At 61.3% G+C, this 48,321-nt stretch carries 45 protein-coding genes and 1 pseudogene (1 of these 46 running past the window's edge); 26 read left to right on the top strand and 20 right to left on the bottom strand.

Annotated elements, in window-relative coordinates; genetic code table 11:
- Positions 1-1,220, bottom strand: the 5' portion of a protein-coding gene (locus tag EGJ27_RS13880) for a bifunctional diguanylate cyclase/phosphodiesterase (protein WP_125831321.1). It extends 1,096 nt beyond the left edge of the window; 1,220 of the gene's 2,316 nt are visible here — the first part of the coding sequence; it begins with the start codon at positions 1,218-1,220; its stop codon lies off the left edge, out of view.
- A 257-nt stretch (positions 1,221-1,477) separates the two neighbouring features.
- On the opposite strand from EGJ27_RS13880, the gene EGJ27_RS13885 reads away from it, so the two are divergent.
- Positions 1,478-2,836 carry an MFS transporter gene (locus EGJ27_RS13885; RefSeq protein WP_125831322.1) on the top strand — a complete coding sequence of 453 codons (1,359 nt, stop codon included), beginning with the start codon at positions 1,478-1,480 and terminating at the stop codon, positions 2,834-2,836.
- A 105-nt stretch (positions 2,837-2,941) separates the two neighbouring features.
- On the opposite strand, the gene rapA is transcribed toward EGJ27_RS13885, so the two are convergent.
- A complete protein-coding gene (gene rapA / locus EGJ27_RS13890) occupies positions 2,942-5,788 on the bottom strand; it encodes an RNA polymerase-associated protein RapA (protein ID WP_125831323.1) in 2,847 nt (948 codons plus the stop codon).
- Between the two features lie 216 nt (positions 5,789-6,004).
- Between rapA and EGJ27_RS13895 the strand changes: the two genes are divergently transcribed.
- From EGJ27_RS13895 to ccoM, 3 genes are all read left to right on the top strand, one after another.
- Positions 6,005-6,340: an aspartate-semialdehyde dehydrogenase gene (locus EGJ27_RS13895; RefSeq protein WP_125831324.1), complete on the top strand. Its 336-nt coding sequence runs from the start codon at positions 6,005-6,007 to the stop codon at positions 6,338-6,340.
- 75 nt (positions 6,341-6,415) lie between these two features.
- Positions 6,416-6,574 carry a hypothetical protein gene (locus tag EGJ27_RS13900; RefSeq protein ID WP_125831325.1) on the top strand — a complete coding sequence of 53 codons (159 nt, stop codon included), beginning with the start codon at positions 6,416-6,418 and terminating at the stop codon, positions 6,572-6,574.
- Positions 6,575-6,716: 142 nt separating this feature from the next.
- Complete coding sequence (gene ccoM, locus EGJ27_RS25075) at positions 6,717-6,827, top strand: cytochrome c oxidase subunit CcoM (RefSeq protein WP_306085281.1); 111 nt, start codon at positions 6,717-6,719, stop codon at positions 6,825-6,827.
- A gap of 223 nt (positions 6,828-7,050) precedes the next feature.
- Here ccoM and EGJ27_RS13905 read toward each other — a convergent pair whose 3' ends face one another.
- Together EGJ27_RS13905 and EGJ27_RS13910 are read right to left on the bottom strand one after the other, a co-directional pair.
- Positions 7,051-7,521: a MaoC family dehydratase gene (locus tag EGJ27_RS13905; RefSeq protein WP_125831326.1), complete on the bottom strand. Its 471-nt coding sequence runs from the start codon at positions 7,519-7,521 to the stop codon at positions 7,051-7,053.
- Positions 7,522-7,557: 36 nt separating this feature from the next.
- Positions 7,558-8,502 (bottom strand): alpha/beta hydrolase, encoded by a 945-nt coding sequence (locus EGJ27_RS13910; RefSeq protein WP_125831327.1) that lies wholly within the window; start codon positions 8,500-8,502, stop codon positions 7,558-7,560.
- A gap of 199 nt (positions 8,503-8,701) precedes the next feature.
- Here EGJ27_RS13910 and fadD2 point away from each other — a divergent pair, with 199 nt between their 5' ends.
- From fadD2 to EGJ27_RS13930, 4 genes are all read left to right on the top strand, one after another.
- Positions 8,702-10,390 carry a long-chain-fatty-acid--CoA ligase FadD2 gene (fadD2, locus tag EGJ27_RS13915; protein WP_125831328.1) on the top strand — a complete coding sequence of 563 codons (1,689 nt, stop codon included), beginning with the start codon at positions 8,702-8,704 and terminating at the stop codon, positions 10,388-10,390.
- 348 nt (positions 10,391-10,738) lie between these two features.
- Entirely contained in the window at positions 10,739-12,436 is a 1,698-nt protein-coding gene (gene fadD1 / locus EGJ27_RS13920) for a long-chain-fatty-acid--CoA ligase FadD1 (protein WP_125831329.1), read from the top strand.
- A gap of 349 nt (positions 12,437-12,785) precedes the next feature.
- Complete coding sequence (hrpA, locus tag EGJ27_RS13925) at positions 12,786-16,697, top strand: ATP-dependent RNA helicase HrpA (RefSeq protein ID WP_125831330.1); 3,912 nt, start codon at positions 12,786-12,788, stop codon at positions 16,695-16,697.
- A 340-nt stretch (positions 16,698-17,037) separates the two neighbouring features.
- Entirely contained in the window at positions 17,038-18,159 is a 1,122-nt protein-coding gene (locus EGJ27_RS13930; RefSeq protein WP_125831331.1) for a beta-ketoacyl-ACP synthase III, read from the top strand.
- 149 nt (positions 18,160-18,308) lie between these two features.
- On the opposite strand, the gene EGJ27_RS13935 is transcribed toward EGJ27_RS13930, so the two are convergent.
- Positions 18,309-19,598: a putative porin gene (locus tag EGJ27_RS13935; RefSeq protein ID WP_125831332.1), complete on the bottom strand. Its 1,290-nt coding sequence runs from the start codon at positions 19,596-19,598 to the stop codon at positions 18,309-18,311.
- Between the two features lie 270 nt (positions 19,599-19,868).
- Here EGJ27_RS13935 and EGJ27_RS13940 point away from each other — a divergent pair, with 270 nt between their 5' ends.
- On the top strand, positions 19,869-20,993 hold the full coding sequence (locus EGJ27_RS13940) for a GNAT family N-acetyltransferase (RefSeq protein ID WP_125831333.1): 1,125 nt from the start codon (positions 19,869-19,871) through the stop codon (positions 20,991-20,993).
- A gap of 64 nt (positions 20,994-21,057) precedes the next feature.
- On the opposite strand, the gene EGJ27_RS13945 is transcribed toward EGJ27_RS13940, so the two are convergent.
- From EGJ27_RS13945 to EGJ27_RS13960, 4 genes are all read right to left on the bottom strand, one after another.
- Positions 21,058-22,890 carry an ABC transporter ATP-binding protein gene (locus EGJ27_RS13945; protein ID WP_125831334.1) on the bottom strand — a complete coding sequence of 611 codons (1,833 nt, stop codon included), beginning with the start codon at positions 22,888-22,890 and terminating at the stop codon, positions 21,058-21,060.
- A 99-nt stretch (positions 22,891-22,989) separates the two neighbouring features.
- Positions 22,990-23,553 (bottom strand): peptidylprolyl isomerase, encoded by a 564-nt coding sequence (locus EGJ27_RS13950; protein ID WP_125831335.1) that lies wholly within the window; start codon positions 23,551-23,553, stop codon positions 22,990-22,992.
- 123 nt (positions 23,554-23,676) lie between these two features.
- Complete coding sequence (locus tag EGJ27_RS13955) at positions 23,677-24,465, bottom strand: alpha/beta fold hydrolase (protein ID WP_125831336.1); 789 nt, start codon at positions 24,463-24,465, stop codon at positions 23,677-23,679.
- Between the two features lie 13 nt (positions 24,466-24,478).
- Entirely contained in the window at positions 24,479-25,402 is a 924-nt protein-coding gene (locus EGJ27_RS13960) for a LysR family transcriptional regulator (RefSeq protein WP_125831337.1), read from the bottom strand.
- 65 nt (positions 25,403-25,467) lie between these two features.
- On the opposite strand from EGJ27_RS13960, the gene EGJ27_RS13965 reads away from it, so the two are divergent.
- From EGJ27_RS13965 to EGJ27_RS13975, 3 genes are all read left to right on the top strand, one after another.
- Positions 25,468-25,782 (top strand): 3-phosphoglycerate kinase, encoded by a 315-nt coding sequence (locus EGJ27_RS13965; protein WP_125831338.1) that lies wholly within the window; start codon positions 25,468-25,470, stop codon positions 25,780-25,782.
- Between the two features lie 141 nt (positions 25,783-25,923).
- Entirely contained in the window at positions 25,924-26,523 is a 600-nt protein-coding gene (locus EGJ27_RS13970) for an FMN-dependent NADH-azoreductase (protein WP_125831339.1), read from the top strand.
- Between the two features lie 174 nt (positions 26,524-26,697).
- The gene (locus EGJ27_RS13975) at positions 26,698-27,567 is read left to right on the top strand and encodes a carboxylate/amino acid/amine transporter (RefSeq protein WP_125831340.1); all 870 of its coding nucleotides are present in this window, start codon (positions 26,698-26,700) and stop codon (positions 27,565-27,567) included.
- Positions 27,568-27,632: 65 nt separating this feature from the next.
- Here the strand turns inward: EGJ27_RS13975 and EGJ27_RS13980 are convergent, their stop codons facing one another.
- Positions 27,633-28,028, bottom strand: coding sequence for a hypothetical protein (locus tag EGJ27_RS13980; RefSeq protein ID WP_125831341.1), 396 nt, complete (start codon positions 28,026-28,028; stop codon positions 27,633-27,635).
- A 213-nt stretch (positions 28,029-28,241) separates the two neighbouring features.
- Positions 28,242-29,105: pseudogene (locus tag EGJ27_RS13985) on the bottom strand (mechanosensitive ion channel family protein); the annotation flags it as partial.
- 182 nt (positions 29,106-29,287) lie between these two features.
- On the opposite strand from EGJ27_RS13985, the gene EGJ27_RS13990 reads away from it, so the two are divergent.
- Positions 29,288-30,628 carry a DEAD/DEAH box helicase gene (locus tag EGJ27_RS13990; RefSeq protein WP_177523023.1) on the top strand — a complete coding sequence of 447 codons (1,341 nt, stop codon included), beginning with the start codon at positions 29,288-29,290 and terminating at the stop codon, positions 30,626-30,628.
- 70 nt (positions 30,629-30,698) lie between these two features.
- On the opposite strand, the gene EGJ27_RS13995 is transcribed toward EGJ27_RS13990, so the two are convergent.
- Positions 30,699-30,974: a hypothetical protein gene (locus EGJ27_RS13995; protein ID WP_125831343.1), complete on the bottom strand. Its 276-nt coding sequence runs from the start codon at positions 30,972-30,974 to the stop codon at positions 30,699-30,701.
- A gap of 181 nt (positions 30,975-31,155) precedes the next feature.
- Here EGJ27_RS13995 and EGJ27_RS14000 point away from each other — a divergent pair, with 181 nt between their 5' ends.
- Entirely contained in the window at positions 31,156-31,545 is a 390-nt protein-coding gene (locus tag EGJ27_RS14000; RefSeq protein WP_125831344.1) for a transcriptional regulator, read from the top strand.
- 22 nt (positions 31,546-31,567) lie between these two features.
- Here EGJ27_RS14000 and EGJ27_RS14005 read toward each other — a convergent pair whose 3' ends face one another.
- The 4 genes from EGJ27_RS14005 to EGJ27_RS14025 form a co-directional block, all read right to left on the bottom strand.
- Positions 31,568-32,440, bottom strand: a complete 873-nt coding sequence (locus EGJ27_RS14005) for a DUF6279 family lipoprotein (RefSeq protein WP_125831345.1) — start codon at positions 32,438-32,440, stop codon at positions 31,568-31,570.
- 66 nt (positions 32,441-32,506) lie between these two features.
- The gene (locus EGJ27_RS14010) at positions 32,507-33,235 is read right to left on the bottom strand and encodes a TorF family putative porin (RefSeq protein WP_125831346.1); all 729 of its coding nucleotides are present in this window, start codon (positions 33,233-33,235) and stop codon (positions 32,507-32,509) included.
- A 147-nt stretch (positions 33,236-33,382) separates the two neighbouring features.
- The gene (locus EGJ27_RS14020) at positions 33,383-33,880 is read right to left on the bottom strand and encodes a hypothetical protein (protein ID WP_177523024.1); all 498 of its coding nucleotides are present in this window, start codon (positions 33,878-33,880) and stop codon (positions 33,383-33,385) included.
- 164 nt (positions 33,881-34,044) lie between these two features.
- The gene (locus tag EGJ27_RS14025; protein ID WP_025994762.1) at positions 34,045-34,233 is read right to left on the bottom strand and encodes a hypothetical protein; all 189 of its coding nucleotides are present in this window, start codon (positions 34,231-34,233) and stop codon (positions 34,045-34,047) included.
- Between the two features lie 294 nt (positions 34,234-34,527).
- Here EGJ27_RS14025 and EGJ27_RS14030 point away from each other — a divergent pair, with 294 nt between their 5' ends.
- Complete coding sequence (locus EGJ27_RS14030) at positions 34,528-35,364, top strand: S1 RNA-binding domain-containing protein (RefSeq protein WP_125831349.1); 837 nt, start codon at positions 34,528-34,530, stop codon at positions 35,362-35,364.
- A gap of 45 nt (positions 35,365-35,409) precedes the next feature.
- Here the strand turns inward: EGJ27_RS14030 and EGJ27_RS14035 are convergent, their stop codons facing one another.
- Both EGJ27_RS14035 and EGJ27_RS14040 read right to left on the bottom strand, forming a co-directional pair.
- Positions 35,410-36,036 carry a DsbA family protein gene (locus tag EGJ27_RS14035; protein ID WP_125831350.1) on the bottom strand — a complete coding sequence of 209 codons (627 nt, stop codon included), beginning with the start codon at positions 36,034-36,036 and terminating at the stop codon, positions 35,410-35,412.
- A 224-nt stretch (positions 36,037-36,260) separates the two neighbouring features.
- The gene (locus tag EGJ27_RS14040) at positions 36,261-36,641 is read right to left on the bottom strand and encodes a hypothetical protein (RefSeq protein WP_125831351.1); all 381 of its coding nucleotides are present in this window, start codon (positions 36,639-36,641) and stop codon (positions 36,261-36,263) included.
- 207 nt (positions 36,642-36,848) lie between these two features.
- On the opposite strand from EGJ27_RS14040, the gene EGJ27_RS14045 reads away from it, so the two are divergent.
- The 3 genes from EGJ27_RS14045 (at position 36,849) to def (ending at position 38,825) form a co-directional block, all read left to right on the top strand.
- Positions 36,849-37,040, top strand: a complete 192-nt coding sequence (locus tag EGJ27_RS14045) for a CsbD family protein (RefSeq protein WP_125831352.1) — start codon at positions 36,849-36,851, stop codon at positions 37,038-37,040.
- A gap of 221 nt (positions 37,041-37,261) precedes the next feature.
- On the top strand, positions 37,262-38,236 hold the full coding sequence (locus tag EGJ27_RS14050) for a YihY/virulence factor BrkB family protein (protein ID WP_125831353.1): 975 nt from the start codon (positions 37,262-37,264) through the stop codon (positions 38,234-38,236).
- A gap of 49 nt (positions 38,237-38,285) precedes the next feature.
- Positions 38,286-38,825 carry a peptide deformylase gene (gene def / locus EGJ27_RS14055; protein ID WP_125831354.1) on the top strand — a complete coding sequence of 180 codons (540 nt, stop codon included), beginning with the start codon at positions 38,286-38,288 and terminating at the stop codon, positions 38,823-38,825.
- A 13-nt stretch (positions 38,826-38,838) separates the two neighbouring features.
- On the opposite strand, the gene EGJ27_RS14060 is transcribed toward def, so the two are convergent.
- Positions 38,839-39,255, bottom strand: a complete 417-nt coding sequence (locus EGJ27_RS14060; RefSeq protein WP_125831355.1) for a GNAT family N-acetyltransferase — start codon at positions 39,253-39,255, stop codon at positions 38,839-38,841.
- A 141-nt stretch (positions 39,256-39,396) separates the two neighbouring features.
- Here EGJ27_RS14060 and EGJ27_RS14065 point away from each other — a divergent pair, with 141 nt between their 5' ends.
- The 7 genes from EGJ27_RS14065 to EGJ27_RS14095 all read left to right on the top strand — a co-directional run bounded on the left by EGJ27_RS14065 (position 39,397) and on the right by EGJ27_RS14095 (position 45,200).
- Entirely contained in the window at positions 39,397-40,410 is a 1,014-nt protein-coding gene (locus tag EGJ27_RS14065) for an ABC transporter substrate-binding protein (RefSeq protein ID WP_125831356.1), read from the top strand.
- 7 nt (positions 40,411-40,417) lie between these two features.
- Positions 40,418-40,957, top strand: a complete 540-nt coding sequence (locus EGJ27_RS14070; RefSeq protein WP_125831357.1) for a GNAT family N-acetyltransferase — start codon at positions 40,418-40,420, stop codon at positions 40,955-40,957.
- A gap of 97 nt (positions 40,958-41,054) precedes the next feature.
- Positions 41,055-41,555, top strand: coding sequence for a hypothetical protein (locus tag EGJ27_RS14075; protein ID WP_125831358.1), 501 nt, complete (start codon positions 41,055-41,057; stop codon positions 41,553-41,555).
- Between the two features lie 33 nt (positions 41,556-41,588).
- The gene (locus EGJ27_RS14080) at positions 41,589-42,026 is read left to right on the top strand and encodes a nucleoside deaminase (protein ID WP_125831359.1); all 438 of its coding nucleotides are present in this window, start codon (positions 41,589-41,591) and stop codon (positions 42,024-42,026) included.
- A 199-nt stretch (positions 42,027-42,225) separates the two neighbouring features.
- Positions 42,226-43,416, top strand: coding sequence for a GAF domain-containing sensor histidine kinase (locus EGJ27_RS14085; protein ID WP_125831360.1), 1,191 nt, complete (start codon positions 42,226-42,228; stop codon positions 43,414-43,416).
- A gap of 225 nt (positions 43,417-43,641) precedes the next feature.
- Entirely contained in the window at positions 43,642-43,962 is a 321-nt protein-coding gene (locus EGJ27_RS14090) for a hypothetical protein (protein ID WP_125831361.1), read from the top strand.
- 74 nt (positions 43,963-44,036) lie between these two features.
- Positions 44,037-45,200: a PQQ-dependent sugar dehydrogenase gene (locus EGJ27_RS14095; protein WP_125831362.1), complete on the top strand. Its 1,164-nt coding sequence runs from the start codon at positions 44,037-44,039 to the stop codon at positions 45,198-45,200.
- Positions 45,201-45,239: 39 nt separating this feature from the next.
- Here EGJ27_RS14095 and EGJ27_RS14100 read toward each other — a convergent pair whose 3' ends face one another.
- Positions 45,240-45,545 carry a PepSY domain-containing protein gene (locus EGJ27_RS14100; protein WP_125831363.1) on the bottom strand — a complete coding sequence of 102 codons (306 nt, stop codon included), beginning with the start codon at positions 45,543-45,545 and terminating at the stop codon, positions 45,240-45,242.
- Between the two features lie 299 nt (positions 45,546-45,844).
- Here EGJ27_RS14100 and EGJ27_RS14105 point away from each other — a divergent pair, with 299 nt between their 5' ends.
- Positions 45,845-48,019: a TonB-dependent siderophore receptor gene (locus EGJ27_RS14105; RefSeq protein WP_125831364.1), complete on the top strand. Its 2,175-nt coding sequence runs from the start codon at positions 45,845-45,847 to the stop codon at positions 48,017-48,019.
- Positions 48,020-48,321 lie beyond the last annotated feature (302 nt).

Below are 48,321 nucleotides of genomic sequence, written 5' to 3' on the forward strand. Positions count from 1 at the left end.
ATACGGCGGCCGGACAGGGCGATGGGCTCCTTCATCTTTTGCATGATGCGGTGCGCCAGGTGCCTGGCTTCATCGTAAACCGGGATGCTGATCAAAATGCAGAACTCGTCACCGCCGAAACGCGCCACCACGTCCTGCGCCCGGGTGGCGCTGCGGATGCGGTCGGCAATGACCTTGAGCAACTCATCCCCGGCGTCATGGCCCAGGCTGTCGTTGATGCGCTTGAAGTGATCGATATCGAGAAACATCACCGCCAGCATGCCGTTGCCGACGCCGTTTTCCAGCAGCTTTTCGGCAAAGATCTGGTTGAAGCCTCGCCGGTTGATCAGGTTGGTGAGCGGGTCGTAGTGCGCCACTTGCTGCAGCGAGACCTGCGCCTGGTCCAGTTGGGTCAGCAGGTTATTGACTCGCTGCAGGTCGCGTTCCTTGCTCTGCAGTTTCTTGTCGGCCATGGCCGCGCTGACGCTGCCGGCAATGATCAGCAGGGTAATGACGGCGATGGTCAGCGCCAGTTGCTGGCTGTTTTCGGTATTGGGACTCTGCAACGCGGCTTCTTGCGGCAGCACCAGATTCAGCGCGTGCATGCCGGTCAGGTGCAGGGTCAGCAGCCCGGCGCCCACGAACAGGCTGGCACCGTAGCGGTACATTTCGTCGAACATGCCGCCGGTGCGGCGCAGATGGCGTGACAGTACCAGCAGGGCGAGGCTGGACAGCATCGCGACCAGCACCGACAGCGCGACCAGCCTGGCGTTGTAATACTGGGTTGCCTCGGATCGCATCGCGGCCATGCCCACGTAGTGCATCGTCGCGATACCCACGCCCATTCCCACCGAGGTGAGCAAAGCGCGCCTGACGCTCAGGATGGTCCTGGTCAGCGCATTGACGCCCAGCCACGCCGCCAGCAGGACGATCAGCAGCGACGCCAGGGTAATGGTCATGTCGAAGGAGATCTTCAACGGTGCCTGGAAGGCCAGCATGCTGATGAAATGCATTGCCCAGATGCCGCCGGCCAGGCAGAACGCACACAGCGCTTTCCAGATGCGCCGGCTTTTGATGGCATCGGCCTGCACGACGCGGTCGGCGATGTTCAGGGTAGCGAAACTGGCAGCGCTGGCGACCCCGTAAGCCAGCGCCACGAGAAACAGGTTGTGACTGCAGTTGATCAAGACTTGCCCGTTCGCCGGATAATCGACGAACAGGTGCACGTTCAGCCATTCCATAGCGAGCCCTATATATTCACTACCAGGGTCGCCAAGGTAGGTCTCCCGGCGATCGAAGCTGAGTATAGAAGCGAAATGCCGCTACGTAACGGGACCAGTCGACGAAACGCGGAGCCACTCAATAACCATTGGTTCTAAGCCGCATTTCCATCCAAACGGATAGTGCTGGATTCCGCTTACGAATGTTTACAGACAGTTTTCCCCCAGCCTTCTAGATTCATCCCACCACCACCACTCACGACGGGATGGATACCTTCATGCACAAGCCTTTACCGGATGACTCCACCCAGGCCGCCAACGCATGGCGCGTGCTGTTCCTGTTGTTCCTGGCCAATCTGTTCAACTTCTTCGACCGCACGATTCCGGCCATCATCGTGGAGCCCATCCGTCTTGAGTGGCATTTGAGTGATTTCCAGCTGGGCTTGTTGGGTACGGCGTTTACGCTGGTCTATGCCATCGCCGGCCTGCCCTTGGGGCGGATCGCGGACACCGGTTCACGCAAGAAACTGATGGGCTGGGGCCTTGCGGTGTGGAGTGGACTGACGGCCGTCAACGGCATGGCCACCAGTTTCTGGAGCTTTTTACTGGTGCGCATGGGCGTCGGCATCGGCGAGGCCAGCTATGCACCGGCCGCGAATTCGTTAATTGGCGACCTGTTTCCGGCGCATCGCAGATCGCGGGCCATGGGCATCTTCATGCTGGGTCTGCCGTTGGGGCTGCTGCTGGCCTTCTTCACCATCGGTGCGATGGTCAAGGCGTTCGATAGCTGGCGGGCACCGTTCTTTATCGCCGCAGTACCAGGGCTGGTGCTGGCGGTGTTCATTTTCTTCATCCGCGAACCGAAACGCGGAGCCGCTGAAAGCGTGCGCATGTCGGAGGTCAGGATCGACAAACCGATTCGCCGGGTGCTGTCGGTGCCGACCTTCCGCTGGCTGGTGCTGGGCGGGCTGACCTTCAACTTCGCCACTTATGCCTGTAACTCGTTCATGGTGCCGATGCTGCAGCGATATTTCCTGCTGCCGTTGCAGGACGCTGCCGTGGCAACGGGGGTAATTGTCGGTGTGACCGGTTTGGTCGGGCTGACGCTGGGTGGTGTGATCGCCGACAAACTGCATCAGCGTTCGGCTAATGGACGCCTGCTGTTCGCAGCGTTCAGCATGCTGGTCGCGACGCTCGCTACCGGGTATGCGCTGCATGCCGGTCGGGTGGAAATCGGGGTGTTCGTCGGTGTGTTCAGCATCGGCTGGTTGTTCGCGTACAACTTCTACACCTGCGTCTACACCGCGATTCAGGACGTGATCGAACCGCGTCTGCGGGCGACAGCCATGGCGTTGTTCTTTGCGGGTTTGTACTTGCTGGGTGGCGGGTTGGGTCCGGTGGTGGTCGGGGCGCTGTCCGATCATTTCGCCAAGGCGGCGATGGCGGCGGCAGGCGTGGAGCAGATGACCGAAGGCTTCAAGGCCATCGGCCTGCACGACGCGATGTACCTGATACCGGCTGCGTTGCTGCTGACCCTGGTGTTTCTGTTCATGGCCTCCCGGGGTTTCAGCCGAGATGCGCAGCGGATGACGGCGAGGATGGTGGCCGAAGAGCCTGCGGTACATGCGCTGCAATGAACGGGTAAGCGCCAGCTCGCTGGCGAAGGACCTTGGACAGCCGTCGCACATGCGACGGCTGTGATGATGCCTTCGCGAGCAAGCTCGCTCTTAGTGACTGGGCGGTTACCCGGCCACCAGCACCCGAATCGCTTCGAGACGCAGCGCGGCTTTTTCCAGCATCGCCAGGCCTTGCTCGCGCTGGTTGCGCAGCGCCACCAGCTCGCTATCGCGCACGGTCGGGTTGACCGCTTGCAAGGCGGTCAGGCGTGCCAGTTCTTCCTCGGTATCCGCCGCCAGGCGACGCTGCGCTTCGGCAACACGCTCGGCATGCTTGGGCGCGATCTTGGCTTCGCCGGCGTTGATCTTCGGCGTCAGCACATCGCGCTGGGCCTGGATGAACTTGTTGGCGCTGGCCCGCGGCACGCTTTCGAGCTGGTCGTTCAAGGTGTTGAACGAGACCCGGCCTGACAGGTCGTTGCCGTTGGCGTCCAGCAGGCAGCGCAATGCGGCAGGCGGCAGGTAGCGACCCAGTTGCAGGGAGCGCGGCGCGACCACTTCGCTGACGTAGATCAGCTCCAGCAATACGGTGCCGGGCTTGAGCGCCTTGTTCTTGATCAACGCCACGGAGGTGTTGCCCATCGAGCCGGACAACACCAGGTCCATGCCGCCTTGCACCATCGGGTGTTCCCAGGTGATGAACTGCATGTCTTCGCGAGACAGCGCCTGGTTGCGATCATAGGTGATGGTCACGCCTTCGTCGTCGCCCAGCGGGAAGCTGGCGTCGAGCATTTTCTCGCTCGGCTTGAGGATCAGCGCGTTTTCCGAATGGTCTTCGCTGTCGATGCCGAACGCGTCGAACAGGGTTTCCATGTAGATCGGCAACGAGAACTGGTCGTCCTGCTCAAGAATGGCTTCCACCAAGGCTTCACCTTCGCCCGCGCCGCCGGAGTTGAGTTCCAGCAGACGGTCGCGACCGGTGTGCAGTTCGCTTTCCAGGCGCTCGCGCTCGGTGCGGGCTTCGTCGATCAACTGCTGCCACTCGTCATCGTCACCGCTTTCCAGCAGCGGCAGCAGACGCGGGCCGAACTGGTGCTGCAAGGCGTTGCCGGTCGGGCAGGTGTTGAGGAAGGCATTGAGCGCTTCGTGGTACCACTGGAACAGGCGGGCTTGCGGGCTAGTTTCCAGGTATGGCACGTGCAGCTCGATGGTGTGCTTCTGGCCGATCCGGTCCAGACGACCGATACGCTGCTCCAGCAGATCGGGGTGCGACGGCAGATCGAACAGCACCAGATGGTGCGCGAACTGGAAGTTGCGGCCTTCACTGCCGATTTCCGAACAGATCAGCACCTGGGCGCCGAACTCTTCGTCGGCGAAGTAGGCCGCGGCGCGGTCACGCTCAAGGATGTTCATGCCTTCATGAAACACGGTGGCCGGAATTCCGGAGCGCACGCGCAAGGCGTCTTCCAGGTCCATCGCGGTTTCAGCGTGGGCGCAGATGACCAGCACTTTGACGCGCTTGAGCATCTTCAGTGTGTCGATCAGCCAGTCGACCCGAGGGTCGAAGCGCCACCAGCGCTCTTCTTCATCGACTTCGGCCTGTGCCTGGAAGCTGACTTCCGGGTACAGATCGGCGTGCTCGCCCAGCGGCAATTCCAGATACTGATCCGGGTTGGGCAGGCCGTACTGATGCAGTTGGCGCTGTGGGAAACCTTGCACGGCGGCACGGGTGTTACGGAACAGCACGCGGCCGGTGCCGTGGCGGTCGAGCAATTCGCGGATCAGGCGCGCCTTGGCCTCTTCGTCGCCGGCATTGACGGCAGCGACCAGCGCTTCGCCTTCGGCGCCGAGGAAACCATGGATGGTCTTGTTGGCTGCAGGCGACAGCACGCCCTTGTCCAGCAACTCCTGAACGGCTTCGGCGACCGGGCGATAGTTCTCGCTTTCGGCACGGAAGGCCTGCAGGTCGTGGAAGCGGTTGGGGTCCAGCAGGCGCAGACGTGCGAAGTGGCTGTCCTGGCCCAGCTGTTCCGGGGTTGCGGTGAGCAGCAGCACGCCGGCAATGACTTCGGCCAGTTGTTCGACCAGGGCGTACTCGGGGCTGGCTTTTTCTTCATGCCAGACCAGGTGGTGCGCTTCGTCGACCACCATCAGATCCCAGCCCGCTGCGAACAGCGCGTCCTGAGCCTTTTCGTCCCCGACCAGCCATTCCAGCGCAACCAGCGCCAGCTGGGTGTCCTCGAACGGGTTGCCGGCATCGCTTTCCATGAAGCGCTCGGCGTCGAACAGCGCGACCTGCAGATTGAAGCGGCGGCGCATTTCCACCAGCCACTGGTGCTGGAGGTTTTCCGGAACCAGGATCAAGACGCGGCTGGCACGGCCCGACAGCAACTGGCGATGGATCACCAGACCGGCCTCGATGGTCTTGCCCAGGCCCACTTCGTCGGCGAGCAGAACCCGAGGCGCGATACGGTCGGCGACCTCGCGGGCAATGTGCAGCTGGTGTGCGATAGGTTGTGCACGCACGCCGCCCAGTCCCCAAAGGGAAGACTGCAGCTGGCGGCTGGTGTGTTCCAGGGTGTTGTAGCGCAGCGAGAACCACGCCAGCGGGTCGATCTGGCCGGCGAACAGGCGGTCGGTGGCCAGGCGGAACTGGATGAAGTTCGACAGCTGGGTTTCCGGCAGGGTAACCAGTTCGTTCTGCGCGTTGAAACCGTGGTAGACCAGCAGCCCGTCAACATCGTCGACTTCGCGAACGGTCAGTTTCCAGTTTTCGAAATGCGTGATCACGTCGCCCGGCGAAAACCGCACGCGCGTCAGTGGAGCATTACGCAGGGCGTATTGGCGCGTTTCGCCAGTGGCCGGATAGAGTACGGTCAGTAAGCGGCCATCCTGTGCCAGAACGGTGCCCAAACCTAACTCGGCTTCGCTGTCGCTGATCCAGCGTTGCCCCGGTTGATACTGCTGCGCCATGCTGCCTGTCTCCCGCTTTGAAAAAGCCGACTATGTTAACGGAACGCGGTCCGAAGACCAAAGGCGGAATCGAAAATCACCGGTTACTCGCCCTCGGTAAGGTATTTCCCACTCTCCAGGGCACCAAATGCCACAAACATAGTCGAAAAGTTTCGCATAAAAGGGTTCAAGTCGACGAATAGGCGGCCGAAAGCCCGATATAAGGAGAACACAATCATGCTGCAACCAATGCTCCCCTTGAGTTTGGTACCGGTCACGTCCCAGGCGGACCCGGCCAAGCGCGTGCCAGACATTCCACCGGTTGCGCCGGTGCAGCCCGGTACCAACGAAACCACCATCGACCTGCGTTACGAAGACGCGGAACACAGCGCCCTGCGGCTGCGCGAAGAACAACAGCGCCAGCAGCAACAGCACCCGTCCCGCCAACAGGCCGATGAGCCTGAAGTCGCGACCGTGCAGGGCGAGTACCTGAATGCCGATCAGACCGTACCGGTCGCCGCGTTGATCGACGATGAGCCGCGTCAGGGCATGTGGGTCGATATACAGGTCTGACCGCCGGATGGCTGGTCATTGTCGATCGGTTTGCGCATTATTGGCCCTGATCCCGAGTGTCGAGAGCTGCAAGCCATGAGTGAAGATGGAAAACTGATCGATCTGGGCGCCGAGCGTGCCAAGCGTGTTCACGACCTGAACGACAAACGCCTCAACGAAGTGCGCAATGCCTTCGAGCAGGCCATGCCGCTGGCACGCAAGAAAAAGCCAAAGAACAAACCCAAGAAACGCTGAATCCCTCCTGATTTCTTGACCTGCGTCAGTGGTTCACACGCTGTTCAGCCGCGTCCGCGAATGGCTGATCCAGGTCAATGTCCCCGCGCCCGTTTCTGGGTAGTCTTGCTCCATCGAACAGCCAATGAGCGGAGACGACGCAATGTTTCTGGACAATGTGGTGGTGGCAGGTGTCGTGACCGTTGGCCTGATGGTCGTCTTCTTCGCAGGCTTCGGACTGTTTATCTGGAAGGACTCGCACAAGCGCAAGTAAGGCACAGGCCTTCTACAGCAAGAGCACGCAAGGCATTTAGGGCAACTTCGGTTGCCCATTTTTTTTGTCTGGATTTTAGTTCTGGGTGTCTGGGTGGCGCCGAATCCTGTAGGAGCGAGCTTGCTCGCGAAGAGGCCGAGGCAGGCGCAGCAAACGTGTCGGCAGGGACATGCTCTTCGCCAGCAAGCTGGCTCCTACAGAAAGTATCCAGTTACGCGCAACATCAACCGAACGTGATTTCCGGCAGCTCGGTCAGCTCGACCGTCTGTTGCTTGCGTGGCGCGAGGATTTCCGCTTCGCCGTCGACGACCAGCTCTTCGTTCTGATTGAACACGCGAGTGGCGATGCGCACGCGGAACTTGGGCATCTTTTCCAGGATTTCCAGGCGCACCGTCAGGGTATCGCCCAGTTTGACCGGCTTCTGAAAGCTCATCTGCTGGCCCAGGTAAATGGTGCCCGGCCCAGGCAGCTCGCAGGCTACTGCGGCACTGATCAACGCACCGCTGAACATACCGTGCGCGATACGCTCCTTGAACATCGTTTTGGAGGCGTAGTCCGCGTCGAGGTGGACCGGGTTGTGGTCGCCGGACATGGCGGCGAACAGCTGGATATCGCGCTCCTGAACCGTCTTGCTGTAGCTGGCGGTCTGGCCGACTTCAAGGGCTTCGTAAGGCGTGTTGGTAATTTGGGTCATGTCGCTGTCCTGAGATAAAAAGGTCATGGCCCCGGGTCATTCAGCCCGGGGCGGGCGTGGTTGTTCGAGGGCGTGTTGCAGCCAGTCGATCAGGTCACGGGTGACTTCATCGCGGTTGAGTTCATTGAACACTTCGTGCCGCGCCTTGGGGTAAACCTTGAGTTGTAACACCCGGTGGCCCGCTTCTGCCAATACATGGGCAAGAACCTTCAGACGCTTGCCATCGCTTACCGGATCACATTCGCCGCCAATAATCAGCAGCGGCAGGCTTGGATCGATCTGCGCCAGGTTGGAACGCTTGCTGATTTTCTGCAGCCCATGCAGCAGGTCCAGCCACAGCTGGTTGGTACAGCGAAAGCCGCACAGCGGGTCGTGAACGTACCGGTCGACTTCTTCCGGATCGCGGCTGAGCCAGTCGAACCGGGTGCGGGTCGGCTTGAACGCCTTGTTGAACGAGCCGAACGACAGCCATTCGATCAGAGCACTGCGGCCTGTCTTGCCCTGGCGAAGGCGCTCTAACCGGGCGATCAGCCGGGCGCCACGGTACACGCCGACCGGATTGTAATTGGAGCCACTGAGAATCGCGCCCTGCAGGCTGGCACCGTGGTGCATCAAGTACGCCTGGGCAATGTAGCTGCCCATGCTGTGACCCAGCAGAAACAGCGGCACATCCGGGTGTTTCTGGCCAATGTCCAGCGCCAGATTCGCCACATCGTCGACGACCCGGCTCCAGCCATCTTCGTCGGCAAAATGCCCTGGCATCCCGTGCCTGGCAGTCTGGCCGTGGCCGCGTTGATCGTGGACATACAGCGCGTACCCGGCAGCGCTCAATGCCGTCCCCAGGCGCGCATACCGGCCGCCGTGTTCAGCCATGCCATGGGACAGCATGATCACTGCGCTGGGTGAAGCCGACGGCAACCATGCATTGACGAACAAGAGATTGTTATCAGTTGTGTCGAGCCAGAAGACTTCATGCTTCATGCTGCATTCCCATGTCTGGCCCGAGGCACCGGGCCGCTGTACTGCACAGTGTATAGCCGATGAGAAATGGCACGTGTCCGGTTGCGAGATTCATGACAATGATGACGTGGTGCAGGCTGTTTGCCTTCCCGGTTTTAACTGCTAACGTCCGCACATTCCGACCCAAATGGTCAGCACATCAGGGAAGAGGACAACAACAATGCAAGCCGATTTCTGGAATGACAAACGCCCGGCCGGCGTTTCGTGCGATGTGGATCTGAAGGCTTACTCGTCCGTCGTGGAAGTCTTCGAACGTTGCTGCAAGAAGTTTGCGGACCGCCCCGCGTTCAGCAACATGGGCGTCACGCTCAGCTATGCCGAACTGGAGCGGCATTCCGCGGCCTTCGCAGCCTATCTGCAGCAGAACACCGATCTGGCGCCCGGCGACCGTATCGCGGTGCAGATGCCCAACCTGCTGCAATACCCGATCGCCGTATTCGGCGCCATGCGCGCCGGGCTGATCGTGGTGAACACCAACCCACTCTATACCGCCCGGGAAATGCGTCACCAGTTCAAGGATTCCGGCGCCCGGGCGCTGGTCTACCTCAATATGTTCGGCAAGCACGTACAGGAAGTGCTGCCCGACACCGACCTGCAATACCTGATCGAAGTGCGCATGGGTGACATGCAGCCGACCTTCAAGGGCTGGTTGATCAACACCATCGTGGCCAAGGTCAAGAAGATGGTGCCGGACTATCAACTGCCGCAGGCGGTGAGTTTCAAGAGCGTCCTGAAACTGGGCGCCCAGCGCAGTCACCAGCCGGTGCCGCAGAGCCTGGAAGATATCGCGGTGCTGCAATACACCGGCGGCACCACCGGGCTTGCCAAAGGCGCGATGCTGACCCACGGCAATCTGGTCGCCAACATGCAGCAGGTCTATGCCTGCATGTTGCAGCAGCGGCCCGACGGCGGAACCTGGTTCGAGGAGGGCAAGGAAGTGATGATCGCGCCGCTGCCGCTCTATCACATCTATGCATTCACGGCGAACTGCATGTGCATGATGATCAGCGGCAACCATAACGTGCTGATCACCAACCCGCGTGATATCAGCGGTTTCATCAAGGAGCTGCACAAGTGGCGCTTCACCGCGATGATCGGCCTCAATACCCTGTTCGTGGCGCTGATGAACCATCCGCAGTTCAAGACCCTGGATTTTTCCCGCCTCAAGTCGACCAACTCCGGCGGCACCGCGCTGGTCAAGGCCACCGCCGAGCGCTGGGAGCAGATCACCGGCTGCCGGATCGTCGAGGGCTATGGCCTGACCGAGACGTCTCCGGTCGCCAGCGCCAACCCGTATGGCGAAGCCGCACGGCTGGGCACGGTAGGCATTCCGGTGCCGGGCACGCTCATGAAGGTCATCAATGATGACGGCGTGGAAATGCCCTTGGGCGAGCGGGGCGAATTGTGCGTGAAAGGCCCGCAAGTCATGAAGGGCTACTGGAATCGTGCCGAGGCCACCGCCGAGTCGCTGGACGCCGAAGGCTGGTTCAAGACCGGCGACATCGCCGTGATCGATCCGGACGGCTTCGTACGCATCGTCGACCGCAAGAAGGACCTGATCATCGTCTCGGGTTTCAACGTCTACCCCAATGAAATCGAAGACGTGGTGATGGGCCATCCCAAGGTCGCCAACTGCGCCTGCATCGGCGTGCCGGACGAGCGCTCCGGCGAAGCGGTCAAGCTGTTCGTGGTGGCTCGGGATGCCAGCCTGAACGTCGAGGACCTCAAGGCGTTCTGCAAAGAGAATTTCACCGGCTACAAAGTACCCAGGCACATAGTGCTGCGCGAGTCGCTGCCGATGACGCCGGTCGGCAAGATTCTTCGGCGTGAACTTCGGGATAACGCCTGAGTGTAGGAAATGTCTGATTCTTGACTACGCTCACAGGACCGGCCGGTCATTTTCGGCCGGTGACGAGCGTCGTTCGCCTGTATCGGGCTGTCTGCCCCGGGGCTTTCAGGTGTATTGGACACCAGCAGGGCCATTGCCTTGGGCGTGACCCGAATGCATTTCAGAGTCACATTTGTGACTGGTGAGAGCTGGTTTGCCTCTAGTCGGCCTTAGGCAAAGCTGCTACTCTCGGCGCGCTTTTCGACCTGTCGTCAAGTACAGGCGCTTCTGCTGCACAATCCAAAAACACAAGAAATTCATCGCCTACAGCGGTGTGAAGAATTCGCTGTCGCTACGGAGCCGGCTTGCATGATCGAAAACTTCTGGAAGGATAAGTACCCATCCGGTATCTCGGCCGATATCGACCCCGACGAGTATCCCAACGTCCAGGCGGTCTTGAAGCAGTCCTGCCAGCGATTCGCCAACAAGCCCGCGTTCAGCAACCTGGGCAAGACCCTGACCTACGGCCAGCTGCACGAACTGTCCGGCGCGTTCGCCGCCTGGATCCAGCAGCACACCGACCTGCAGCCCGGCGACCGGATCGCCGTGCAGCTGCCCAATGTCCTGCAGTACCCGGTGGCCGTGTTCGGTGCCATCCGTGCCGGCCTGATCGTGGTCAACACCAACCCGCTGTACACCGCGCGGGAAATGGAACACCAATTCAATGATTCGGGCGCCAAGGCGCTGGTCTGCCTGGCGAACATGGCGCACCTGGCTGAAAAGGTGGTGCCCAAGACCCAGGTCAAGCATGTCATCGTCACTGAGGTGGCCGACCTGCTGCCGCCGCTCAAGCGCCTGTTGATCAACAGCGTCATCAAGTACGTCAAGAAGATGGTTCCGGCCTATCACCTGCCGCAGGCTTTGCGTTTCAACGATGTCATCGCCAAAGGCCGTGGCCGGCCGGTTGCCGAGGTTTCGCCGGCCGCCGGGGATGTCGCGGTGCTGCAATACACCGGCGGCACCACGGGCGTGGCCAAGGGCGCCATGCTGACCCACCGCAACCTCATCGCCAATATGCTGCAATGCAAGGCACTGATGGGCTCCAACCTCAACGAAGGCTGCGAGATCCTGATCACGCCGCTGCCGCTGTACCACATCTATGCCTTCACCTTTCATTGCATGGCGATGATGCTGATCGGCAACCACAACATCCTGATCAGCAACCCGCGCGACCTGCCGGCGATGGTCAAGGAACTGTCGAAGTGGAAGTTCAGCGGTTTCGTCGGCCTCAACACGCTGTTCGTGGCCCTGTGCAACAACGAGGCATTCCGCAACCTGGACTTCTCGGCCCTCAAGGTAACCCTGTCCGGCGGCATGGCGCTGCAACAGGCGGCCGCCGAGCGTTGGAAGCAGGTGACCGGCTGCGCGATCTGCGAAGGCTACGGCATGACCGAAACCAGCCCGGTGGCGACGGTCAACCCGACCCAGAAAGTGCAGATGGGCACCATCGGCATTCCCGTGCCTTCGACCCTGTGCAAGGTCATCAATGATGCTGGCCAGGAGCTGGCGTTCGGCGAAGTGGGCGAGCTGTGCATCAAGGGCCCGCAGGTCATGAAAGGCTACTGGGAACGCCAGGACGCCACCGACGAGATTCTGGACGCCGACGGCTGGCTCAAGACCGGCGACATCGCGGTGATCCAGCCCGATGGCTACATGCGCATTGTCGACCGCAAGAAGGACATGATCCTGATTTCCGGCTTCAACGTGTACCCCAACGAGCTGGAAGACGTGCTGGCAACCCTGCCGGGCGTGCTGCAATGCGCGGCCATCGGGGTGCCGGACGAAAAGTCGGGCGAGGCGATCAAGATTTTCGTAGTGCCCAAGCCCGGCGTCACCCTGACCAAGGAACAGGTGATGGAACACATGCGCGCCAACCTGACCGGCTACAAGGTGCCGCGCAGCGTTGAGTTCCGCGACGTATTGCCGACCACCAACGTCGGCAAGATCCTGCGTCGCGAGTTGCGTGATGAAGAGCTGAAAAAGCTCAAGCAAACGCAACCGGCCTGAGGATTGTCGCGGGCTGCGCTGTTCCTGTAGCAACTGTCTTGCGATGGACTTGTGGGAGGGAGCGGGCGGCGATCCGTCTTGCTGGCGACTGCAGTGTGTCATTCACTGATGCACGAGCAGGTATGTCGCAGTCGCGAGCAAGACGGATCGCCGCCCGCTCCCTCCCACAAAGTCCGGCAACCGTTACTCGGGTGGGAAGTTAAAACAGTTGGCTCCCTCCCACAGACCGGACGCGCGCTCCAAATCTGTAGCTGAATCGGTGGGGGCGGAACCAACCTGACGGGTCGTCGTCGTACCCGCAATCTGCGACAATCCGCGCTTGCCATTCATAAAGACTTTACGCGCCCTGATGACCGACGACTCGCCTTCCATCGAACAACTCCTGAAGAACCTCGACCACGCGATGATCAGCGACCGGCATCGGCTGCGTCGTCAGTTGCACGAGCTGCGCAAGAAGCCCGACGAGGCAAAGCTGGCGCAGTGGGTGGCGCGGGTGCAGGCGTCGTGCGCGCAGGTCGTGGCCCGGCGCGACAGCGTGCCGACAGTGCGCTACGACGACAACCTGCCCATCGCCGCCAAGCGCGACGAGATCAAGGACGCGCTGCTCAAGCATCAGGTGCTGGTGATCGCCGGTGAGACCGGTTCGGGCAAAACCACGCAGCTGCCCAAGATCTGCCTGGAAATCGGCCGCGGCCAGCACGGCCTGATCGGTCATACCCAGCCACGCCGAATCGCGGCACGCAGCGTCGCCAGCCGGGTCGCCGAAGAACTCGCCACGCCGCTGGGTGCGCTGGTCGGCTATCAGGTGCGTTTCGAAGACCAGAGCGACAGCAACACCCTGATCAAGCTGATGACCGACGGCATTCTGCTGGCCGAAACCCAGCACGACCGTTTTCTGGAACGCTACGACACGATCATCGTCGACGAAGCTCACGAACGCAGCCTGAACATCGACTTCCTGCTCGGCTACCTCAAGACCCTGTTGCCGCGTCGTCCGGATCTGAAAGTCATCATCACTTCGGCAACCATCGACCTGCAGCGTTTCTCCGAGCATTTCAACGACGCGCCGATCATCGAAGTCTCAGGCCGTACCTTTCCGGTGGAAACCTGGTATCGACCGCTGACCAGTGAGCAGGACGAGGACGGCAACAGTGTCGAAGACGACCTGACCGTGGATCAGGCGATCCTCGCCACGTTGGACGAGCTGGCGGCCATGGAGCGCAGCGAGCGCAAGTCGCCGGGCGATGTGCTGGTGTTCCTGCCCGGCGAGCGGGAAATCCGTGATGCCGCGGAAATGCTGCGCAAGGCACAACTCAAGCACACGGAAATTCTGCCGCTGTACGCCAGGCTGTCGCCGGCCGAGCAACAGCGGATTTTCCAGTCGCACCCGGGCCGCCGCGTGGTGCTGGCGACCAACGTCGCCGAAACCTCGCTGACCGTGCCGGGCATCCGCTACGTCATCGATACCGGCACCGCGCGCATCAGCCGCTACAGCTACCGTGCCAAGGTTCAGCGCCTGCCCATCGAAGCCATTTCCCAAGCCAGCGCCAATCAGCGAAAAGGCCGTTGCGGCCGGGTCGAGCCGGGCTTGTGCGTGCGCTTGTACAGCGAAGAGGATTTCCTCGCACGCCCGGAATTCACTGATCCCGAGATCCTGCGCACCAACCTGGCGGCGGTGATCCTGCAGATGCTGCATCTGCGCCTGGGTGAAATCACCGACTTCCCGTTCATCGAGCCGCCGGACGGCAAGGCCATCAGCGACGGCTTCAACCTGTTGCAGGAGCTTTCGGCGGTCAATCGTGAGAACCAGCTCACGCCGCTGGGTCGCCAGCTGGCGCGCCTGCCGGTGGACCCGCGCATGGGCCGTATGCTGTTGGAAGCCGCGAAGCAGGGCAGTCTTCAGGAAGTGCTGATTGTCGCCAGCGCCATGTCCGTGCAGGACGTGCGCGAACGGCCGCCGGAACGTCAGCAGGCCGCCGATCAGGCCCACGCGCAATGGAAGGATGCCGACTCGGATTTCGCCGGGCTGGTCAATCTGTGGCGCGGCTTCGAGGAGCAGCGCCAGGCGCTGACCGCCAGCCCGCTGCGCAACTGGTGTCGCCGCAACTTCCTCAATTACCTGCGGCTGCGCGAATGGCGCGATTCCCACCGTCAGCTGGCGCTGATCTGCCGCGACCTGCAATTGACGGTGAACAAGGAACCGGCGGACTACCCCAAATTCCACAAGGCCATTCTGTCCGGCCTGCTGAGCCAGATCGGCCAGAAAACCGACGAGGGCGATTACCTGGGCGCGCGGCAGCGACGTTTCTGGATTCATCCATCGTCCGGGCTGGGCAAGAAACGCCCGCAATGGCTGATGACCGCCGAGCTGGTGGAAACCACCAAACTGTATGCGCGCATGGTCGCCAAGATCGATGCCGACTGGATCGAGCCGCTGGCCGGGCACCTGATCAAGAAAAACCACTTCGAACCCCATTGGGAAAAGAAGCGCGGTCAGGTCGTGGCGTTCGAGCAGATCACCTTGTTCGGGCTGATCGTGGTCGGCCGTCGGCCGGTGCATTTCGGCCCGATCGACCCGGTGGTGTCCCGCGAACTGTTCATCCGCGAAGGGCTGGTGCGAGGCGATATCCTCTCGCGGGCCAAGTGCCTGAGCGCCAATACTCGGCTGCTGGAGCAACTGGACGAACTGGAAGCCAAGGCCCGTCGGCGTGACATCCTGGCCGACGAAGACACGCTGTACAGCTTCTATGAAGCACGCATTCCCGAGCATATTCACCAGACCGCGACCTTCGACAGCTGGTACAAGACCGAAAGCCAGAAGAACCCGCAACTGCTGATCATGCGCGAAGAGGACGTGCTGGCGCGGGAAGCCAGCGAAGTCACGGCCGCGCAGTACCCCGACACGCTGCGCCTGGGTGATCTGAGCCTGGCGTTGACCTATCACTTCGAGCCCAATCACCCCCGCGACGGCGTGACCTTGCGGGTGCCTGCGCCGTTGCTGTTGTCGCTGCCGGCCGAGCGCCTGGAGTGGCTGGTGCCGGGGCTGATCGAAGCCAAATGCATTGCGCTGGTGCGTAATCTGCCCAAGGCGATCCGCAAGAATTTCGTGCCGGTGCCGGATTTCGTCCGGGCAGCATTGCAGCGCATGACTTTTGGCGATGGCTCCCTGCCGCATGCCTTGGGACGCGAACTGCTGCGCATGACCGGCGTTCGGGTTTCGGATGAAGCCTGGACCGAAGCGGCACGGCAGGTCGAAAGCCATCTGAAAATGAACCTGGAAATTGTCGATGGCAGCGGCAAGTTCCTCGGTGAAGGCCGAGAGCTGGACGAGCTGACTGCCCGTTTTGCCGAAGCCAGCCAGGCGGCATTGGCCGTGCCGCAGACCGCGAAAAGCCAGCAGCCGGTGCAAGCCAGGGAGTTTTCCCCGGTAGCGCAAAAGACCCAACAGAACATCGCCGGGCTTTCCATGACCGTTTACCCGGCATTGGTGGAAGAGGGCGGTGTGGTCAAGGAAGGGCGCTTCTCGACCCAGGCCGAAGCCGAATACCAGCATCGCCGCGCCTTGCAGCGCCTGTTGCTGCAGCAGCTGGCTGAACCGGCCAAGTTCCTGCGCAACAAGCTGCCGGGGCAAACCGAGCTGGCGTTGCTGTACCGCGAACTGGGACGTATCGATGCGCTGGTCGAAGACATTCTGCTGGCCAGTCTCGACAGTTGCGTACTGGAAGGCGAAGACCCGCTGCCACGCGACGGTGCCGGTCTGCTGTCTCTGGCCGAGCGCAAGCGCGGCGACTGGGCCGAGCATGCCGAACGTCTGGCGAAGCTGACCTTGGAAATCCTCAAGCTGTGGCATGGCCTGCAAAAGCGCTTCAAGGGCAAGATCGACCTGGCTCAAGCCGTGGCGTTGAACGACATCAAGGCGCAGTTGGGCAAACTGGTGTACCCAGGCTTCGTTCGCGAAACACCGGCGCAGTGGCTCAAGGAGTTGCCGCGCTATCTGCGCTCCATCGAAATGCGCCTGGAGAAACTGCCGGGCCAGATGCAGAAGGATCGCGTCTGGAGCATCGAGTTGAGCGGGCTGTGGGCGCAATATCAGGCGCGGGCCGACAAGCACGCGCAAGAAGGCAAGCGTGACCCGGAACTGGCGACCTATCGCTGGTGGCTTGAGGAATACCGCGTGTCGCTGTTCGCCCAGCAGTTGGGCACTCGCATGCCGGTGTCCGACAAGCGGCTGGGCAAACAATGGGGGCTGGTCGAAGGTTGACGCCTAGGCTGCAGTGAACGGCGTCATGCGTCACACGCAGGCATCGGACACGTCTGCGCAGTGGTTTTGCAACCGGTGCCGAGGTGCGGTCAGCGTGTCCGGTCGGGGCGGCCGGCACCCGCGCCGATTCAGCCGAGCGTATCGGGCGGCTCGATGGCGCTAAAACAGGGCGATATGGCACACTTCGCGTCTGCATAAACAAATGTCACAAGGGCTTGGCTTCACCCATACGGGCCGTTTTCACCTGCGTATTGGTACCTTGGTTCCAGATTGATCTGCTCGCCATGTACCGTGTCAGGACAGGTCTTTACCTGCAACGATCAATAAGAGAGGAACGACCGTGCACAACGTCGTCATCAGCGGCACAGGCTTGTTTACCCCGGCCAACAGCATTTCCAACGAAGAGCTGGTGCAGTCTTTCAATAGCTACGTGGCTCGCTTCAACGATGAACACGCCGCCGCCATCGAGCGCGGCGAAGTCGAGGCGCTCAGCGAGTCCAGCGCGGCTTTCATCGAAAAGGCATCGGGCATCAAGAGCCGCTTTGTGATGGACAAGGCCGGTATCCTCGATCCGCAACGCATGAAGCCCAATCTTCCCGAGCGCACCAATGACCAGTGGTCCATTCTCTGCGAGATGGGCGTGGCGGCCGCGCATCAGGCGCTGGAGCGCGCCGGCAGGACGGCGGCGGATATCGACGGTGTGATCGTTGCCTGCTCCAACCTGCAACGCGCGTACCCGGCGATTTCCATCGAGATCCAGGCGGCGCTCGGTGTGCAGGGGTATGGCTTTGACATGAACGTGGCCTGCTCGTCGGCGACCTTCGGCATTCAGGCGGCGTGCAACAGCGTTCAGCTGGGGCAGGCGCGGGCGATTCTGGTCATCAGCCCTGAGATCTGCACCGCGCACCTGAACTTCCGCGACCGCGACAGCCACTTCATCTTCGGCGACGGCGCAACGGCGGTGGTGGTGGAACGCGCCGACCTGGCGACCTCCGCGCAGCAGTTCGATGTGCTGGGCACCAAGCTGCTGACTCAGTTCTCCAACAACATCCGTAACAACTTCGGGTTCCTCAATCGCACCTCAGACGACGGCCAGGACGCGCCGGACAAACTCTTCGTGCAGGAAGGCCGCAAGGTGTTCCGGGAAGTGTGCCCGATGGTGGCGGAACTGATCGCCGCGCATCTGCAGGAAGCCGGCTTGAACGTCAGCGACGTGCAACGATTCTGGCTGCATCAGGCTAACCTGAGCATGAACCACCTGATCGTCAAGAAGCTGCTGGGTCGCGAGGCGACGGTCGAGGAAGCGCCGGTGATTCTCGATACCTATGCCAATACCAGCTCGGCCGGATCGGTGATCGCGTTTCACAGCTATCAGGACGATTTGCCCAGCGGCGCGTTGGGCGTGCTGAGTTCGTTCGGGGCGGGGTATTCGATTGGCAGCGTGATTTTGCGCAAGCGTTGAAGACGTGTAGCAGCTGATTTTGTGGGAGAGGCCCGGGCGGCGCTCCTACAGAGCCTTACGACACAAAAAAGCCCGGCGCCAGCCTGTCGAACGGATGATGGGGATCCGACAGGCCAACGCCGAGCTTGAGTGCCTTGCGGCGGTGTGGCTTAGAATTTCACTTCGGCATCCACTTGCAGGATGTCGGCATCTGCGTCACGGCGGCTGCTGGTCACGTAGTCCGACGTTGCCATCAGGTAGGCCGCGCCAATCGAGAAGTTCTTGTCGATGTCGTAGCCGACCTTGAACTTGTGGCCGCGTGAACCGGTTTTGCCCAGGGCGAAGTCGGAGTCGGCGAAGCCTGCAACCACTGCGTTACGCTGCACGTCGCGATAGTTGTAGTCGAACTTCAACTCCCAGACCTTGGTCTTGAAACCGGCCAGCCAGGCAGTGTCCTGGTCGTCGATGGCTTCGTCGTTGACCACGTACTGGCCATAGACAGACAGCGGCAACGGCAGGCCACTGATGTCCAGTTGACCGAAACCTTCATACAGACGGAATTCGCCGCCAGGCGTGTTGCCACCCGACGCGCGGTTAGCCACGGCACCGGTTGTGGTCGCCACCAGTTGGCCGTCCGAATCGCCGTCGAAGCCATACACGCTACCGCCGACGGTCAGGCTCAGGTTGTCGGTTGCGGCGATCTTGGCGCCCAGCTGGCCTGCGTACATGCGCAGGTCGTTCTTGAACTGAACGCCGTCACCGTCGACGTTATCCTCAAGGGTGTAGTAGCCGGCGCTACCGAACAGTTCGGTCTTGCCTGCCAGCGGCAGTTTGTAGGTCAGAGCCAGACCTTCGGGGTTGATATCGCTGTCCCAGATCATGTCGCCCATGCTGGTCCACGGCTGGTTCATCTTGCCGCCGATGATGTGCAGGTTCTTGACCGCGTCCGGGTGGTAGTCGATGTAACCCAGGTCCAGCCACAGTTGCTTCTTCTCGAAGCGACCGTCCAGGTCCTGGTTGGTGGAGCGGGAATCTGCACCGCCGCCGGAGGCGATACGGATGCCTGCGTCTACCTGTGGGTTGATCTCGGTGTAGGCACCGATACGCGCACGGATGCGCTGACGGTTTTTGTCGATACCGCCGTCGGCCGATTCGCCCTCGACGTTGACGTTTTCCTGACGCAGGCGAATGTCGCCTTTGATCTGGGTCTTGGCGGCCCAGGCGATTTTCTTCTCGAAGTCGCTCATGGTCTGGGATTTGGCTGTTTGTGCGGCTGCGGCAGCCTGCTGATCTTTCGCCAGCTCGGTTTGCAGTTCAGCGTACTGGGCCTGGTTGATGGAACCGTTGGCGCGCAGCATCTCAAGCAGTTTTGCGTCTACTGCGGCGCTGGCCGGAAGACTCATGGCCAGAGCCAGGCCACCAAGAACGGCAGCCGCAGTACGGGTATAGACAGGACGCATATCAATCTCCACTACATAAGCAGGTGGTTTTCGCCACCCGGCAGATTTGTCCCTCATCGGGACACCCCATCAAGGACCAAAGGCCCCTGGTTCAAAACAGGCGCCAGTATTGCGGCCGGTCATGACAGGGAAGTGGCAAAGTAGTGTCATGTCGATGACAATGCGTTTTCCCGGGAACCCTTGATCTAGAGCGGTTGTATTCGCCGGGGCGTGAACAATGTGCGTCGATGAGTAATACTCGGCGCACCGCTTGCCTACTTGGGGAAACATATGTCCGTGCAGATCGTCGACCGCTTGAGCAGCGTTCCGGGCGCCCAGTGGGACGCCCTGGTGACCGATGCCCAGCCTTTTCTGCGCCACGCTTTTCTCAGCGCGCTGGAAGACAGCGGCAGCCTTGGGCCGCGGTCCGGCTGGCGGGCCGAGCATGTGCTCAGCTATGAAGACGATCGACTGGTCGCGGCCTTGCCGGCGTATCGTAAATGGCACTCTTATGGCGAGTACGTGTTCGATCACGGCTGGGCCGATGCTTGCCGTCGTGCCGGCATCGCCTACTACCCCAAGCTGCTGGTGGCGGTGCCGTTCAGCCCGGTCAGCGGCTCGCGCGTGCTGTGTGCGACGGCCGAGGGCGGCGTGCAACTGCTGCAAGGGTTGCCGGGGTATCTGCACAGCGAAGGGCTGTCCAGTGCTCATGTGAACTTCACCGATCCGGCTGCCGATGCGCTGCTGGCCGAACAGCCGGGTTGGTTGCCACGCATCGGTTGCCAGTTTCATTGGCATAACCGGGGTTACCGGGATTTTCAGGACTTTCTCGACGTCTTGAGTTCGCGCAAACGCAAGCAGATGCGCAAGGAGCGCGAGCAAGTGGCAGGCCAAGGCTTCGAGTTCGAGTGGCTGGAAGGTCAGCAGATGAACGAGGTGTTGTGGGACTTTGTATATGCCTGCTATTCGAACACCTACGAGGTGCGTGGTCAGGCGCCGTACCTGACGCGGGAATTCTTCAGCCTGCTGGCCGAGCGCATGCCCGAATCCATTCGCGTGGTGCTGGCTCGTCAGGGCACGCGTCCGGTGGCGATGGCCTTCAGCCTGATCGGCGGCGATAGTTTCTACGGGCGGTACTGGGGCTGCCTTGCCGAGTTCGACCGGCTGCATTTCGAGACCTGTTTCTATCAGGGCATGGATTACGCCATTGCCAACGGCCTGCAACGCTTCGACGCCGGCGCCCAGGGCGAGCACAAGCTGATCCGTGGCTTTGAACCGCAGATCACCCGGTCATGGCATTACCTGACGCATCCGGGTCTGAAAGATGCGGTGAGTGATTTTCTGGAGCAGGAACGCGTCGGCGTGTTGGCGTATGCCGAAGAGGCGCGGGGGGCGTTGCCGTATCGGCAGGGGTGACGAAACCGAGCCGTGGGAGCGGTCCGCTCCCACATACTAATCTGCTCCCAGGGGTATTGGTTCCTCAATCCACCCCGACAAACCCACCCGTCTGATGCTGCCACAGCCGCGCATACAACCCACCATGGGCCAGCAGTTCGGCATGGCTGCCCATTTCCGCGATGCGGCCTTTTTCCAGGACGACCAGGCGGTCCATCCGGGCGATGGTCGAAAGCCGGTGGGCGATGGCGATGACGGTCTTGCCTTGCATCAGGGTCTCCAGGCTTTCCTGAATCGCTGCCTCGACCTCCGAATCCAGTGCCGAAGTGGCTTCGTCCATGATCAGAATCGGCGCGTCCTTGAGCAGCACCCGAGTGATCGCGATGCGCTGGCGCTGGCCGCCGGACAGCTTCACGCCGCGCTCGCCGACATGAGCATCGAAACCGGTGCGGCCTTCGGAGTCCGACAGCAACGGAATGAACTCATCGGCCCGCGCCTTGCGCACCGAATCCCAGAGCTGCTCGTCGGTGGCGTCTGGATTGCCGTACAACAGGTTGTCGCGGATCGAGCGATGCAGCAGCGAGGTGTCCTGAGTGATCATGCCGATCTGGGCGCGCAGGCTTTCCTGGGTCACTTCGGCAATGTCCTGCCCATCGATGAGAATTCGCCCGGCCTGCACGTCGTACATGCGCAGCAGCAAGTTCACCAACGTGGATTTGCCCGCGCCCGACGGCCCAATCAGGCCGATCTTCTCGCCCGGTTTGATATCCAGGTTCAGGTTGTGGATGATCCCGCCGCCGCTGCCATAGCCGAAATCCACGCCGTCGAAGCGCACGCCGCCCTTGTCGATGATCAGGTTTGGCGCCGCCGGTCTGTCGGTGATGCTGACCGGCTGGGCAATGCTTTCCAGGCCGTCCTGGACCGTGCCGATGTTCTCGAATATGCCGTTGACCACCCACATGATCCAGCCGGACATGTTGACGATGCGCACCACCAGGCCGGTCGCCAGGGCGATGGCACCCAGCGAAATCATCGATTCGGTCCACAGCCACAACGCCAGGCCCGTGGTGCTGACGATCAGCACGCCGTTCATGGAGGTGATCACCGTATCCATGGAAGTCACGACGCGGCCGGCCAGCTGGCTTTTCACGGTGCTGTCGTGCATGGCTTCCCGAGCATATTTCTGCTCGTAGTCGGTGTGGGCGAACAGCTTGAGGGTGGTGATGTTGGTGTAGCCGTCGACGATGCGGCCCATCAGTTTGGAGCGGGCATCGGATGAGACCACCGAGCGCTGCTTGACCCTGGGCACGAAATACATCAGCGACAGGATGTAGGCAATGATCCACACCCCCAGCGGGATCATCAGCCGCCAGTCCGCCTCGGCGAACAGCACCATGGCGCTTATCGAATAGATCAGCACGTGCCACAGCGCGTCCACCGCTTGTACGGCGGAGTCGCGCAGCGAGTTGCCGGTCTGCATGATGCGCTGGGCAATGCGGCCGGCGAAGTCGTTCTGGAAGAAATTGATGCTCTGCTTGAGCACGTAGTTGTGGTTCTGCCAGCGGATCAGGTTGGTCATGCCGGGGCTGATGGTCTGATGCACGAGCAGGTCATGCAGGCCGACGAAAATCGGCCGCAGAACCACAGTCACGACCACCATCCAGATCAGTTCGCTGGCGTGGACGCTGAAGAAATCCTTGGCCGGTGTGGTCTGGGTCAGGTCGATGATGCGGCTCAGGTAACTGAACAGCGCTACTTCGATCAGCGAGGCGATCAGGCCCACCACCAACAGGGCGGTGAAACTTGGCCACACCTGACGCAGGTAGTAGAGATAGAACGCGAAAACGGTGTTGGGCGGGGAGGCGGTAGGAGCGTCTCGGAAAGTATCAATCAGCTGTTCAAAACGACGATAAAGCATTGGCTGTGACGCCCACGGCAGCGGGCTCTCCTTGATGGGTGAGGCTCTCCCGAACAGGGCGCATGAAACCGCCAGGCTTCATGCGCCCTGCTGACTCGATCAGTCGACGCGCTTGGCCGACTTGATCAGGATCGGGTCGACAGGCACGTTCTGCATGCCTTTTTGCGTGGTGGTCTGGGCGTTGACGATCTGGTCTACCACGTCCATGCCCTTGACCACCTTGCCGAACACCGCGTAACCGTAGTCACGCACGCCGTTGTCGAGCATGGCGTTGTCATTGGTGTTGATGAAGAACTGGCTGGTGGCCGAGTTGACGTCGGACGTCCGGGCCATGGCGATGGTGCCACGCACGTTGTGCAGACCGTTTTGCGCTTCGTTCTTGATCGGGTCCTTGGTCGGCTTCTGCATCATGTACTGAGTGAAGCCGCCACCCTGGACCATGAAGCCCGGAATCACGCGGTGAAAGATGGTGTTGTTGTAGAAACCGCTGTCGACATAGCCCAGAAAGTTCTGGGTGCTGACCGGCGCCTTGGTGTCAGCCAGTTCCAGCTCGATTTCGCCGAAGCTGGTGTTGATCAACACATGGGTGGCCTTTTCCGGCGCAGCCATCAGGTTGGCGGCGAACAATACGGAACAGGCGGCGAGGGCGACTTTTTTCAACATGAGGCATCAAGTCCTTCGGTGGTGGTATCGACTATGACCGGCAAGCAAACCACGTTTGGCATTCTTTGCCCAGCGTGATCGAGCCGTGCCCATACAACATGAAAAACAGACTGCACGCGGGGTTCAGACCGCCGCCGTCGATATGAATTCAAGCACAATGCGATTGAACTCCTCAGGCTGATCCAGCGGCGTGGCATGCCGCGAGTCCTTTACCACCACCAGCCGCCCATTGCGCAGCAGCTTGACGTAGGCTTGCTTGAGCGCCACGGGGGTGTAGTCGTGGTCGGCGGCGACGATCAGCGTCGGGCAGGTGATGCGCGACACCTTGTGCAGCACGCCCCAGCCGATGATCGCATCCATGCTCGCCAGGTAGGCGCGCTTGTCGTTCTTTGACCAGCGTTCGGTGACCTTGCGCCGCAGGTCGGCCTGTTCCGGCTTGGGAAACAGCATCTTGCCCAGCGCGACGCCTACGGTGCGCATGCTGAGAAAGCGCGCCAATGTCCAGCGTCGGGCCAGCAGCAGGAAGTCGCTGACGCCGCGCACCTTGACCTGCGGCGCGCTGTTGACGATGCACAGGCTCTTGAGCAGCTGCGGCTGGTCGACCGCCAGCTGAAAACCGATCATGCCGCCCATCGACAGGCCGATCACGTGAACCGGACCCAGGCGCAGATGCTCGATCAGCGCTTCGACGTCGGCGCTGAAGCCGGCAATGGTGTAGCGTTCCCGGGGCTTGTCGGAGCGACCGTGGCCACGCATGTCCATGGCGATGACCCGATAATGGGCCGACAGCGCCGGAATCTGGTATTCCCAGTCCAGGCAACTGGAACCCAGCCCGTGCAACAACAGCACCGGCTCGCCGTGCCCGTATTCTTCATAGTGCAGTGAACAGTCGTCATGCTCGAAGAATGCCATTGGCCCACTCCTGTCAGGCTTGTTGAGGTGCCGCGAAGGCTGCCGTGAGGCACGCTGTGTCGAACGTACGGATCAGCTCGACCAGAATCTGCGTGGCCGGGCCAAGGGGTTTGTCCTTGCTGGAATAAAGATAGAACGCCGGGTTGCGACTGCCACCCTTGTCCAGCGGCAGGACCTTGAGCACGCCTTCCTTGAGTTCACGCTCGATCATGTGGCGCGGCAGCCAGGCGAAGCCCAGTCCGTTACTGACAAAGGTGGTGGCGGTGCCCAGGCTGCCGACCGTCCAGCGCTGCTCGGCACCCAGCCAGCCCACATCCCGCGGCTGCTGCCGGCCCGAATCGCGAATGACCACCTGCAACTGGCTTTCCAGGTCCTGGAAGTTCAGCTCGCGGTTGGCCTGGTGCAGCGCGTGTTCGGGGTGCGCCACGGCCACGAATTCCACGGTGCTCATCTCGGTGCCCAGGTAACCGGGTATGCTGAAGCCGCTGATTGCCAGATCCGCCACGCCTTCGAGCAACACTTCCTCGACCCCGGACAACACTTCTTCGCGCAATCGCACGCGACAGCCCCGGCTCTGGGGCATGAACGCGGTCAGTGCGCGCACCAGCCGAGCGGTGGGGTAGGCCGCGTCCACCACCAGGCGCACCTCGGCTTCCCAGCCCTGTTCCATGTGGTGGGCCAGGTCTTCAAGCTGGCTGGCCTGCTTGACCAGCATCCGTGAGCGCCGCAGCAGCACGCCGCCGGCTTCAGTCAGCACGGCTTTGCGGCCGTCGATGCGCAACAGCGGCACGCCGAGCTGATCCTGCATGCGAGCCACGGTGTAGCTGACCGACGACTGAGAGCGATGCAAAGCCTCGGCGGCCTGGGCGAAGCCGCCGTGATCGACGACAGCCTGCAGCGTGCGCCATTGATCGAGGGTCACGCGGGGCGCTTTCATGGTGTCTTTCCTCTTTTCTTTCTTGTTTACTGTCCTGAACCGACATGTCGTCCAGGAGTTACCGAATGAATCGCCTGTGCTGTGCGTTGCTCGCCTTGCTGCCCCTGGGGGCAATGGCCTACCCCATCGAAGTGGAGAAACAGTTCGACGGCGTCAAGGTCGACTACAACGCCCACGACGTTTTCCACGACATCGGGTCCATCACGGTCAACAACTACGGCGATGTCGATGCACGATGTGCAGTGGTGTTCCGCAACGGACCCGAGGCGCCACGAACCCGTCGGGTGCAGGTGGCGGCGGGCGAAAGTGTCGATGTCACGTCGAAATTCAATCGCAGCATCATCAAACTGCGTATCAAGCTCAGTTGCGAACCGGCTTGAAGCCCGCTGAGAGTAGAACGCCGCTTGGGATAAAACAAATTATTAGATAGATGAAAGCAGATTTTTGCGCTTTTTTATCGATCCATTCGTCATTAATCTCCACTCCATCGCTTCAGCCCACTCATTCGATGGAGATCACACATGTCCCGCGTACTGGTTATCGAAAGCAGCGCCCGCCAACAGGATTCGGTTTCACGTCAACTGACCCAGCAATTCATCAGCCAATGGAAAGCAGCGCACCCTGCCGACGAGATCACCGTGCGGGACCTGGCTATCAACCCTGTGCCGCATCTGGACTCGACCCTGCTGGGCGGCTGGATGAAGCCTGCCGATCAGCGTAGCGAAACCGAACAGGCCGCGCTGGAGCGTTCCGACCTGCTGACCAATGAACTGGTCGCAGCCGACGTCGTGGTACTGGCCGCGCCGATGTACAACTTCGCCATCCCCAGCACCCTCAAAGCCTGGCTGGACCACGTGCTGCGGGCCGGCGTGACCTTCAAGTACGGCGAAACCGGCCCGCAAGGTCTGCTGGTCGGCAAGCGCGCCTTCGTCCTGACCGCTCGCGGCGGCATCTACACCGGCAGCGCAATGGATCATCAGGAACCGTACCTGCGTCAGGTGCTGGGCTTCGTCGGCATCCACGACGTGAACTTCATTCATGCCGAAGGCCTGAACATGGGCGGCGACTTCGTCGAGAAGGGCCTGAACCAGGCCCGTGCTCAGCTGGCACAGGTTGCCTGAGACCGGCACCACTGCATTCCCCTTGGCACTTCCCGCTCCTGAGTGCATGACCCGATCGATCCCGCTTGTCGGTGCTCATCGGGTTTTTTCTTGTGCGGCAATCCGCCACTGATTTTGAATGGACATGCCGCCGCCGGACCCGCTATGGTCGCGCCCTTCAAAAAAGGGGCAAGCATGGGCTATCTACTTATCGTGACGCTGATCCAGGCGTTTTCCTTCAGCCTGATCGGTGTCTATCTGGCCGGCCACGTCGACAGTTACCTGGCGGTATTGATCCGAGTCGTACTGGCCGGGCTGGTGTTCATCCCGCTGACCCGCTGGCGCCAGGTCGAACCGCGGTTCATGCGCGGCATGCTGCTGATCGGCGCCTTGCAGTTCGGCGTCACCTACGTGTGCCTGTACCTGAGCTTCCGAGTGTTGACGGTGCCGGAAGTGTTGCTGTTCACCATCCTGACGCCGCTGCATGTGACGTTGATCGAAGATGCGCTGAACCGGCGTTTCAACCCGTGGGCACTCCTGGCGGCGCTGGTCGCCGTGCTGGGCGCCGGCGTGATTCGTTACGACGGCCTGGACGGCGATTTCCTTGGCGGCTTCCTGCTGCTGCAACTGGCCAACTTCACCTACGCCGCCGGGCAGGTGCTGTACAAGCATCTGGTGGCGCGCTACCCCAGCGACCTGCCGCATTATCGGCGCTTTGGTTATTTCTACCTCGGCGCCCTGGCCGTCGTGCTGCCGGCGTTCCTGATGTTCGGCAATGCCCAGCGTCTACCGCAGGACTCCCTGCAATGGAGCGTGCTGCTGTTCCTTGGCCTGTGCTCGACGGCGCTCGGCATGTACTGGTGGAACAAGGGCGCATGCATGGTCAACGGCGGCACGCTGGCGGTCATGAACAACCTGCATGTGCCGCTGGGCCTGCTGATCAACCTGTTGATCTGGAACGAGCATGAAGACTTCACCCGGCTGCTGATCGGCGGCGGGGTGATCGTGGCGTCGGTATGGATCAGTCGCCTGGGCGCCCGACGCGAGGCTGTCGCCTTGCGATGAGCTGAACCCGGCGCAAAAAAAAAAACGGCTCCCGAAAAGGGGGCCGTTTTTGTTCGCCAGGTCGATCAGCTGCCGCCGCCCGAACCGCCACCGCCATCCGATCCGCCGCCACCACCTGCGCCGCCGGCCGCTCCGCCTGCACCGCCGGCGCCACTGCCCGCGCCACCCGTGCCGCCATTCGCGCCACCGCCACCACCGTTACTGGAACCACCTGCACCGCTGGCGCCACCCGGCCCGGCGCTGCCTGCATCGCTGGCTCCCTCTGCGCTCGGACTGCCTGAACCGCTGGTACCGGTGTTGGTCCCGCTGCCTTGCGTCCCACCCGGGCTGACCGTGGAGCCTGCGCCCTGGCCTGGAGGCAGGGCCGAACCGCCGCTGTTATCGCTGGCCGCAAAACTTACAGGCGCCAGCGCACCGAGGCATAAGGCAAGGGCAAGTTGATGAGGACGAATCAATTTCATGATGAAACTCCTTTTATGGCTTCCCTTGATTCGGCTATGGCACGGCGCAGCGGTGCCATCCGTGCGACGGATGGTCGTTCACTCGCGCTGCCAGCTGTAGGCGCGCGCTTGCCCGCGACAGGGGCGTTTTGGATAACACATATGTTGCGTCAGGCTGACGTCATCGCGGGGAAGCGGAACTCCGGCGGGTCCGCTCCGACAGGTCAGTAGGCTCAGGCGCAGCTCTTCGTCGTCACGCACGAAACGCACGCCGCTGGCGTCGATGAACAGGCTGCGCTTGATGCGTCGCCCGCCGGACTGCTGCATGCCGCGCCAGTTGCGGAACGACTCGGACATCAAACGCCAGGTCGGGATCGACACAATGGTCTTGTCGAAGTTCTGCACCTTGACCGTGTGCAGCGTGATATCCACCACATCGCCGTCGGCGCCTACCTGCGGCATCTCGATCCAGTCGCCGACTCGCAGCATGTCGTTGCTGGTCAGTTGCACGCTGGCGACGAACGACAGCAGGGTGTCCTTGTAGACCAACAGAATCACAGCCGACATCGCGCCCAGGCCCGACAGCAGCAACAAAGGCGAACGGTCGATCAGGGTGGCGACGATGATGATCGCGGCGAAGATGTAGAGAATCATCTTCGCCAGTTGCACATAACCCTTGATCGAGCGCGTGCGGGCATGGGTGGTGCGGGCGTAGATGTCCAGCAGGGCGCTGAGCAGCGCGCCGATGGCCAGGGTCATGAACAGCACGGTGAAGGCCATGGCGATGTTGCCGATCACCGTCTGGGTGGCTTTGCTCAGTTCCGGAATCAGGTTCAGGCCGAACTGAATCACCAGGGACGGCGTCATCTGCGCCAGTCGATGAAAGACCTTGTTATGGCGCAGGTCGTTGAGCCAATGCAATGCAGGCTGGCGGCCCAGCATCTTCATGCCATGCAGAATCAGAAAGCGCGACAGGCGGCCGATGACCAGCGCGGTGCCGAGCAGCAGGACCAGCGCAAGGCTGGCGTGCAGCAGCGGATGCTGGTCGAGCAGGTCCCAGAAGTCTTGGGTGCGGTGCCAAAGCGATTGGATATCCATGAACCTGACAAGTCCCTGAGCAGAAAGTGGGGGCGCGATTAGAGCATTCCTGCTCCGATTGGGGGCGGCGATGGTAAATCGAGTAACAAAAAAAGGCTTCAAGTGGTAAAGAAACTCGGCCCCGGCGCTCGAAACCGTTAGGCTATGCAGCTGTATCTATGTTTTTCGTCGAGGTAACACCCGTGTTTTCCGAATTCGCCCTGCATGAACGCCTGCTGAAAGCCGTGGCCGAGCTTAAATTTGTCGAGCCTACGCCTGTCCAGGCCGCCGCCATTCCTTTGGCATTGCAAGGGCGTGACCTGCGGGTGACGGCTCAGACCGGCAGCGGCAAGACTGCCGCGTTTGTATTACCGATCCTCAATCGCCTGATCGGCCCGGCCACGGTTCGCGTCGATATCCGCGCCGTGATCCTGCTGCCGACCCGCGAGCTGGCACAGCAGACGCTGAAGGAAGTCGAGCGCTTCTCGCAGTTCACGTTCGTCAAGTCGGGCCTGATCACCGGCGGTGAGGACTTCAAGGTCCAGGCCGCGATGCTGCGCAAGGTGCCGGACATTCTGATCGGCACACCGGGTCGCCTGCTGGAACACCTCAACGCCGGCAACCTGGACCTCAAGCATGTTGAAGTGCTGGTGCTGGACGAAGCCGACCGTATGCTGGACATGGGCTTCTCCGAAGACGTCGAGCGTCTGTCGGGCGAATGCGCCGACCGCGAACAGACCATGCTGTTCTCGGCCACCACCGGCGGCGCCGGCCTGCGTGAAATGATCCGCAAAGTTCTGAAGGACCCGCAACACCTGCAGCTGAACAACGTCAGCGAACTGGCTTCCGGCACTCGCCACCAGATCATCACCGCCGACCACAACGTTCATAAAGAGCAGGTGCTGAACTGGTTGCTGGCCAACGAGAAGTATCAGAAGGCGATCATCTTCACCAATACCAAGGCCATGGCCGACCGGTTGTATGGTCGTCTGGTGGCGCTGGAATACAAGGCATTCGTGCTGCACGGCGACAAGGACCAGAAGGACCGCAAGGCGGCCATCGATCGTCTCAAGCAAGGCGGCGCCAAGGTCATGGTTGCCACCGACGTGGCGGCGCGCGGTCTGGACGTTGACGGCCTGGACCTGGTCATCAACTTCGACATGCCGCGCAGCGGTGATGACTACGTTCACCGCGTGGGTCGTACCGGCCGCGCCGGCGGCGAAGGCCTGGCGATCTCGCTGATCTGTCATGGCGACTGGAACCTGATGTCCAGCATCGAGCGCTACCTGAAGCAGGCGTTCGAGCGTCGCGTCATCAAGGAAGTGAAAGGCACCTACGGCGGACCGAAAAAGGTCAAGGCCTCGGGCAAGGCGGTCGGCGTGAAGAAGAAAAAGACCGATGCCAAGGGCGACAAGAAAAAAGTCGCTGCCAAAGGCCCGACCAAGCGCAAGTCGGTGAATCGTCCCAAGGCCGATTCGTTGGTCAGCAAAGACGGCATGGCCCCGCTGAAGAAACGCAGCACTCCGGCGCCTGCTGCCGAATAAACGCGTATCCCCTGTTGGTATCGATGGCTCTTTCGCCAGCAAGATCCGTCTTGCTGGCGAAAACGACCGTTCACCCATCTGCCTTCTGCGCAGCCGTATCCAGCTCCTTCAACCGCTGATCGATCAGCTGGCATTTGTCCGGCAGATCTTTGGCGGCTGTCTCCAGATGCATGTCCTCCAGTTCCTGATTGATCTCTTTGGCTTTCTGCGGGTTCTGCTGGGTCAGGGTTCTGACCTTCTCTGCCAGTTGCTCGCGCTTGGCGGTGGCTTGCTCCGGCGTACAGGCCCATACGGGCGAAGTGCACAGCAGGGCGGCGGCAATGGCGAAGCTGACGGCGATCTTCATGGCAACCTCGGTTTCGGTGATGGCTGCTGCGGTTGAGCTGCCCAATCTGCCGAAAGTTCAGCACAGCCGCCCGGCGTCGTCGCTGAACGGCGGCGCACGGGCAAGGTCACACTCTTGAGTCGCATGCCCGTGAGCGGATGTCATGGGCCTTTCATCCATGCTGGACGGAGGTTTAATAAAAATGACTTATGACTGGGACTTGATCGAACGTCTGCTTCACGAAGTGCAGAACAGCGCCGGCACTTCGTTCGCCCCGCGCAAGTACGCTGAAGAACACGCGGCGGCCAAGGCGGCCGAAGGCGAGCCGGTGGGCGACCTGGATCATTTGAAGCAGCAGGCTGCCGACCTGGAAGCGCTGCTGGTCAAGCATCACTACATCGAGCCACGCACTACGGAAGAGGGCGGTACCGGTTCCAACTTCGCATTGACGCCTCGCGGCTCAAGCCTGCTGGCGATGATCGACAGCAGCATTCCCGGCAACGATCACCCGCGTCAGGTCCTGGATGAGCAGGCCGATGCCCTGGATCCGGCGACTTTCGACGAAGTGGCCTCCAAGGCTCAGGTCGCCTGAGCCACCGCGTCGCGGTCGGCGCTCAGGTACCCGACCGTGCGGCCTTGAGGCAGTTGAGGTCGGTGAAGTCCTTGCGCATGTCGGCGATTCGGCCGAGCAGGCGGGTGCGCTGATCCGGCGTGCTCAAGGCAAACACATCCACTACCAGCGCGATGGCGGCCTTTTCGGTCTTGTCATACGCCTGGCGATATTCGGCGGTCCAGAAGGTCTCGCGGTCCTGTAGAAGCGCGGCCATCCGCTGCGGAAAATCCGCCGCCTGACGCTGCTCGACGGTCTTGAGGAACAGCGCCTGCCAATGAACGCGATTCTCGACCCAGGCGCGGTTCTGTTCGCCAAGGGATGCCGACCAGGTTTGAATGCGTTGCTTTTGCGCAGCATTGAGCTTGCCCAGCCAAGGGCTCAGACGCTTGTCCATGCGGTCGGCACGTTCGGCAATCTGTCTTTCCAGCGGTTCGTTGACGTAGCGGTTCTCACGCTTGCGCTGATCCTTGGCGAAGGCGGCGCGCATTTCCTCGACTTGCCTGTCATCGAAGCGCGATAACAGCTCGACAGCCGACGGCGTGATCTGCCGGGAAATCTGGCCGATGGCGTCCTTGGCTTCGACGGTACGGGCTTGCAGGCCTGCATAGTTGACCTGATCGGCCTTGACCATCTCTTCCAGACGGTCGAGCCAGGTCAGGTAGCCCGGCAGCTGGGTGCTGCAGTGCCAGCTCAGGTGCTGCTTGAGCCGCTCGTCCAGCCAGCTCTTCTGCTCCGAATTCATGTCCAGGTAGTCGCTGAGCGTCCACGGAATGATCACATCCAGATTGCGGTAGGCCAGGCCCACCTGGCTACAGCCGGCAAGCACGCACACGGCCAACGACATTGTGATGAACGCTTTGAACAGCAACTGCATGACCACTCCTCGGCGCGTTGACGTACTGGCAACGTACTGTAGAGGAATGTTCAGCCTTGCAGTTCACTAAAAGAAAGAGCGCACGGCCTTGAGCGTGAAAGTCTGCTCGCAACGGGCGTTATGACCGCTGTAGACGTTGCAGTCGCCGCCGTTCAGGCTCGAATCGCTGTAGATCAGGTTCATGTCGATCCCAAGCCAGGGCCGCGTCAGGTTCAGCGACCAGTCGTTGAAGCCGCTGATCAGGGCGCCATTGCCGCCAGCTTGAGGTGTGTCGAACTGATGGTTGGCGTACTGCATCCGCACGCCAAGGCCCAGTTGCTCGATGCCGCCCAGGTCGACGAACACCGTGCTGTCACGACGGCCGACGTCATTGCTGAAGGCCGCACCCACACGGCTGCCCAGCACGCGCAGGCCGGCATAGAACTCGTGGCTGTCCACTTGATCGACGTCGGGATAGCTGTAGCGGATCATCCCCAGCTCGTAGCCGAGGGTGTTATCGAACGGCTTCTTGAAACCCATGTACGAATCGACTTCCAGCGTGCTGCCCTCGGCGACCCCCAGATTCGGGGACCATTGGCCGAAATAGAAACCGCTGTCGTGGGTCAGGTCCAGCCCGCCATGGAAAGAACCCGAGCCGCCGGTGGGCGTGACCAGGCCCTGCGCCATGCTCCGGCTTGGCGTGGTGCCCAGTTTGAGGGCGAAATCGCCCATTTCCCGCTCCATGATCTGCGCAGAAAGGGGTTGGCAAACGAACAGGGCGCTGAGTGTCAGCGCATGAAGGCGAATACTGAGCATGGCTCACTCCTTGGCGTGTCGAGGAGTGGTGGTCAGGAATGGCGTATCGAAAGCGGCATGGGAGCCCGACACAAGCCGCGAGCTAGAGCCTCGCAAGCATAACGGCGATTGCGCCGAAGCGCGTGCCGTTCGTCGATCCGGCCAGCGTCAATTGGCCGCAGTGGCCGCAGTTGGCGGAATGATCAGGCTGCGGATCACCACCAGGGCCTGTTCGAACGAGGGGTAGCCGCTCTTGGCGACGTCCAGACTGGCGTACTCGGCGCGGTAATGCTCGGCCTGGCTGGGGTCGGTGATGGTCAGTTGTTGCGACAGCAGGGCAATGGCCAACGGGTGTCGATGGCTGGCGGCATTGCGCAGCAAATCGATGATCTGCTGCTGGTCGCCCTGTTCGCGGATCATCAGCACTGCCTGGTAGAAATCGGCTTCCCCCGATATGTCGTCGGCGGCAGAGCGGCGCAGCATGGCGTGGGCCAGTTCGTATTTTTCACGATCGGCCTGACTGACCAGCAGCTTGGCCTGCAGCATGTCGTTCTGATACAGCAGATGCCCGGCCCGGCACTCGCTGCCGGCCGCTTCGGTGTCGCAGTGCTGCGAGGCACATCCACCCAGATACAGCAGTGCGCCGAAAAGCATCCAGTTCTTCATTCGTGCATTCCGCAAATGAGACAACATACCGGGCGTTTTCCTACCGGTCTGATCTTGGTATCTGGTGAGAGAGTAGCAGCGTGGCCGGAAGAATATCCAGCAGGGAGGCGGTCAATCTAGCGCCCTGGCGCAGGGCGCATAGAGATCGACAGAGGCGGCGGGTGTTACTTCTTGCCCAGGTTGATCTGTTTGGACGGTGTGAAGGTCTGGCCGCTCACGCCCTTGGCGATCTGCTGGATTTCACCGCCGGACTTCAGGAAAGCCGCAATCTGTGCGTTGATCGAGTCGCTCGTTTCAACGGCTGGAGCTGGCTTCGCTTTGGAGTGAGATGCTTTGATACGCATGGCTGCCATTTACCTTCATAGACGTAATACGGCCAGCCATCGTACAGCAAAGCCTTGCGCGCCGCTTGGTTAGATGGCATTCGCGAGCGTGAACCTCGCACGGCCCTGAAGGTTGCACGGGGCCCAATCCGGCCCTAAACACTTGTTTTGTCTGGAAAGTTCTGGGGTCGTCAGGTGCCGGGCGATGGTCGTCGGTGCCGTTCGGTAACTGACGAGCGGGAGGCAGCGCACCGTCGGCCAAGCTGCGCGAACGCCGGCGCAAAGTCGGGTAGAATGCCGACCACGCAAAGAGGGTATCTGGAAATGGCTTTAATCGGGCGCTACAACAGCTTGCAAATCGTCAAGCACACAAATTTCGGGCTATATCTGGATGGCGCCCAGGACGGCGAAATACTGCTGCCCAATCGTTACATTCCCAAGGATGTGCCTACCGAAGACGAAGACTGGCTCAATGTCTTCGTCTATCTGGACAGCGAAGACAAGCTGCTGGCGACGACCGAGAAACCCAAGGTCCAGGTCGGCGAGTTCGCCAGCCTCAAGGTGGTGGAAGTCAACAGCATCGGCGTGTTCCTCGACTGGGGCCTGCCCAAGGACCTGCTGCTGCCGTACTCGGAAGAGAAGCGTACGCTGCAGGCCGGCGATTATTGCGTGGTCCACGTCTACCTCGACAAGCACACTCGCCGCATTACCGCGACGGCGCGTCTGGATCGTTACCTGGACAAGACGCCCGCCACCTACACAGTGGGCCAGGAAGTCGACCTGCTGGTGGCCGAAGCGACCGACATGGGTTTCAAGGCGATCATCAACAACAAGCATTGGGGCCTGGTTCACAAGAACGAGGTCTTCAAGTTTCTGCGTCCGGGCAAACAGGAAAAGGGTTTCATCAAGGAGATCCGTGCCGACGGCAACATCGCCTTGAGCCTGCAACCGGTGGGCGTCGAAGCGGCCGGCAGCCTGAGCGCCAAGATCCTTGCCAAACTGCGCGACAACGGCGGTACCTTGCCAGTCAGTGACAAGAGCGACCCGCAAGTCATCAGCGGTCTGTTCGGCGTCAGCAAAGGCAACTTCAAGAAGGCGATCGGCGGTCTGTACAAGGATGGCCGGATCGTGATCCACGCGGACCGCATCGAACTGGTCTGACCGCTGTCATCTGAAGACCCGAGGCGGCCATGCGCGCCTCGGGCTTCAGAGCGACAGTTTTTCGATTTCCTGGCGCAGGCGTTCGAACGGTAAGGTGCCATTGAACACCTTGGCCTGTTCCAGCGGCTGTTCGGCCTGCCGCAACAGCAGTACCGGCACCGCCCGCAATCCCAGACGTTCGGCCAGTTGCTGATCGGCCGAGACCTGTTCGGCATACAGGCTGTCGCTCAACGCACGTTCCAGTTCAGTGGAATCCAGACCGGTAGTGCCGGCCAGCTGGATCAGCGTCGGCGTCTGGCCGATGTCCTGGCCCTCCTCGAAAAAAGCTCTGAACGCCTGCCGGTTGAACGCGTCGAAGCAGCCCGCCGAGCGCGCGAAAGCCGCCGCCTCCAGCACCTTGCGGCTGCGCGGCTGCACCGTCGGCATCTTCATGACCACATGGCGCTTGTCCGCCAGCGGCAGCACCGAGCGCGACCAGGCGGCGCGCAGGTAATCAGCGTTGGGGTCGAGCTGGGCGAATGGTTCGGGTCGCAGTTCGAAGGCGTGCCAGTTGAACTCGACACGCTGTCCGTAGGTTTCCTTGAGCTGATCGAATACCGACAATTGCAAGTAACAGAAAGGACAGACGTAGTCGCTCCACACGTCGATTTTGAAGGGTCCATCAGTGTTCATTTACAAGACTCCATAGCTGCTAACTACCACTGACTCATGGACATCTTCAAAAGTGCGACTGAATGGAGGAACGGTCTTGGCGCGATGGATTTGTGGCCACGAAGGAGCGCGCTTGCCCGCGATGACGTCGTTACCGACGATAGCAACGTTGTGTCAGTACCGGCCTGTTCGCCAGCAAGACGGATCGCCGCCCGCTGGCTCCTGCAAGGCAAAGCACAACCGGCTTACTTCTGCACAAACCCCGCAAACCCCAGGTTGCTGCCCTTGGGCCGCATGTCCTTGAGCCAGGAATCCTTGTCGGCGCTCAATTCCAGGCTGACGGTGGATTTACGCTTGCCGGCATTGCGCACTTCCAGGCCTTCGATGTGGTCGCGCAGGAACACGGTCGTGACCTTCAGGTGCAGCAACTGGTCGGTGGCCGGAGTGTGCAGCAGCAGGTGCATCCATTCGTATTGGCCCACTTGCAGACGAGGGACGGGCAGGTCAAACCACCAGATATTGCGTTTGGTATCCAGCACCGCGAAATGGGTGTTGTTGACGCCGAGCACGGCACCGCCCAGTTCCTGGTTTCTGCGTGCGATGGCCAGCTTTTTATCGAGTTTCATAGCGTTCCTGAGAATCGGAGTGTTCAGCGTGTCGGGCGCTGCCTGACGAGCGCGTCGCGCATTCTCTCATGCGGGCGCTGTCCGAGGGGACGAACGATAAGCCCCGGCGAAAAAAACATGAAACTCTTGGCGAAGCCGTCGGGTCCATCCCTATGTCAGGCTTACGACGAGCCGGTGCACGTGGTCATCAGACCCAGGAGAATTCTCATGAGTAGCACAACCGATAAGATCAAAGGCAAAGCCAACGAAGCGGTAGGCAACATCAAGCAGGGCGTTGGCGAAGCGACTGACAATTCCCGCCTCAAAGGCGAAGGCAAAGCCCAGGAAATCAAGGGTGAAGGCCAGCAAGCCAAAGGCGATGCGAAAGACGCGATCAAGAAAGGCGTCGACAAAGCCTGATGCAGGGCCTCGACCGGCATTGAGGCAAGGATGTTCAGCCGGCGGCCGCTCTACTGTGCAGGGGTCGCCGGGCTGTAAGCTTTAGAGACTGAAACCTTTTACGGCCCGTCCAGTCCATTTGCCACCGGTAAATGACTGTTGGTCATCGGCAGTGCGATGAACACGGTACGGCCGGTTCAATGAACCCGGGTTTTGCAGTTACGGAGCGAAAAGGAGCCGCCATGATTTTTCCCACATTGCGTCAATTGCCACTGGGCAAAGTGATGGTGAGGACCGTCAACGAATTTCTCGATGACGAGATGTCCACGTATGCCTCGGCACTGGCCTACCAGATGCTGTTTTCATTGTTCCCCTTCCTGCTGTTCCTGATCGCCCTGATCGGTTTTCTGCACCTCCCCGATTTCTTTTCCTGGCTGCGCCTGCAGTCGGAGCTGGTTCTGCCGCCCCAGGCGCTGGAACAGGTCAACCCGGTCATCGACCAGTTGCAACAATCCAAGGGCGGCTTGCTGTCCATCGGTATTTTCATCGCACTGTGGACCGCCTCGGCAGGTGTGCGTCTGATGATGAGCGCCATGAACGCCGCCTACGACGTGGTGGAAGGACGCCCGATCTGGAAGCGCCTGCCGCTCTCGGTGCTCTACACCGTGGGCATCGCCGGCATGCTGCTGGTCGCCGCCGCTCTGATGGTGCTAGGCCCGCAAGTCATGACCTGGATTGCCGCGCGAGTGGGGCTTGAAGAGTTCATCGTGACGCTGTGGACCATCCTGCGCTGGCCGGTGATCATTCTGCTGCTGATGGTGGCGGTGGCGCTGATGTATTACGTCATGCCGGACGTGAAGCAAGAGTTTCGCTTCATCACCCCAGGCTCGGTACTGGCGGTGGTGGTCTGGATCCTCGCATCGCTGGGCTTTGCCTACTACGTGAAGACGTTCGCCGATTACAACGCGATGTATGGCAGCATCGGGGCCATCATCGTGCTGCTGCTGTATTTCTATATTTCCGCCGCGGTGTTGCTGCTGGGCGCGGAAATGAATGCAGTCATCGAGCACATGTCTGCCGAGGGCAAGGAAAAAGGCGAGAAGGAAGCGGGCGACGGCGAAGAGCCGGCCAGCACCAAGCAGCATGTGTCCGGGCTGGGCCGCGACCATTCCAAACCACTCGCCCGGCCCGAGGACATGAAAGCTGACGAATCCTGATCGGGCTGTGCGAGGATAGGCTTCTCGTTCCACAGCATCGGCCTGAATCATGATCCGTAACATTCTGAAAATGGGCGATGAGCGACTGCTGCGCGTCGCCCCGCCCGTCGCGCCGGAATTGATCGGCAGCGACGAACTCAAAGCGCTGATCGCCGACATGTTCGAAACCATGCAAAGTGTCGGCGGTGTCGGGCTGGCGGCGCCGCAGATCGGCGTCGACCTGCAATTGGTGATCTTCGGCTTCGAACGTAGCCAGCGTTATCCGCAAGCTGAAGCGGTTCCGCGCACCATTTTGCTCAATCCGGTGATTACCCCTTTGCATCCAGCGCTGGAAGCCGGCTGGGAAGGCTGTCTGTCAGTGCCTGGACTGCGAGGTATGGTGGATCGTTTCCAGAGCATTCGCTATGAGGGCCTGGACCCGGACGGTGTGCCGATCAATCGCCTGGCGCACGGCTTTCATGCCAGGGTGGTACAGCATGAGTGCGACCACTTGATCGGGCGGCTATATCCGTCGCGCATTACCGACTTCAGCACGTTTGGTTTCATGGACGTGATGTTTCCGGACATGGACCCCAACGCCGACGAATGAACAGGTGCGTTGGTCAGTCTGCATACCGGCACAGGGCGACCAATGGCTTGCCGCGGCGGTAACGCATGAAGCGCTCGCCCAGGGCCACCGGCAGACGCTGCGCCTCGTTGAAGCCGATCGGCTGATAGAACCCCAGCAACTCCGGATGGCAGAACAACCAGACCGGGCCTTCCAGCGCGCCCAGCGCCGCTTCGATCAGTTGGCGGGCGACGCCCTGGCTGCGCCATGATGGCGCAACGAACAGCCCGGTCAGCCAGTGTCCGTCCTCAACGGCGGTCAGGCACAGCGCACCGATTTCTAACTGCTGTTGCCTGGCTACCCACGCCTGACCTTTGCTGGCGGCGCGCATGGGCGACTGATGTTCGCGGTAGAACTTGTTCAGCAGCGGTCTGCAGGCCTCGGGCAGGAGGCCAAACTGAATGTCGGACATGGTGACGTGCGGGCCTTTGATTCTCGTGACAGGCGGGCATGATACATGGGCGACAAACTTGTCAGGCCATGACAACTAATACGCCATCGATGCTGTCAGTAGATTCGGACACATTCGATCCCGCGCCTTCACGAGGTCATCATGAAATCAATAACAAGACTCCTGGCTTCAGCATTGTTGGCGCTGGGCATCCTCGGGCAACCGGCCATGGCCGCCGACAAGACAGCGCCGATCATTTTCGGCGACCTGACCTGGGAAAGCGGCAGCCTGATCACCGAAGTGCTGCGCACCATCGTCGAGAAAGGCTATGGCCACTCGACCGATACACTGCCGGGCAGTACCGTCAGCCTGGAGACCGCGCTGGCGAAGAACGACATCCAGGTCATCGGTGAAGAGTGGACCGGCCGCAGCCCGGTGTGGGTCAAGGCCGAAGCCGACGGCAAGGTGCTGGGGCTGGGCGATATCGTCAAAGGCGCGACCGAAGGCTGGTGGGTGCCCGAATACGTGATCAAGGGCGATGCGGCCAAGGGTATCAAACCGTTGGCCCCGGAACTGAAGTCAGTGGCCGATCTGGCCCGTTACAAGGACGTATTCAAAGACCCGGAATCCCCGGACAAAGGCCGTTTCCTCAATAGCCCCAGCGGCTGGACCTCGGAAATCGTCAACACCCAGAAGCTCAAGGCCTACGGGTTGAACGACAGCTTCGTCAATTTCCGCACCGGCTCTGGAGCGGCGCTGGATGCCGAGATCGACTCGGCAATCCGCCGTGGCAAAGCGGTGTTGTTCTATTACTGGTCGCCGACGCCGCTGCTGGGCCGTCACAAGCTGATTCGCCTGCAGGAACCGCCGTTCGACGCCGAGGCCTGGAAAACCCTGACCGACGCCAGCAATCCCAATCCACGCGGAACGTCTTCCCTGGCCGCGAACCTGTCAATCGGTGTGTCAGCGCCGTTCAATGAGAAATACCCGGAACTGGTGACCTTTTTCAAGAAAGTCGACCTGCCCATCGACCTGCTCAACCAGACCCTGGGCCGCATGAGCGAGAAACGCCTGGACCCCAAGGCGGTGGCCCAGGGTTTCCTCAAGGACCACCCCGAAGTCTGGAATGCCTGGGTGCCGGCCGATGTGGCAGCGAAGGTAACCGCCAGCCTGTGATGCGCATATGAACCTGCAACCTTTGGCGCTGCCGACGCCGCGGCTGGTGATCCGCCATTTTCAGACCGCTGACGTGCCGGCGCTGGCCGCCGTTCTCGGTGATGCGCAGGTCATGCGCTTTTCAGTGCGCGGTGTCATGGACGAGCGAGCGGTGGGCGAGTTCGTCCACAACTGCATGGCGTGTTATCACGCCGACGGCTTCGGTCCGATGGCGGTGGTCGAGCTTGAATCGGCGCAACTGATCGGCTTCTGCGGCCTGAATGCGGAAATGGTCGACGGTGCCCGGGAAGTCGAAATCGGTTACCGCCTCAGCCCTCGATTCTGGGGGCGCGGGCTGGCTACCGAAGCGGTCGAGGCGTCATTGCGCCACGGTTTCGAGACCCTGGGCCTGGGGTCGATCATTGCCATCGTCCAGCCGCAGAACGTCGCGTCGGTCAGGGTGCTGCACAAGGTGGGTTTTCACGATTACATCCACAGCCAATACCATCGCCTCGGGGTGCGGATCTATCGCCTGACCGGCTCGCAATGGGCGGCACGGCATTGCTGATAACGGCAGAAACCGGCCTCGATGCGACCCATACCGAGGCAAAGCCTGTGTTAACTGTTAAGTTCTCAAGGCACTCGTTCACTGCTCCGGAGGGGCCATGACTGACCGCAAGCCAAGCCGATCCGTCGTTCTGAAAACCGGTCTGGCGCTGCTCGCCTGCCTGTTGCAGGATATCTCCCGTCCGGCGCACGCCGATGAGGTCGACGACACGGCGCTGACCCTGGTGCGCGAACGCCAGCTTGGCGACAGCCTCGGCTGGCTGGGCTATCAGGTTGCGTCGCGCACCGTCACCTTTGCCTCGTTGGTGGAAACGCTGGGCAAGACCCAGGCCCAGGAACTGGTGCAACGTGAACTGCAGCGCCTGCAGCCCGAATTCCAGGGGCAATGGGATCGCAACCTTGCGGCGGCTTACGCCCACGCCTTCACGGCCCAGGAATTGCGTTCATTGAATGCCGGCGACGACTCGCCTGCGCTGGCCAACAAATTCAAGGCGCTGAACAGCGAAGTGGGCGCGGACATGAAAGCGCGCTCGGCCGACCTGCTGGGCCGCTTCGTTTCCCAGGCACTGGGCAATGCGCAACGCTCGCTGGACCACTGACACTCATTCATCTTTCACCCTGGAGGACGCACCATGGACCCATTCATGCAGGCTGCAATCGACGAAGCGCAACGGGGTCTGGACGAAGGCGGGATTCCCATCGGCTCGGTCATCGTCCACGACGGCCGGATCATCGGACGTGGGCACAACCGTCGGGTGCAGGAAGGCAGCGCGATCAAGCACGGCGAAATGGATGCACTGGAAAATGCCGGTCGCCAGCCCGCCAGCGTCTACCGCGACTCGGTGCTCTACACCACGCTTTCACCGTGTGCCATGTGCAGCGGTGCGATTTTGTTGTACGGCATTCGGCAGGTCATCGTTGGCGAGAACCAGACGTTCATGGGTGAAGAAGCGCTGCTGCGGTCCCGTGGCGTACAGGTCGATGTGCTCGGCGACGCCACGTGCGAGCACATGATGCGCAGTTTTATCGCCAGCAAACCCGAACTGTGGAACGAAGACATCGGTGAGTGAGCCTCAAGCGGCGGCCTGAATGCAGATGCGACGTGCTTGAGTCATTCATGTGCGTGATGAGTGCCGTCGGTGCCTTTCATTCGAGTGTTTCGCCGCCGCTACTTGATAAAAAACACCGGCGCGAGGTCACCAAGGGCCGCAGGGATCGCTAGAATGAGCCGCTGAGCTCATTCCACCGGCGAGTCAAAGACAGGTCTGCATGCGGCAATCCATCACCAACGACGTAGCCACCATCGGGCGAATCAGCGCGGTGCCGGCCATTTTGCAGGTCATTGTCGAGTCCACGCGGATGGGTTTCGCCGCGGTAGCGCGGGTCACCGACACCACATGGACCGCCTGCGCCGTGCTCGACACGCTGGAGTTCGGCCTCAAGCCCGGTGGCGACCTGGAACTGACCAGCACCATCTGCCACGAAATCCGCTCGTCCCAGCAGGCGGTGGTCATCGACCATGTCGCCCTCGACCCGCGCTTCTGCGACCACCACACCCCGAAGCGTTACCGGTTCCAGAGCTATATTTCAGTGCCGGTGGTGCTCTCCGACGGCACGTTCTTCGGCACCATCTGCGCCCTGGACCCAAAGCCGGCGCGACTGATCGGCACCAGCGTCGAAGCGATGATGATGTCGTTCGCGCGGCTCCTGGCATTGCAGATCGAAGCCGAGCAGACCATGTTGCAGGTCCAGGCCGACCTGCTTGCCGAGCGCGAGATCGCCGATTGGCGCGAGCAATTCATCGCGGTGCTCGGGCATGACCTGCGCAACCCGCTGTTCGCCATCAATGCCAGCGCCGAGCTGCTGCTGCGCAGGTCGCTGGACGACAAGTCCAGGGGCATCGTCCAGCACATCCTCACCTCGGGGACGCGGGCGACCCAACTGGTGGACGATGTGCTGGATTTTGCCCGTGGTCGCCTCGGAAGCGGCATTCCCTTGAGCCTGCACGATTGCGACGGTCTGGAAGCGACTCTCGAACATGTGATCTCCGAAGTGCAGCGCGTGCATCCGCACCGGCGTATCGAGTCGAGTATCGACACCTTGATGCGCATCCGCTGCGATCACGAACGCATCGCGCAGCTGCTGTCCAACCTGGTGTCCAATGCCATCACCCACGGCGACACCGAAGGTTCGGTGCAGGTCTGGGCAGGCGTGGGCGGCGACCGGTTCCTGATCAGCGTCACCAATCAGGGCGCGGCAATTCCTCCGGACGTTCTGGCCCGCCTGTTCATGCCGTACTCACGGCCGGTTACCGATGAGCCGCAGTCTGGACTGGGGCTGGGCCTGTACATTGCCAGCCAGATCGCAATCGCTCACAAAGGGCGCATCGACGTGATCTCGACCCGTGAACAGGGCACCACGTTCATCTTCAGCATGCCGTTCACCTCCACTACCGCCTAGACGCCGGCCGGCTGGCGACGCCTTCTCACCAGTCCCGACCCTGTCGCGCGTTCACTGGCCCGCGTAGGGAAGCGGGGTGGCGCTGGGTAGCGTAATGACCTGCTGACCATCCTTGTTACAAGATCATCGGCCACTTGACTTGCTCATCTCCGGCGCTGGGTCGAACCTGAGGACGCAATTGCCATCAAAGGCGTGAGTCTTCACCGTTCCCCTGGAAGGTATGTGATGAACAGTCTGGTACACACAGTCGCACTAGCGTTATGCGTCGCGGTTGGCGGCATCACCGCCGCGCAGGCGCAGGAGTTGCCGAACGGCAGGTCCGGCAGCGGCGCGAACAACAATCCGTACAACAGCCCGATCCACCGCGCCAACCCCAACAGCCGGCAGGGCACGCAGCCCGCCACGCCGCCGGGCCGCACCCCGGTTGCCCCGCCGACCGTGCGTCCACCCACTCTGGAAAATGGCGGCATCGGCAATGGCTACCCGACTCGTCAGACACCACGCCCCACGGCTAACGAAATTACCCCGGCACCCCGTACGAACTAGCCGGCCCCCAGCGCCGCGTCAAACGATCAGGCCCGCTGCGTCGGGCCATCATCCATCTGCATAAGGAATCGCTCATGTTTAGAAAGACCCTGATCGCGACACTCTGTGCCACTGCTGCCTTCAGCCTGTCATTCACGGCAGGTGCCGCCACCGAGCGCTACAAGTCCGAACTGGGTTCGGTCAGTGTCACCCCGGTGGCCGAAGGGCTCGATCACCCTTGGGCGCTGGCCTTTCTGCCGGATAAAAAGGGGATTCTGGTGACCGAGCGCTCGGGTGATCTGCGCCTGGTCTCGGCGGACGGCAAGCTGTCGGGGCCGATCTCCGGCGTGCCGCAGGTGTGGGCGAAGGGGCAGGGCGGTTTGCTGGACATTGTGCTGTCGCCTGATTTCGCCAAGGACCGCATGATTTACCTGACCTACTCCGAAGGCAGCGGCAAGACCGCCGCCGAAGGTGAGACCGCAGGCACTGCAGCCGGTCGCGGCAGGCTGTCGGCCGACATGACCCGCCTGGAAGATTTCACCGTGATCTTCCGCCAGCAGCCCAAGCTCTCGGTGGGTAACCACTTCGGTTCGCGGATGGTCTTCGACCGCGACGGATATCTGTTCATCGCGCTGGGTGAAAACAACAATCGCCCGACCGCGCAGGATCTGGACAAACTCCAGGGCAAAATCGTGCGGATCTTTCCGGACGGCGGCGTTCCGAAAGACAATCCCTTCGTCGGCCGGGACAACGTGCGGCCGGAGATCTGGTCCTACGGGCATCGCAACCAGCAAGGGGCCGCGCTCAACCCTTGGTCGGGTACGCTGTGGACCAACGAGCATGGCGCCAAGGGTGGCGATGAAGTCAATATCATCGAACGCGCCCAGAACTATGGCTGGCCGATTGCAACGCATGGCATCAACTATTCCGGGCAACCTATTCCCGAAGCCAAGGGCAAGTTTGTCGACGGCACCAAACCGCCTTTCCATGTATGGGAAAAGTCACCGGGCATCAGCGGCATGACGTTTTATGACGATGGGCGTTTCAAGGCATGGGATCACAACTTGTTCATTGGCGCGCTGGCCACCGAAGAGCTGATTCGCTTGCAGTTCGAAGGGGACAGGATCATTCATGAAGAACGCCTGTTGGGGGACATGAAACAGCGGATTCGCGATGTACGACAGGGACCGGATGGTTATTTGTATCTTCTGACCGATACCGAAAACGGCCAACTCCTGAAAGTTGGCCTGGATCAGTAACCGCGACGCCTGCCGAGCGGCCGCTCGGCAGGCCCGGGATCAACGATCTTCGGCGTCGCGCAGCACTTCGCCGGTCTTGGCGTCGACTTCGAAATCCCACTCGACGTTCTTGCTGTCTTTCAATTCGATCTGATAGACATAACGGCCGGCGTGTTTTTCAAGTTCGGTATCGGTGATCTGGAAACCCGGGTGTTTGGCCAGTGCCTGTTTGTTGAACTGTTCGAAGTCGCCGACGGTGCCGGCTTTCTGCAAGCGCACCACTTCGTCGGGGCCGATATCGGCGTGGGCAACACCGGCGGCGGCAGTCAGGGCAATGGCAGCGAAGAAAGTAGAAGCAAGTTTCATGGTGTATTCCTTCTCACGGGTTTGTTGTAAATGGATAACCCGGTGGGCGATTCGTTCCACCGTTTTGTTGAAGCCAGATTAATACTGCTTACTTAATTCAGGCTTAATGTTCGAAAGGTCTTTGAGTTGTGGTAATCGGACACTTGCTGGCGAAAGCGGCCTCGTTGAAGTCGCTGCCGGCAAATTTGCCCGACACCTCGCTGTTCAGGAACGAGCCTGCAAAGGTTGTAAAAAACCTTCGGTGGACGTAAAAGGTGGCCCCGCTTGCCCGGCCCCGTTCCTCTCTGGAGTGCAATTCAATGACCAAGCCACACCGACCTGCTGCGCGCCTGTCCTGGTGCCTGTTGCCGCTGGGCATGGTGGCCGTTGCGCCGTTGCTGGCCGCCGAGCCGGTGAACCTGGAGGCGGTGAACGTTTCGGGCGTGGCCGGGCAGGACCCGACGCCGGATTACCAGGCGACACGCGCTTGGGTCGGCGGCTTCAACGAGGCGGCGCTGCTCGACACGCCGGCCTCGGTATCAGTGTTCACCGAAGCATTGTTAAAGGACCGTCAGGCCAGACTGCTCAGCGAAGTGTTGCGCAACGACGCCTCGGTGGGCGATGCCTACGCACCGGTGGGTTATTACGAGAACTTCGTGGTCCGCGGTTTTTCCTTGAACGCGGCCAACAGCTACCGCATCAATGGCCGCACCATTACCGGCGAGCAGAACGTGGCGCTGGAAAACAAGCAACAGGTCGAATTGCTCAAAGGGCTTTCCGGCCTGCAGAGCGGAGCGTCGGCACCGGGCGGGCTGATCAACTACCAGACCAAGCGGGCGGCGGAGGTCAGGTCGGTGACTGTTTCCACCAACGAACACGGCGAGCGCTATCTGGCGACCGACGTCGGCGGCTGGTTCGGCAGCGAGCGGCAATTCGGGTTGCGGGTCAACCTGGCACATGAAGACATTCGCTCCTACGTCGAGCACGCCGACGGCCAGCGGGATTTCGCTTCCCTGGCCTTCGACTGGAACATCAGCGACCGCGCGCTATTGCAGCTGGATGTCGAATATCAGACCAAGGAACAGCGCTCGGTGCCGGGCTACCAGTTGCTGGGCGGCACGACGCTGCCCCATGACGCTTCACCGCGCAAGTTGCTGGGCCACCAGAGCTGGTCCAACCCGGTAGGAATCGACTCGCTGAACATGAACGGGCGTTTCGAATATCGCTTCACTGATGTATGGAAAGGCAGCCTCAGCGCCTCGCGCAGCCGAGTGGTGATCGACGATTACAGCGCGTTTGCCTGGGGCTGCTACGGATCGGCCAGTTGCGCCAGCGAAGCGGTGCCCAACCACTTCAGTCCTGAAGGCGGCTACGACATCTACGATTTCCGCAGCCCCGACGACACTCGCCGCAACGACGAAGTCGAAGCGGCCATGACCGGCCAGTTCAGCACCGGCTCGCTGGAACATGAACTGACCTTCGGCACCAACGCGTTCCGCCGCACCGTGGATACGCGCGGCACGTTCAACGAGTTCGTCGGCTCGGGCAATATCAACGAGACACCCGAGGCGGTCGCGCCGTCCGACCTGCCTTTGCCGCACACCGAACGGCGTCTCGACAGCCGCCAGTACGGGCTGTTTTTCACCGACCGCATCAGCTTCAACGAGCATTGGCAGACCGTCCTGGGCGGGCGTCAGGTACGGCTCGATGAACAGGCCTATGCCGAAGACGGCAGTGACGCGCGGCATACCCAGCGTTCGCTGTTCCTGCCCCAGGCGGCCTTGATCTACAAACCGCTGGACAACCTGTCGCTGTACACCAGCTACAGCAAAGGGCTGTCACTGGGCGGAACGGCGGCGTGGTTCACCAGCAACGCCAGTGAAATTCTGGCCCCGACCGTGTCGCGCCAGCTGGAAGTGGGCGCCAAGTACGATTGGCGGCGGATGAGCTTTACTGCTGCGCTGTTCCAGGCGCGCCAGGCGTATCAGTATTCCCAGCCTCAGGACGACGGTACCTTCACTTACGTGCAGCAGGGCCAGCAGAAAAACACCGGGCTGGAGCTGGGCGCCAATGGCTGGATTACCGACCGGCTGCAAGTGTCCGCCAGCGTGGCGGCGATCCGGTCCCGGGTCGAAGACAGCGGCACGGCGGCGTATGACGATCATCAGGCGCTGAACGTGCCGCGTTATCGCGGGAGTGTTCAGGCCGACTACAGCCTGCCGATTCAAGGTCTGGCATTGCTCGGCGGCGTGCAGTACAGCGCCAGCAAATACGCCGACCGGGCCGGTGAGGTGGAGGTCAACGACTACGCGCTGTTCAACATCGGCAGCCGCTACACCACCCGCATCGGCGATTACGACACCGTCCTGCGACTGACCGTCGACAACCTGTTCGACAAACGCTACTGGCGTGATGCCGGTGAATACCTGGGCGACGACTATCTGTTCCCGGGTGCGCCGCGTACCGCAAGGCTTTCAGCCTCGGTCAGCTTTTAACGCTGCAGGAGCGACCTTGGTCGCGAAGGCGTCATTCCTGGCGATACCTCCGCTGCGGCATTACCGGCCCCTTCGCGAGCAAGCTCGCTCCTACAGATGCCGCGGACCGTCAGCTTTTAACGCTGCAGGAGCGACCTTGGGCGCGGACGCGTCATTCCTGGCGATACCGGCGCTGCGGCGGCACCGGCCCCTTCGCGAGCAAGCTCGCTCCTACAGATGCCGCGGACCGTCAGCTTTTAACGCTGCAGGAGCGACCTTGGGCGCGGACGCGTCATTCCTGGCGATACCGGCGCTGCGGCGGT

Source organism: Pseudomonas sp. v388 (genome assembly GCF_003935425.1).
GTDB lineage: Bacteria > Pseudomonadota > Gammaproteobacteria > Pseudomonadales > Pseudomonadaceae > Aquipseudomonas.

What these genes read in the sequence shown, in the direction of transcription:
- EGJ27_RS13910 (WP_125831327.1), bottom strand. Translation starts at nt 8,502, where the DNA reads ATGAAGCATGAAGTCTTCTGGCTCGACACAACTGATAACAATCTCTTG.
- EGJ27_RS14090 (WP_125831361.1), top strand. Translation starts at nt 43,642, where the DNA reads ATGAACAGTCTGGTACACACAGTCGCACTAGCGTTATGCGTCGCGGTT.
- EGJ27_RS14060 (WP_125831355.1), bottom strand. Translation starts at nt 39,255, where the DNA reads ATGTCCGACATTCAGTTTGGCCTCCTGCCCGAGGCCTGCAGACCGCTG.
- rapA (WP_125831323.1), bottom strand. Translation starts at nt 5,788, where the DNA reads ATGGCGCAGCAGTATCAACCGGGGCAACGCTGGATCAGCGACAGCGAA.
- EGJ27_RS13900 (WP_125831325.1), top strand. Translation starts at nt 6,416, where the DNA reads ATGAGTGAAGATGGAAAACTGATCGATCTGGGCGCCGAGCGTGCCAAG.
- EGJ27_RS13950 (WP_125831335.1), bottom strand. Translation starts at nt 23,553, where the DNA reads ATGTTGAAAAAAGTCGCCCTCGCCGCCTGTTCCGTATTGTTCGCCGCC.
- EGJ27_RS14010 (WP_125831346.1), bottom strand. Translation starts at nt 33,235, where the DNA reads ATGCTCAGTATTCGCCTTCATGCGCTGACACTCAGCGCCCTGTTCGTT.
- EGJ27_RS14065 (WP_125831356.1), top strand. Translation starts at nt 39,397, where the DNA reads ATGAAATCAATAACAAGACTCCTGGCTTCAGCATTGTTGGCGCTGGGC.
- EGJ27_RS13980 (WP_125831341.1), bottom strand. Translation starts at nt 28,028, where the DNA reads ATGAAATTGATTCGTCCTCATCAACTTGCCCTTGCCTTATGCCTCGGT.
- fadD1 (WP_125831329.1), top strand. Translation starts at nt 10,739, where the DNA reads ATGATCGAAAACTTCTGGAAGGATAAGTACCCATCCGGTATCTCGGCC.
- EGJ27_RS13935 (WP_125831332.1), bottom strand. Translation starts at nt 19,598, where the DNA reads ATGCGTCCTGTCTATACCCGTACTGCGGCTGCCGTTCTTGGTGGCCTG.
- EGJ27_RS14035 (WP_125831350.1), bottom strand. Translation starts at nt 36,036, where the DNA reads ATGAACACTGATGGACCCTTCAAAATCGACGTGTGGAGCGACTACGTC.
- EGJ27_RS14085 (WP_125831360.1), top strand. Translation starts at nt 42,226, where the DNA reads ATGCGGCAATCCATCACCAACGACGTAGCCACCATCGGGCGAATCAGC.
- EGJ27_RS14105 (WP_125831364.1), top strand. Translation starts at nt 45,845, where the DNA reads ATGACCAAGCCACACCGACCTGCTGCGCGCCTGTCCTGGTGCCTGTTG.
- EGJ27_RS14025 (WP_025994762.1), bottom strand. Translation starts at nt 34,233, where the DNA reads ATGGCAGCCATGCGTATCAAAGCATCTCACTCCAAAGCGAAGCCAGCT.
- EGJ27_RS14095 (WP_125831362.1), top strand. Translation starts at nt 44,037, where the DNA reads ATGTTTAGAAAGACCCTGATCGCGACACTCTGTGCCACTGCTGCCTTC.
- EGJ27_RS13885 (WP_125831322.1), top strand. Translation starts at nt 1,478, where the DNA reads ATGCACAAGCCTTTACCGGATGACTCCACCCAGGCCGCCAACGCATGG.
- EGJ27_RS13895 (WP_125831324.1), top strand. Translation starts at nt 6,005, where the DNA reads ATGCTGCAACCAATGCTCCCCTTGAGTTTGGTACCGGTCACGTCCCAG.
- EGJ27_RS14030 (WP_125831349.1), top strand. Translation starts at nt 34,528, where the DNA reads ATGGCTTTAATCGGGCGCTACAACAGCTTGCAAATCGTCAAGCACACA.
- EGJ27_RS14005 (WP_125831345.1), bottom strand. Translation starts at nt 32,440, where the DNA reads ATGCAGTTGCTGTTCAAAGCGTTCATCACAATGTCGTTGGCCGTGTGC.
- ccoM (WP_306085281.1), top strand. Translation starts at nt 6,717, where the DNA reads ATGTTTCTGGACAATGTGGTGGTGGCAGGTGTCGTGACCGTTGGCCTG.
- EGJ27_RS14100 (WP_125831363.1), bottom strand. Translation starts at nt 45,545, where the DNA reads ATGAAACTTGCTTCTACTTTCTTCGCTGCCATTGCCCTGACTGCCGCC.
- EGJ27_RS14045 (WP_125831352.1), top strand. Translation starts at nt 36,849, where the DNA reads ATGAGTAGCACAACCGATAAGATCAAAGGCAAAGCCAACGAAGCGGTA.
- EGJ27_RS14020 (WP_177523024.1), bottom strand. Translation starts at nt 33,880, where the DNA reads ATGAAGAACTGGATGCTTTTCGGCGCACTGCTGTATCTGGGTGGATGT.
- fadD2 (WP_125831328.1), top strand. Translation starts at nt 8,702, where the DNA reads ATGCAAGCCGATTTCTGGAATGACAAACGCCCGGCCGGCGTTTCGTGC.
- EGJ27_RS13905 (WP_125831326.1), bottom strand. Translation starts at nt 7,521, where the DNA reads ATGACCCAAATTACCAACACGCCTTACGAAGCCCTTGAAGTCGGCCAG.
- EGJ27_RS13995 (WP_125831343.1), bottom strand. Translation starts at nt 30,974, where the DNA reads ATGAAGATCGCCGTCAGCTTCGCCATTGCCGCCGCCCTGCTGTGCACT.
- EGJ27_RS14075 (WP_125831358.1), top strand. Translation starts at nt 41,055, where the DNA reads ATGACTGACCGCAAGCCAAGCCGATCCGTCGTTCTGAAAACCGGTCTG.
- EGJ27_RS13945 (WP_125831334.1), bottom strand. Translation starts at nt 22,890, where the DNA reads ATGCTTTATCGTCGTTTTGAACAGCTGATTGATACTTTCCGAGACGCT.
- hrpA (WP_125831330.1), top strand. Translation starts at nt 12,786, where the DNA reads ATGACCGACGACTCGCCTTCCATCGAACAACTCCTGAAGAACCTCGAC.
- EGJ27_RS14040 (WP_125831351.1), bottom strand. Translation starts at nt 36,641, where the DNA reads ATGAAACTCGATAAAAAGCTGGCCATCGCACGCAGAAACCAGGAACTG.
- EGJ27_RS13955 (WP_125831336.1), bottom strand. Translation starts at nt 24,465, where the DNA reads ATGGCATTCTTCGAGCATGACGACTGTTCACTGCACTATGAAGAATAC.
- EGJ27_RS13940 (WP_125831333.1), top strand. Translation starts at nt 19,869, where the DNA reads ATGTCCGTGCAGATCGTCGACCGCTTGAGCAGCGTTCCGGGCGCCCAG.
- EGJ27_RS14080 (WP_125831359.1), top strand. Translation starts at nt 41,589, where the DNA reads ATGGACCCATTCATGCAGGCTGCAATCGACGAAGCGCAACGGGGTCTG.
- EGJ27_RS14000 (WP_125831344.1), top strand. Translation starts at nt 31,156, where the DNA reads ATGACTTATGACTGGGACTTGATCGAACGTCTGCTTCACGAAGTGCAG.
- EGJ27_RS13965 (WP_125831338.1), top strand. Translation starts at nt 25,468, where the DNA reads ATGAATCGCCTGTGCTGTGCGTTGCTCGCCTTGCTGCCCCTGGGGGCA.
- EGJ27_RS13975 (WP_125831340.1), top strand. Translation starts at nt 26,698, where the DNA reads ATGGGCTATCTACTTATCGTGACGCTGATCCAGGCGTTTTCCTTCAGC.
- EGJ27_RS13970 (WP_125831339.1), top strand. Translation starts at nt 25,924, where the DNA reads ATGTCCCGCGTACTGGTTATCGAAAGCAGCGCCCGCCAACAGGATTCG.
- EGJ27_RS13960 (WP_125831337.1), bottom strand. Translation starts at nt 25,402, where the DNA reads ATGAAAGCGCCCCGCGTGACCCTCGATCAATGGCGCACGCTGCAGGCT.
- def (WP_125831354.1), top strand. Translation starts at nt 38,286, where the DNA reads ATGATCCGTAACATTCTGAAAATGGGCGATGAGCGACTGCTGCGCGTC.
- EGJ27_RS14070 (WP_125831357.1), top strand. Translation starts at nt 40,418, where the DNA reads ATGAACCTGCAACCTTTGGCGCTGCCGACGCCGCGGCTGGTGATCCGC.
- EGJ27_RS14050 (WP_125831353.1), top strand. Translation starts at nt 37,262, where the DNA reads ATGATTTTTCCCACATTGCGTCAATTGCCACTGGGCAAAGTGATGGTG.